Here is a 45,625-nt window from a genome sequence, read left to right as displayed (position 1 = left end):
CGCGAGGCTGGCGCTGCAGGTGAACGGTCCAGATCTTCTGGGTTTGGTCTCTGATCCACGGATGAGCGTGCCGTCCTGAGGTAGACCGTGGGCGATCGTGATATGAAATCAAGCAAGGCTTGGTTTCAATTGTAGCCGAGCCGATCAGGACAGCTGCACCGTTTCGTGAGAAAAAGATGACTTTTCCGGGTATGCGGAGCGTGTCTCATGGACAGGACAATCAAGCCAAGTAAAAGAAAATATTCGGCGCTCGTAGACGAAAGAAAACCTGTCGACAGCCCTGCACGGTTCGACCAGACCGCGGGAATCACCGCACCGGGCGAAGCATCTGCGCAACCAGGTGTTTCGCAGGAGCAGGTAGTTGAAGAAGGGCGGCAACGGCTTGGAAATGAGAAATTGGAATTTGAAGATCCGCACGTAGATCACCGTCCGATCAAACGACTGCGGCATAAAGGTGCGACGATCGATGCCGGGGATGCCACCCAGGATCATCCAACGGCCGCCGCCGGTTCCAGCCTCAGAATGACGGGTATTAACGCGATCCCGGCAGAAACTTTTGGGTTGATTGGTGCTTATGTCGGCTTGAATTCGCTGGAGGAGGGGACGCGTGAGTTGACGAAGCTACGCGTCCTAAACCGCAGTCTAAATGCCTCGATAGACCTTTTACCGGAGTTAAAAAAGGCGGAGCCAACCCTTCATGCTGTCGAACTTACACGGCGTCTTATCGAAAGCGCGCATATCAAACGAAAGCGTGATGATCTTTCCGACTATTCGGCCGGAGACGGTAAAGGTGATCCGGAAAGTTGGACGAGGGGTTATCTTCACGGTCACGTTGAAGACATCTATGCGGTTATGAAATTTAGTGATCCCGACTACAATTCCGCCTTGCTGAGAGCAGGCCTCAAGGACGTTGCCGAGCCAAATCTGCAATCCCAGGGTGGAATGTTGTACCGTTTTGCGGTGAATGCCAGGGAGTTCGATCGCGCTGAGCAAGAGGCCATTGCTGACGCATCCGTTAAGATACTGGAGAGTAGAAAGGGTGGTCAGGTCCCGGCCGCAAAGGCTTTTTTGCACCTGAAAGAGCATTTGCAGGATGATAAGGCGTTACAAAGCCATATCGTCGCTCTCGACCCCAGAATCTCAACTCAAGCGCAAGCCGATCCGGGTTTAGGAGCCGAATTTCGACGTGTTTTTCTGCGCGCCGAAAAGGAGAGAGCCGTCTCCGAGAAGCCGGGTGTGAGCGCTGAGGCGCAGCAAAAGGATATTGATCTTCATTGCATGCGGGATGCAGCGGCGTACGGGCAGGCGCATAAGAGCGCATGGGATCACTATAGAAGTGAGATCGCGGGGAAATTTAAAAAAGCATCTGAAGCCGAAGTGCTTGCCAAAGCCGCTACCGGATTGCGGGGAACGGATGAATGGCTCAAGACCGAAGATGTTGCGCTCGCGGTCCGGGATAAGTTTTATGGCGCGATGAGCTATCGGGAAGCGGAAAAATTGCTGACGATTGCGACAAGAGAATCATTCACCGTCAACGAAAAGCGAGCAGTTTTACTCGAAAGATCTCCTCGGAAAGACGGGCGTGCAGATTAACGGGCGTAACGAATAGACGGCGCAGCGCCATTTCGGTTGCGGTCACTTGGGGGTACTGCAGGCAGGCGCCGATGTAACGTCCCTGTTGCCGTGCATAATCCCGGCGGCGCAACCCCGGGTATCAGTACCTGCACGAATGCGTCAGTGCGGGGTCGGTGTGGTAGCGGGCCGCTCAGTAAAATATTGAGCGGAATCAACCGCCCCGGATTTGCCGGAGGCTTCAACTCATGAGAGATATGAGCAAGGCTATGAACAAATTCTCGCCCGAAGTCCGTGAGCGTGCCATTCGAATGGTGCTGGATCACGAAGCAGAGCACCCGTAGCGGTGGGCTGTCGTTTCATCTATCGCGCCAAGATTGACTGCTCACCAGCCACGTTGCACGAATGGGTCAAGAAGGCCGAGGCCAGCAGTGTGATCCATCGCATAGGCCGATGAGCGTGAGGGCGGACGAAGAGGGCACTATTACATTTGCAATCGGTTGAGGTTTGACAGCCAGTGACATCGTCGACACGCTCAGCGGAAGAGTGAGTGCCATCTGGCCATTGTAGCCGTCCGATGACGCCGTTTCGGATATCCTGGCAGAGTTGCAACTTGAACGGCGTCGAATGCCGACGATATGGTCCTCGGGACTTCATGAGCCTTCTCCGATTGAGGCCAGCAGAGTGTATCAGTTTTTCCGTGTCCCGTGGTCCAGCCCGAGGGGTTCACTCCAAAAAGGGGTCAATGTTCGGGTCTGACGCATATTTGATGACGGCTTCCTTCACATTACGCCGATCAATCGAGCCTGGAGAAGATCCAGTTTGGCGCGCCCATACATCTGCCTTTTAACGAGTTTTAGCTTGTTGATTTGTCCTTCAACCTGGCCGTTCGACCAAGGTTCGGTGATTGCGGCAGACACTGCTGCCTTGTCTTTCACGATCCCGTTAGCAAAGGAGGCGAACACACTGTCGCTTGCATCAGCGATCCACGGATCGAGTTCTGTCTTGGCCTTCCTTCGGATCATTGTTTGGAACCGATCAACTAGATTGCGGGCTTCGACCAGGGCGGGAACACCCGCTTCTATGGCCGCGATGATAATTGTATCCGCTTTGCTCAATTGATCGCGAGCAGTTGTCATCAATCGGGCAATCGTTCTCGCGGATGGCACCTTTTGAAGTTGCCGATCGCAGATCTGCTCGGACCGCCGTCGCCTTGCCGCCCACTCTGCGACCACACGAGAACAACCACGAAAGCCTCTGCATTTTAGCTGCCGCCAAAGTTCAGCGCCGTTGCGCTGCCCAGACGTCCAGAGTTGATCTAACAGGGGAAAATGAGCCTCAAGGGAACTTTGTCTGACACGGAACACATCGGATCTGTGGCCGCGGACAATCTGGCGCACGGTTCCACGGCTGTAGCCGGTTCGTCGAACGATTTCCTTTATCGGAACGCCGGCGGCGGCGAGCTTGCTGATCGTCGTATTCACGTCCTCGCGCCTCAGATAACTGTCATATTGCAGCCGTTCAGCGCAGTGAGTAGTTTAGGGTCGATCGTCGTAGCGCCAATTGCAGTACGGATTGCTCGCACGGATTTGCGCACGACGTCAAGGAACGCCGCGCTGGCGTTCTCCGTTAAATGCCAACGATCTGCGACCTGAGCTGCATGGGGTAAGGCCCTTGCGGCAGCTTCACGATAGCCGCCACCTCGATCGCGGGAAATGATAGTTATTTCGGGGTGCTGAGCGAGAAACGTCGAAACTGTTGCGATCTCCCGGTCAGGCAGAAGCTTGATAATCCTTCGCCTCTCAAGATCACATACGACGGTGCCATAGCGGTGATTGCGGCGGAAAGCCCAGTCGTCAACCCTGACGACGCTGAGCGTATCATCCGGCGCAGTGGATTTTCTTCTTACCGCGCGGATGAGCGTGTCATTGCTAACCGGGATCATCAAGCGTTTGGCAAAGGCTGCTGCAGGCCGCCCTCCCAAAGCCAATCCGAGATGATGTACGATGGTGTCAAGCCGAGCAGTTCGACGGCTGCGCTCCGGAACGACAAGCTCGCCAAACCTTTCCACAAAAATCCGGCGGCGGCAGAATGTCATCTTACACACAAAGCGCCTGGCCGATAACCGCAGTTGGACCTTGGTGCCGGCACAAGGCAAATCAGCGATTATTCGAACGTAGCGGCTATGAACACGATCTGACATTCGATTGCATAAGGGGCAGGCACGTCGGTTCGCGGCAGCACGCGCTGAAACAATGATAACCCCGTTGCTCTCGTCGGAACGCTCAACAATCAATCCGGCCGGGATCAGGGACGACAGACGAAATTTGGTCGCCATGGTACTGATTCCTCATTGATGACAGCACCAGCTTCGACCAGGAAATCATCAAATATGAGTCAGACCCAATGTTCGGTGCTGATTGACACGCAGGCCGCCGCTGATGCTCAAGCGCGAACTCTTCGGTGTTGCGTGTCATCTCACTCAGAAACTGCAAAGGAAGCGACTGTCGGGGCGACGTCGCCCGGGCGGCGAAGCGGAACGTTCCGATCACCGGCCCAAGGCGCCCTCGAGATTTATGCCGCGATCCGCAAACCGGAATCGGTGGAATAGAGATGGGTGTCCTTGGGGTCGAACGCGAAACCGAGCTGTTCGCCAGGGCGGACGCGGATGTCCTGCGAGACCGTCGCCGCGAATGCGGCATCGCCCACCAGCGCATGGATGATCCGGGTCGATCCAAGCTCCTCGATGAATTCCGCATAGGTTGTCAGCGCGCCGGGAGTGCCGGGTTCCACGAGACGGACCGACTCGGCACGAATGCCGAAGACGACCGCCTGTTCCGCATATTGTCCGGATATTTCCGGCCGGACCTTGATGTCGGTGCCATGGGGGTCCCGGAACCGGCCGTCGGCGGCGATGTTACCTTCGAGCAGGTTCATCGCCGGCGTGCCGACGAAGCCGGCCACGAACCGGGTCGCCGGATTGTGATAGATTTCGGACGGCGTGCCCACCTGCTCCACCTGTCCGCCGTTCATCACGATGATGCGGTCCGCCAGCGTCATGGCTTCATGCTGATCATGCGTGACAAAAACGGATGTGGCGGCAAGCTGGCGGTGTAGCCGCCGTATTTCCGCGCGCATCACCACCCGCAGCTTGGCGTCGAGATTTGACAGGGGTTCATCGAACAGGAACACGGCCGGCTCGCGGATGATGGCCCTTGCCATCGCCACCCGCTGCCGCTGACCGCCGGACAGCGCGGCTGGCTTGCGGCCGAGATAGTCGGTCAAACCGACGATCTTTGCCGTTTCCTCAACACGTCTTTGGCGCTCGGGCTTCGGTACTCCCGCCACCTTCAGCGCATAACCGATGTTGGCGGCGACGGTCATATGCGGGTACAAGGCGTAGTTCTGGAAGACCATGGCGCAACCGCGCTCCCGTGGCTCCATGTGATTAACGATCCTTCCGTCGATCGCCATGTCGCCCGACGTGATATCCTCCAGGCCGGCGATCATGCGCAAAAGGGTCGATTTTCCGCATCCGGAAGGCCCGAGGATCACGACAAACTCGCCGGAGCTGATTTCGAGGTCCACCCCGTGTATGACCGGAAGGTCACCGTAGGATTTCCGAATGTTGCGTAACGAAATTGGTGCCATAGGAATTCCCCTTTTTATGTGCGAATTATGATTGCGGGTTTCGCGGATTGCGCAGGAAATGGTATCCGGCCAGCGCGCAGGCGCCGCGGTTGAGCGAGGTCTCGTTGATCGGGGTGACGATTGGCCATCGCAGCAGCCGGTGTGCATCCTCCGGGTTCAGCAGGTTGCTGCCGATTGGCTCCAGCCGGATGGCCGCACAGATCGCCTGGAGAACGGGGCCAGGCATATAGGAGCAGACAAACAGCCTGTCGACATCGTATGTCCTGACGGCTATCTGGGCCGCCAGGGTCAGGGAGGCGCCGGCTTCCCTGCACCAAACGCCTACGGAGGGAGGAAGCTCTCTGCCGTTGCGCCAGTCCTCGACCCTTTCGAGATTTGCAATCTTGAGGAAATTCCCGATCGTGGGCCGGAAATCGTTCCTCGGAACGAAGTTGCCGATTTCGCCGGCGTTTGCCGAGACCCCTTCATAGAGTTCATTGTTGTGGACGAGGGCCCCGCCAACGCCTCCTCCGAGATAGAAGCAAAAATAGTGGCTGTGTCGCCTTGAGAGGCCTTCGCGAATCGTGCCGACCGCAATTGCCTTGGCGTCGTTCTGGATGGTCACAGGGAGCGAGAAACACGTCTCGAAATGTGCCTTCAGGTTCACCCGCGACCACGCGAGGGGATTGCCTATCGAAATGACCCGGCGGCCCTTCTCGATGAAAAAACCCTGTGCGGCGATCCCGATGCCGACAAAACGTTCCGTCGCGCCGACGGCTGTGAATGCTTCAGTGATCATCGCGGTTGCCTTGTCCAGCGTCCGGTCCGGTTCGCGGAAATCCCCGCTTACCTCCCTTTTGTAAAGGCGCTCGCCGGCCAGATCTTCGACCGTCACCACCAGACGCTCGTTTGCCAGCACCAGTCCGAGGACGAGCAGGCTTCCCGCTCGAAAGACCAGTCTTCTGGACGGCTGACCTCGGGTTCCGGTCGATTCCGCCTGTTCATCAAGATAACCGTTGTCGACAAGACTCTTGACGGTACGCGTCATGGTTTGCGGGGAAACGCCGAACTGGTGGGACAGCTCGAAGCGGCTCGGCGCAGTCCCTGAAATCACGGTCTCGAGCGTTTGAAGTTGAAGCTCGTTCAGCTCTCGATGAAACGTCACAAGATCACCCCGCTTTTCTCAGTTTCAACCTTAGTCCCAACGGCACAGGCCGGTCATAGTCCGCCTCCACGTCTTCATAACCCCGGCAGAAATTTCCCGGTCTGAGGATTGCGCCTCCGAAGGGACGAAACAACTGGACCGAGCCTCCACCGTCGAGATGCATGCCCTCTATCGCACCGTATCGCTGCAACAGCTCGGCAATATCGAACAACGTCGCTCCCTGTGCGATTACGTCACGAGCGGCATAGGTGGATTTGCCTTCCACGGCGAGGAGAAAAAGATCGCCGTTGGCATCGATGCCGGCGCCAAGCCTCGCAGCGCGTGTTTCATGCCAATCCGCTTTCCAATTGTAGGGCGATGGCTGGGTCAGATCTCCGGAGGCCCCTTCTATGAAGACCCCTTCCTTTTCGAAGACTGCGTCGTCGCTAAACGCGACGCCGTCTCTCACGAGACGCGGACCGGCTTGCACACCCTCCACGACCGTGCCGTTCCGGATGGAATACGAGACTGGCTGCCCTTGCCGGAGAGCTTCGAGCAGGCCCCGTTCTGGCTCATCTGAAAAGCGCAGTACGCACCCCGTCCTTGGAACCGGCATGCCGCCGCCCCGGGACATGGCCACGGCGAAGCGTCCGACGACGGCGACCTCGACGGCACTTTTGGCCCGCGGCGTCAGACCATCGATCGTACCGTAGTAGCGTGCTATCGCGACCGGCTCCGCCGACTTCTCCTGGAACGCTCCCGATGCATGGGAAAGAAGAACGGTTCCGTCGGGAAGGGTCACGGCAACATCTGTAAAGCAGAGATTCCTGATCGCGCTCGCCTTGCCATCGAAGACCAGGCACGCTCTGGGAACCTGGGGAGGGTACTGGATTACGCCCGCCGTCGCGACCATTCCCACGGGGTCGCCATAGGCTTCGAAATGGGTATCCAGCTCCCTTGGCTCGAAGAGGAAGTAATTGGCGTTCGAGAAGATTTCATCCCTGGCGAGACTGGCGCTGCGCAGGCGCATGTAGTCGGTATAGGCAAGCGGGATGGGATATTTCGAGGGTGTGGAGCTTCGTCTGTCGCTCCAGAGTTCACAGGCGGACGCCCCGGCATTCTTATATTGTCTGGCCATGGCCGCCGAGCGAGCAGCCCAAAGCTCCATCTTTTTTCCCTGAAGCTCGACCACGCTTTTATCTTCGATGCGGCGTTCCGGGGGCGGAACCTGGTAGGTCGGCGCTCCCAGCCTTGCCGACGCTAGGGCAGCTTCAATCGATGCGACGGCTTCGCCCGGCGGCGAGTCGTTGAATGGCTCTACCTGGAATCGTTCGGCATGAACGACTGCAATATTTGCCTTAAGTCCGGAAGCGAGGATCACGGTCTCTTTTCTGATAGCTTGCATGGTAGAGCCTTTCATATCGATCATTACTTCACACCGCCCGCGACGAATCCCTGGATGACGTACCGTTGGCCAAGAATGTAGATCGCCACCAGGGGCAGGGTGGAAATGACCGACCCCGCCATGAACCAGGTCCACTGGGCGTCGAACTCGCTCACCAGGCTGATGAGGCCGCGCGGGACGGTGTAGAGTTCGGGTGAGTTCAGATAGAGGATCGGGCGAAGGAGCTCGTCCCAGCTATGAATGAAGGCGACCACGAATACTGAAATGAGTGCCGGCACGGAAAGCGGGAGATAGATATCCCGGAAGATCCGAAAGGCCGATGCTCCATCCATGCGTCCGGCCTCGGCGAAGTCGTTCGGCAGTGCTGAGAAATACTCGCGTAACATGAATGTTCCGAACGATCCGACGAGGAACGATGGCACGATCAATGGCAGAAACGTGTTGATCCATCCAAGCTGCCGCATCAGAAGATATTCCGGGATGATTGTCACCTCGTTTGGGACGAACGCCGTTGCCAGCACGACAGCGAAAAGAAAATTCCGCCCGCGAAACGGGACTTTCGCGAATACATAACCCGCCATGGCGCAGGTGATAACCTGACCCACCGCGGCGGAGGTCGAGACGATCAGCGAATTGACAAAATACGTCGTGAAATCCCTTTCGGTGAGCACCGACGTATAGTTGGCGAAGGGAGCGTCGGTCAGCAACTGCGTCGGGACGAAGCTCGGTGGCAGGCTGAAGAGGTCCGCCGGCTCCTTGAACGAGGTAATCAGCATCCAGAGAAAGGGAGACAGTGTCACGAGGGCATAGACTACGAGCACGCCATAGAGGGCGGCAAGGAGCGACCGTTTATTCATGGACCCATCTCCGGCGTACATAGAAATTGGTAAGTGTGATGAAGCCGACCACGAAGCACAGCAGATATGCCAGCGCGGAGGCATAACCCATCTGGAAATGCACGAAGGCATTCTCGTAGATGAAGAAGGCGAGGGTGCTGGAGGCACCGTTCGGCCCTCCGCCCGTCAGGGCGTATGTAAGCTCGAAGGTCTGGGTTGACCGGACGAGCGCGATGATCAGCACGAAGAACAGGCTGCGGGACAGAAGTGGTATGGTGATTTCGAAGAACTGCCGAATCCTCTTGGCGCCGTCGATCTTTGCCGCCTCGTAGACGGAGGTGTCGATCGTCTGGAGGCCTGCGAGAAGAAGCAGCATGTAGAAGCCGCTGTCCTTCCATATGGCGACGATTGCCACGGCCGGAAGCGCCCAGGTTGGATCGGCCAGCCATGCCGGCGGCGTGGAAACGCCGAGCCAGAGCAGGAGATTGTTCAGGATTCCGAACTTGGTCGAGAAAATCCACCGCCATGCCAGCGCGACCGCGACGGTCGAGGTGATGTAAGGCAGGAAAAATGCCCCCCGGAAGAACGCGGATATCCGCAATGCATTGTTCAGCAGGACGGCAAGGACTGTCGCCAAGGCGATCGCGCCTGGAACGTAGAGAAGGGTGAACCATGCCGTGTTGAGGAAGACTTTCGCCGCCGCCGGCGAGGTGAGGATCTGGATGTAATTGTCGAGACCGACCCACTGGGGCTGGTCGAAGATCTGCCATCGCGTGAACGACATGATGAACGCCCATACCACGGGCACCAGACGGAAAACCGTCAGGCCGACAAGCGTTGGCAGCAGGAAGAAAAAGGCGATCCAAGGGAACGCGCGGGCGTTACTCTGCATAATGCTCTCCTGCGCCGGGAAAGAGAGGCTCTTTTCCCGGCAACGAAAATTTAAGGAGTTGTTGGCGTTTGCCTAGCGTTTGAGAACGCCGTTGCCGTAGTCGACAAAGCTCTTGACGGCATCGTTCAGGGACTTGCGCCCGTTGAAGACCTCATCCAGCTCGCCGTTCACACCACCCGAGCCGGACGCTCCGTAGCCCCTCCAGGCGTCCCAGTTCTTGGAGAACCCGGTATAGAGCTGCTGCTGGCCGATCTTGAGGATGACTTCCTTGTTGCCCGGCTGCTGGTCCCGTTCAAGCCATTCTGCACGCTCTGCGACCTCCTTGAAGGCCGGCACCTTGCCGCCGCGGAAGTCCTTGGCGCTGCGCGAGCCGTCCGTCATGTGCTTGATAAAGGCGGTCGCGATCTTTTGGTTCTTGGACGTGGCGCCGACGGCGAGCATGTCTGGCCAGGCATAGGCGCGGGTGGTTTCCGGCGTCGCATCGGGACCGAGCGGGATCTCGGCGATGCCCCATCGGAACTTGTTGCCGATGACGGTGCGATTGTTCGAAATGCTCCAGGAGCCATCGACCCACATGGCGGCCATGCCGAGAGGAAAAATGTCCTGATAACGCACGCCTTCCATGTCTTTGGGTGGCGGGGCGACCTTTTCCTTTACAACGAGATCGGTGAGGAACGAAAGGGCGGAGATCGCCTGCGGATTGGGCTGCAAGGCGGTTGCATCGGCATTCAGGTAGCGGCCGCCGTTGCGGTAGACCCATCCATCCGTTTGCGCGTAGCGCCCGAAGACCGAATATCCCCATCGATCGGGGTTCCCGTCGCCGTTCTTGTCTATGGTGAGCTTGTGCGCAGCCGCAAGGAAGTCCCTCCATGTCCAGCCGCTTGTCGGGTAGGACAGGCCGGCAGCGTCGAAGGCATCCTGGTTGTAATAGAGGACAGGGCCCTGCCAGCTCTGCGGGACCGCAAACAGCCCCCCTTTTATCCGGGCGACCTGAACGGCGCTTTCGGTATAACCGGCCAGGTTGAGGGATGTGGTGAAGGACGTCAGGTCCGCGAGGTTGCCCGCTTCGACCCATTGCTGGATGTAGCCCGACGACATCATCATCACATCCGGCAGGCTGCCCGAGGCTGCCAGCGCCGACAGGTTCGGCCAGTAGTCTTTCTGGGGCAATGCCTGAGCCTGAACCTTGATCCCTGGATTTTCCGCCTCGAACGCCGCGATGGCCGGCTTTTCCTGCTCCAGTTGGACAGGATCGAAGCTCATATATCGAAGGGTTACGTCAGCCGCCCAGGCGGGGCTTGTCGTCATGGCGGTCGTGGCCAGCGCCACGGCGAATGCTGTATTGCGAATCATCTATTATACTCCCTTTTATTTGTTCCCAATTAATTTCCATCATGGAAATTAATTGATGTCAACACCTCTAGTGATGTTTTGCAACAGGCTGATGACGACAGGCCGGGGACGGTTTCCGCCCCGCGGGCCGCGGGGCGAGCGAATTTCGACGATGGAACGGCGGCCAAACTCTATTGCACGGCAGGATACATACACCTGTAGTCACTTTGGTTCAGATCGCGTTTCTCAGTGGCGCGCGCTTGCGCGAAAGAAGGATTCAATTGAAATCACTCTAGAATACTTGGATAAAAACTACTTGAACTATTTCCGACATCGGCCAGTTGATTGGTCCGCTTATCTTCTGTCGCCCGGGCGGCCCTTGTTGAAAAGACCCTGGAAACCTCCCATTCTCGGCAAACTCATTGCTGCACTAGGCCGTGGTCCCAAGAGCGCGTTCCGTATCGTTCATGATGTCCATGACGGCCTCCCAGGTGGAGCGGGCGTCGAAGAACTCGTCGGGCTCGGAACCCTCTGTCCGGTCAGTGGGGTCGGGGTTCAGGAAGATCTCGAGCGCATCGTGGAAGACCTCATCCTCCGGTTCGTCATCTGGATAGTCGATGGCGTCGAAGAACTCGCCGTCCCCCATGTCCTGCCACTTCTTCCGGGCGAAGCGTGCGAATGCCGTGCCTGCATCCTGGAGAGCGAACATCATGGCGGGGCCATACTGAATGACCGTGAGATTGATGGTGGAAAGGGCCACGGTAACTCCGGCCTTCAGCTTGACGTTGTCAAACGCGCGCGGGCCCTTCTTTTGCAGGACGACCGAAACCGATGTGAGCTGGAGAAGCGCCAGCGCGCCGGAGCGGGCGAAGAGATTGATCATGTCCTGCAGGCTCTGGGTGTGCGTGAGGAGGACTTCGAGCATCCTCATCTTGGCGAACGACGCGTAGGGAATGAGCGCGCCGATCTGTGCATCATTCTCCCTTGCCGAGTAAAACATGAAACCCAGAAAGGTATCCCACAGCATCACGATTTGGGACTTTTTCACGAAATCAGGTTGTTTTTCGGCGACGTACTGACCTGCGGTCCGGCGCAGAAGCTCCGAGGTCCTGTGGGCCTTGCCGCTGATTTTTGTCAGGCCATCCTCCAATCCCTGCGAGACGATGTGCTGCTCCGCCAAATCCTTCAGGGCCTTCTGATATTGGTTCAGGCGCTCGGACTTCGTCATCATGGCGTCCCGGATCGCCAGCAGCTCGGCGACTTCATCTCCGGGCAGAGGCATCTTCCCAGCCTTGTTTGTGTCCATGTTCTGCTTGATGGCGATGATCTTCTGGGGCAGGTTGAACATAAGCATCAGCAAGACGGACGACACGCCGACCGAGGTAATGTAGCGTGGCTTGTCCTGATAGAAGTCGTCGTGATGGATGCCGGTGGTGAGATTGATGCGCTGGGCTATGCCGAGAAAGATCTTGTCCTGGAAAACGGCGTTGAAAAACTGCCGCCAGTTGGCTCCGGGGGCAATCAGGAAACCGATTGTCAGGGGAATGGTCCCGACCGCAAAGGGAATGACCCGCGGGAAGAGGGAAGTGTCCGGAACGTTGCTGGCGGACCAGACATCCCAGCTTATGGCTCCTCCGGTCATGGCGCTCAGCATGATGCTCTGCCACAAGGGCATGCCATCGCTGAAAGCCTGAATTTTGCTGCGGGTCTTGCGCGCGTTGGACCTGATGTGGGCCTTGGCGGCCTCGGGAAGAGCCGCCCATTCTTCCCCGATCGCACGCTCTATGTCCTTGCACTCCCCGGCGAGCAGGCCGAGGGCCTCAATTTTTTCCTGTAGTGCGGGCGTTAAGTCGCCGGCGGCATCGATGATCTCCTGAGGGAGATCAAGGCCCGTCTCGTGATGGACGAGATAGGCGCACAGTAGCTGGTGGACATGATAGCCCTCCCCCTGACGGATGTTCTCGACGGCGTTGGCCTTGAGGAAGGCGTTGCGATAGAAAAAGTCGCAGACTTTCTGGAGCGTGCCCTGAACGTTGGAAGCGGGCGTGGCCATGGTGACGGAAGTTGATGGATGATGATTGTCGTAAATAGGCTTTGGTCTGATGATCTGTTGGGTTTCTGGTTGATCGAAAGGCCAATATCGGGAACCTGCCGCCTTTTATGCCTCTTGCGCCTATGACGGGGATTGCCGGGGAGGGCCATGTCCGACGCTGGCCGGGCAACCGTGCGGAGGCGCAGTGCATGCACCTCGTATTCATCGATGGAATGGATGTTCAGCTGAGCAGGTTTTCGGACGTGCGGAAATGAGGATCGGCGGCCGACGGACCAATGAGCCAGGACATGTAGGCTCGTATCTGCAGATATTCGGGCCGATATTTGGTCACCAGGTCGATATTGGGTTTCATCGGGCGCTTGTGTGGACCGCGTGCCTTCTTCGAGCCCGGCGATTGGCTGATGACTGGAGCGGCAATCTTTCCGTGCGGGGTAATCGTATGATCGGATCATATGATAGCTTGGTCAGCAGGACGATATTTTGGGAACGGGCTTTCGCAGCGCCCGAGAACCCACCGACATTCATTTGAAAAGCCGGTGAAGAAGCCTGTACGACATTGGTTCGCCAGTTCACTCATTCCCGATCCACATCACCAGCGCACAATCTCAAGAATTCACCCATCCTCAACTGCACGATGACCTCAAGCGGCATGCGAATGCCCGGCGCCGGACAGATCGTTCCGGCGATCCCGAACGAACGTCGGACAGATCTGGAATGCGCGATCAACCTCGATGTCGCGCGAAAACAAGTTCAGAAACTCCAAGATGAGCTGAATGCGCTCGAGCAATGTTATTCATCTGCCTCGCCCGACGACAAACCGTTCTGCAAGGTAGCCGCCCTAGAGAAGGCTGCCGCCCTGACGACTACGAACCAAATCCTTCTGGAATACGAGAGAGAGGAAGCCAGGCGGGAAGCAGCCCGGCAGCGTCAACTTGCAACGGCTTCTGAAAACACCGGTCAGTTCATGATGGTCATCATCGAGCACCATAATGACGGACACCCCGCCGAAGCGCCTCCTTCATACGAGGAGGCGACCGGGAGACGATAATGGAGGAGTTGGGCTTGGGTGGGGGGGATAGATGGCAGTTCGTTTTGATCGATGGGGAGATAGTGGAAATGAATTTCAGCATTTTAGGAGGTTATTTTTAATGGCCAGGCGATTGTAATTCGGCTTGTATTCACATGTGAATGACGATTTCCATCAATCGATGATCAATTCAGGCAGCTATCTGGAAAATAAGGGTGGAGTTGAAGCCACCGGATAAACATCAAGGTGTTGAACCTTCAAAACACAAACCGGGCAAAAGTCAGAACCTCCGCTTAAGCTTCCTCCTTGATGCTTTCGTGCCAGGCGGCAACCATGTTGGGAACCTGTCGCATCATCTTCACGTCCACCGGAATGGGGACGCTTTGCTCGGCCAGACCACCCTGAGCGAGCAAGCGGATAGCGCCATGTTGATCGACAAACATGAGGCCGATGGAGGGGCCTCCATCATTCGCCCAGATTTCATCGCCAGTTGGGATCGCTTTCTCGAAGTGCGCGGCGAATGCCTTTGCGAGATCGCCGAACGCGTCAATGATGACGCCTTCCTTCCGCTGAGAGGTGTAGGTAAAGAAGTACCAGGCGCCTTCGCCCCGGAGAATGCCGGCGCGCTCGTTTGGCTCATTGACGTGGGAAAAGTTTCCCGGGTCCTGCGCCCAGCAACCTCTGACGAACTCATTGGCCGGGGGGGCGCTGGCATATTGGAGGGTGCCATCAGAGAGTATCGCCTTGCGTTTCATTACTTCCGCCAGGTACGTGTCCTCGGTTTCCGTGCGCATTGTCGTCGCAGCCTGGAAGTCCTTGGACGCTTCGTTCTCCTGGCGCTGCAATTCCCACTCCCGCAGTGAAGCCCAGACCGGGCTCGCAATCGTGTTGCCCTCGGGGTTTCTGGCGAAATAGTTAAAGCGGCCTTCGGAGGTGTTGATGCGGTCAAAGCTGGTCTTCGTGACGGCCAGGGGTCGCCCCAGGGAGGGGCCGGCGTAGTAGAAACTGCCGTCGGTCATCTCGCGTTTCTTCAAATGGTCCGCATAGGCCTTAGGAACCTCCACATATTGCCCGGTAAGCTCGGTCGCACTGGTGGGGCCGACGGTCTGCGTGACCTTGTCATCGGGAAGGAGGAAGCCGTCTTCTCCGCGGAAGAATTTGGGGAGGTGAATGAAGAAGCCGCCATTGATGGCCACAAAGGGACCCCTCAGATCGCGGACGATCTCCAGGGAGGTCTCCACGCCACTAGAGGGGCTGACGGTTTTGGTCCGGGCGTTGGCGATGCGAATGACGGTGAAGGCGCCCCTGTCCTTCATCAAGGAAAGGATCGAGTGAATTGCGGAATTGTCCGGGTGGGCGGTCTCCCAGTCGGCAGTGCGCTGAAAGCGATAATAGGTGATGCCTTCAGAGAGCTCGTCGGCGAGCAGGCTGTCATGCGTGGAGACGAATGGGGAAGACATTGCGTCGGGAATGGTTGAATTCAGGGGAATGATGATGGGTGCTTTGGATTGATGAGACTGTGAGTGTCGATGGATTGTTTTTTGGAAGGGAATGCCCGGATATTTATGCCTGCGGCAGCCTCTGACAATTGATCGCCGACATCGGGAGCATTGGGGCGGTGCAGGATCAGCTGAGCATGTTTGCGCGATTTTTCGGGAAGACCGATATGAGCGGCCGCCGTCTGCAGGTGCGGTAGGCCAGGTAAGCTCGTATCTGCAGGTGCAGGGTGTCGAAACAGGATGTGTCACCCGGGCGGATCACGCGCCATGGCCATATCTCGTATTCGCAATGCATTCCGGATCAGGAAACCGCCGGGCGGATTATATGCCGTTTTGGGTTCGTGGCTTCCAGATTTGGATTAGCGTATCAGAAAGTGGGGACTCTGCCGCAGGAAATATAAGGCTGTAATGTAAATTAGTATGTCTGTTTCTCTGTTTAAAAATTCATTTGTGGGACTGAACTGCAACCCGCTTTGACAGGACAGTCTGAGCCACCCCGGCTTTGCCGAAGACCCCAACGCGTCATTCTCTCCTGAAGCCCGCGCTCGCGCCGTGCGAATGATGACGGAACATGAAGCCGAACATTCCTCGCGGTGGGCCGTAGTCTCTTCCATAGCCGCCAGGATTGGCTGCTCGGCATATACGCTGATTGAGTGGGTGAGGAAGGCGTCACGACACGAAAGTAGTCGATCTATCCAACATTTGAGAATATAGGGTAATCACGCTGCCGGGATGGAAGCTCCCCGCCGCAACGGCCTGAGATCAAGACCGTTCGTCAGATCGGCAAAGTGAGGCTCTTATGTGTGGTACGCTGCTCACGGTGGCCGCTGGTATCGTTGCCTGGATTATGCCCGGTCATCGGGATGGCGCCGCGAGGAAGATCCTCGTTGGGGGCCATTCCACCGACATTGACGGTCTGGCTACGCCGCTTATCTTGATGTCACCGGGGCTTGCTTTGATTTTCTGGTCTTTCTTTTTACGGTGACAGGGTTTGTTTACACGACCTTCTTGTACCGTCAGGAAGGCTTGTCAGGCTTCATCGACGCGCTCTATTTCACTGTGGCGACGATGACAACGACAGGCTTCGGCGATATCACGCTGCCAGGGCCAGTAGGAAAGCTCACTTCGGTCGTCACCATGATCGTCGGAATTTCGTTGTTTGTACGCCTTGCTCAGTCGGTCGTCCGACCCTACAAGGTCAGCCATCCGTGTCCGCAATGCAGTTTACAGAGACATGATACCGACGCTGTCCATTGCAAGGCCTGCGGTATCCTCCTCAACATACCCAATAATAACGATTGAGGGGATAGTCATCGAGATCTCATGACTAAAATCGGGCCTCCAAGTGCTAAAGGCGCTCCAATGTCTAAAAAAAGTTCAACTTGAACGGCGTCGCCGCCGCGCCCATGGCGGCCGCATCAGGTCTTATTTCAGAGACTATAAGCTTGGGGCTGGCCCGCCAGACCCCGTAGCGGGGTTTTCCGAACAGCTGCGTGCGCTCGATCATCAACTCCGCCAATGCGGGTGGGATCTGTCCGCCGAAGACAATCGCTTTCGGATCGTAGACGGCCCAGATGGCGTTCACCAGGCGATTATAGGCCGGGGTAACTTCGTCCACCCACTCGGTAACACCGGGCCATTTTGGATCGAAGTGTTTTCTGAGGAAGGTGATCGACGGAACGTCGACGCCATGGGATCTCAGCTTCTCGAGAATGATCTGAAGAGCAGGCCGTCGGTTCACTTCGTCGTCATCGTACATTTGCGAAAACTCCCCCGCATTGCCGTTGCCGCCATGCAGGAGTTCACCATTGCATATCAGGCCACCACCGAAGCCGTAGTTGAAGCTGAGATAGGCGAAATCCTTGATGTAACGGCCGACACCGAACATTGCTTCAGCGATCGTGCCGGTCTTTCCGCCATTCAGTGCCCAGACCGGTCGATCAAAGTAGCTCGTCAGGAGTGGCCCTAGCTCGACCAGCGACCACTCGTGCAGGGGGAGGGAAGCATTGAAGCTGGTGCCACTCACATGGTAACCCGCAATTCCAAGGCCAATGCCAAAGAAGTTCTCGGTCGATAAAACCAGCGCCGCCTGCCGTTCGTATACCCAGTCACGGACCCGCTCAAGCGCCTCAGCGGCGGTGCGCTCTCGAAGCTGCACGTTGGTTTCCGCCAGGACCTGCCCTGAGAAATCCATGAGGCATACGTCGATCACGTCGGTATTGACCGACATGCCGCAGCACCAGGCGTAGCGACCATCCAGTGTAATCATCGGGCTCGGCTGGCCCTTTCCTAGACCCGGCTTGGGTTGGCCGAGACTGACTATTCCCCGATCCGCCAATTGGTCCAGCAGCCGGTGGATAGTCTGTTGCGCAAGATCAGTCAGACCGGTCAGCTCCGTTCGCGATATGCCCGCGTTGCGCGAAATTACCCTGAGAAGGCGTCGTTCGTTGGGGGAGGCAACCGCATCGTCGGTCGTCCTGAAAAAGCGTGGGGCGATCAGAGCTTCCGGTGAATATCCCATATGATTTCTCCTGCAATTCACTGATGGCGAGTAGATAGGTCGGACGATGGAGTTCGTCCTAGACCTGTAGCCTCGATCTTTTTGTTGTTCAAGCTCTTGCATTTCGTCATATTATTATTACTCTACCTGAGTAACTAAGGCGTCGCCATTATCGCCGAGGAGGGCTCGGCGATGTCTTAAACGGAGGGCACAATGAAATTTTTCACACTTACGGCTACGGCCGCGCTTCTTGCTGGTGCGGTATCCGCGCATGCTGCAAATATTGAATTCTGGTATGGCAATACTGGTCCCGTCGAAGTCGCCATAAGGGCGCAATGCGACGCGTTTAACGCCGCACAGGCCGATCACAAGGTCAACTGTGTCGGTCAGGGCAATTATGAAGTTCTGATGCAGAAGGCGATTGCCGCCTATCGCGCCAAAAACGCCCCGATCCTTCTGCAGGTCCTCGATGCCGGGACGCTCGACATGATGTTGTCGGACGCGGTCGTGCCGGTTCAGGACGAGCTGCCGGACGTGAAGTGGGACAGCTACATTGCAGGCGCGCGCACCTATTATGAAACATCGAAGGGCAAGCTCTTCGCCCAGCCCTATAATGCATCGACACTGCTGTTTTACACCAATAAGACCGAGCTGGAAAAGGCCGGTGTCACCAAGACTCCACAGACCTGGGAAGAAATCATCGAGGCTGCACGCAAACTGAAGGCCAATGGTAGCGCCTGCCCATTTGTGACGAACGCCGAACCATGGATCGTTTTCGAACAATTCTCCGCCCGCCATGGCCAGCCGATTGCTTCAAAGCACAATGGTTATGACGGGCTCGACGCGGAATATGTTTTCAACAAGACTCTGGCCGCCAAGCATCTCGCCAATCTCGTCGACTGGCGCAATGAAGGTCTGGTCCGTTTGAACGCGGATACCAAAGGCGGTAATCTCGTTGCAGCCTTCAGTTCGGGCGAATGTGCGATGATCGAGGCATCCTCCGGCTCCTATTCGACATTCACGAAAGCGTTTGAAGGTAAATACGAGATCACCGTCGCCATGGCGCCGATGTATGCGGGTGAGAAACGTCACAATACATTCGTCGGCGGCGCGTCGGTCTACATCATGAAGGGGCATGACAAGGCGGAGGTCGATGGTGCCAAGGCCTTCCTCAACTTCCTGCGTCAGCCGGCGCAGCAGATGACGTTTTCGGCTGCAACCGGTTATGTGCCTGTCACCAACGATGTGCTCGACGCCATCGCCAAGAGCCCGGATGCGAAGTCGCCCAAATTCGCCACCGCTGCAATCGGCATTGGCTCAATGAGCGAACCTGCGACGCCTGACACCCGCGGCATCCGCCTTGGCTCCTATATCCAGTTCCGGCAGATATGGACGGAGGAAACCCAGAAGGCTTTTTCTGGCCAGCAGACCATGCAGGTGGCGCTAGACAAGGCCAAGACGCGTGGCGATGAATTGCTGCGTCGTTTCCAGCAGACCTACAAGGGCGTAGAGCTACCCTGATCTGCAGTCATGGTGTGCGGCGTATGCACGCCCCACACCACTCCCATAGGCCGGGGTTTTGTCATGTTTCTTGAATCCACCATGTTTCGGCATCGATGGTTGCCGCTGCTTTTCGTGGCTCCGCTGCTGTTACTTGTTATCCTGTTCTTCTATGCGCCTGTGTTTCAGGCGTTCTACTGGTCTTTTTTCCTGGAACGTCCCTTTGGCGGCGGCTCGGAATTTGTCGGCTGGGGCAATTTTGTGCGCGTCCTTTCCGACCCGGAGTTCTGGAAGGCCAGTTGGCGCACGCTGATCTTCATGGCAACGGCCTCGTCATTGGCGGTTCTCGTTCCGCTGATCCTGGCGATTGCCGCCGATCGCAAAATCCGCATGTCATTGCCGGCCAGAAACGTTCTTGTCTGGCCAAAGGGCATCGCCGGCGCGTCGATTGGCCTCGTTTTCTCCTTCATCTTCAATCCGTTCGTCGGTGTGCTTACGCCGCTGAACGAGATGTTTCCCGGTATATGGAATCCCGGTTTTGACAGTTTCGACGCCTATGTCACGCTGATTGCGGCGCATGTCTGGGGCAATATCCCGTTCAACTTCGTGATCCTTCTCGCGGGGCTGCGCGCCATACCGCATACCGTCGTCCAAGCAGCCGCCATGGACGGTGCCGGGCCGTGGCGGCGAATCTTCGATGTGCAATTGCCGCTGATAATGCCGCAGCTTTTTCTGACGCTTGTGCTGGAATTCACCGAAAGCGTCACCTCGGCCTTTGCGCTCATCGACACGATCACCAAGGGAGGGCCCGGCGGTGCCACGACGCTTCTCGTCTACAAGATCTATCTCGATGGGTTCGGCAGCTATGATCTGTCCGGGGCCTCCACACAGACTGCGATACTCATGGTCTTCTTCATTCTTGTCGCCGCTTTGCAGTTCGCGCTGCTCGGCCGGCGCATTAACTACGAGCGCTAAGCCATGGTCGAGAACGCACGCTCCATCAATATCTTCGCGAGCCTGATCCTGATCATCGGTATCGCTTATATCGTCGGTCCGCTCTATCTGACGCTCACCACAGCTTCACACTCCTATGAGTTCATGCTTCAGAACGGTCTCGTCTGGTCTCTCGGCGGCGATCTTTTCGCCAACATGAAGCGGATATTTACCGATACGCTAATCCCGCTCCAGATGATAAACAGCCTGGTCGTTGCGGCGGGAACTGCGGCTGGGCTCTGTATTCTGTCGTTCCTGTCGGCCTATGCGATTGTCTATTTTCGGGTGCGCTGGGCGGGCATCGTTTTCGCCCTGATCCTTGCCACCGTCATCCTGCCGCTCGATATGCGCTTCGTGACCACCTATCAGGTCGCGTCCAACGTGTTCTCTCCTTTGAACGCCGTGCTTGATGCGACCGGACTCAATGAACTGATCAGCACTGTGTTCGGCGCCCCTGTTCATATGGAATGGAGCATTCTGAATACCCGGCTTGGCCTTGTCGCGCCTCTTCTCGCACATGGCATGGGTACGTTCCTCTTCCGGCAGTTTTTCCTGACGCTGCCGAAGGACCTGTTCAAGGCCGCCCGGATGGACGGTGCAGGGCCAATCCGGTTCCTGTTCGACATCCTGTTGCCGCTCTCGCGCACCAGCTTCGCTTCGCTCTTTGTGCTCACCTTTCTTTCTGGATGGACACAGTATCTGTGGCCGCTGGTCGCATCCTCGACCGCTGATACCCAGACGGCGGTTGTTGGGCTGGCGCGCCTCGTGCCCGACGAGGGCGCGGTTCCGGATTATCCGCTGATCATGGCTGGTGCCATCCTCGTATCCATCATTCCCCTGATGATGATCGCCCTTCTGCAGCGGTATCTCGTTCAGGGCCTCGTGCTTTCGGAGAAATGACAATGAATGCCATAGATTCCGCGATCCATATTGCGGCCGCCAATATCCGGCTCGACGGAGTGACCAAATCCTATGGCGCCGTCACAGTCATCCCAAAGCTCGACGTTGAGTTCAAGGCCGGGGAATTCACGGTGGTCCTTGGTCCCTCCGGATGCGGTAAGTCCACACTCATGCAAATGATCGCGGGTCTTGAACGTGTGAGTGGTGGCAAAATCATCATCGGCAACCGTGAAGTTCAGGAACTGGAGCCGAAGGAACGCGGCTGCGCAATGGTGTTCCAGAACTATGCACTTTATCCGCATATGACGGTGTTCGATAACATTGTCTACAGCCTGAAGATTGCCGGTTTCACCAAGACCGAACGACGCGCTCGCGTCGAGGTGGTCGCTAAAATGCTGGGCCTTGCCGATTATCTCGATCGCAAGCCCGGGCAGCTTTCCGGCGGCCAGCGCCAGCGTGTGGCGATCGGTCGGGCCATTGTTCGTGAGCCAGCGGTGTTGTTGTTTGACGAACCGTTGTCGAACCTCGACGCGCAATTGCGTCATGACACCCGCATCGAGCTTGCCGAGCTGCATCGGCGGATCGGCGCGACCACGGTGTTCGTCACCCACGATCAGGTTGAGGCCATGACGCTCGCCGACAGGATCCTCATCCTCAACAAGGGTGAGATCGAGCAATATGACACGCCCAAAGCGATCTACCATCATCCGGCCTCGGTCTTCGTCGCGAAGTTCATCGGCGCGCCACCCATGAACATCCTGCCAGTTACCGGCGACGGTTCGGTGCTGCGCCTGTCCGATGGCCAGCCTGTCGCCGAATCCCACCTGAAGGGAGAGTTCCAGCTGGGGGTTCGCCCCGAGGACGTCATAGCGGAAAACGGCGCGCAGGCTTCGGGTCTGAAGGCGCAGGTCCGCTACCGCGAGGATCTTGGTTCTCATTCCATCGTCGCCACTGAACTCTCAGGCACGACCGTTCGTATCGCAACGCCATTCGGCTCTGAAGCGCCTGATGGCAGTGAGCTGCTCCTCTCATTTCCCCCAAAACGGCTGCATCTCTTCGATGCGAAGTCCGGCAAGGCGATCTCCGGCGTGTTCAGCGCCGCAACCAAGGAACAGAAATGAACTATTTCGAGTATATGGCAGATCTGCACCGTCAATGCGCCATCGTCGCCCATCGTGGTATCTGGAGCGACGCCCCGGAAAACAGCCTTCTTTCAATCCGCAGGGCCATCGAAGCGGGATATGACGTCGTCGAGATCGACATACGTCGCACGGCGGACGGGGAATTCGTTCTTCTCCATGACGATACGCTGGAGCGCATGACCGAGGTGGACAAACAGCCGGAGCAGATGACGTTGGAAGAATTGACGTCGCTTCCCCTGCGCAATCGCGATGGCGGGCCGGGCAATCCTGTAACCGATGAAAAACTTCCAAGTTTGCGGGAGGTGTTCGAGCTCACGCGCGACAGAATATTCATCCACCTCGATATCAAGCATCGTCATGTCATCCCGGAAGTTTTGGGCCTTGCCAGAGAGATGGATGTGGACCAGCAGGTCGACTTCTGGGCAGATTTGAAGACAGAAGAGGACCTCGACTGGATCCGGGCGAATATCACGTCGCAGAACGTTCCCTTCATTGCCCGGACCCATCTGGAGCACGACAATGCCGACGAACAGGTGGAACTCGCCCTGCGATTAAAACCGTTCGTCTGCGAGGCTTCGTTCAAAGAGCTGTCGCAGGTCGCCACGATCCAGCAACGCTTCCACAACGCCGGCATCACGCTTTGGGTCAATACGCTCGATTCCGTCGCCTCGCCCGGATTTACCGATACTGCGGCGCTTAACGATCCCGACGCAATTTGGGGACGGCTGCTTCGGGCGGGTTTTTCCTCAATCCAGACCGACGAGATGGCGGCGCTTCGCTCCTATATCGAGGGCAGAAAGCCAAAAATCGGGAGGAGTACTGTGGCGATCTAGAGCATTTCCGATGAACAGGGGCTCACGGGAAATGCTCAAACCCGTGGACAATAGAAAGAGAGAGAGAGAGAGAGAGAGAGAGAGAGAGACGCCGATGCAGTTCGATCTTCGTGAACTCGCCAACAAGGTCCGTCAGGCTGCCTGGCAGGAAATCCTTCCGCGCTTCCAGAAAGTACAGGAGTTGGACGTCCGCGCGAAGGCGGACGCGACCGATCTGGTCACGGCGGCCGACGAGGCGGCCGAGCAATTCCTGAAACAGGCAATCGAAAGCATGATGCCGGGTGTTCTGTTCGTGGGTGAGGAAAGTGCGTCAAGGGATCCGGGGCTTCTCGATCGTCTTGACCATGCCGAAACGGCGATCGTTGTCGATCCGTTGGACGGGACGGCGAATTTCGTGGCGGGCATGCCGCTTTTCGGGGTCGTGGCCGCTGTCGTTCGCCAGGGTAAATCGGTTGCGGGCGTGATCTATGACCCGATGAACGACGACTGGATCATGGCTGAACAGGGCAGTGGCGCATTTTTGATCCGTGCTGACGGGACGGAACAACGTCTGTTCGTCTCCGAGCCGGCCCCCTTGCCTGAAATGGTGGGCTATGTCTCGACCGATTTCCTGCCAATCGCGGTCAAATCCGATATTCTGGCGAGACTTGCAAAGCCCAAAATGTTCTCCAGCCATCGATGCGCGGCCCATATGTATCGTGCCTTCGCGCGCGGCCACGGTCATTTCGTGATGCTGGACCGGCTGACGCCCTGGGATCATCTTGCGGGAACCCTGATCGCAACGGAAGCCGGAGCCTATGTCGCATGTCTGGATGGTTCATCCTACAGCACGGCTAAACGTTCCGGCGCGCTTTTGACGGCGACGGACCCCGATAGCTGGCAAGTTCTCGCAAGTGAGGTCTTTGCGCATGATGGCTGGGGTTTTTCGGCAGTGCCCCCCTCGCACCGCACGAAAGAACGGCCGTGGCATGGGCTTTACGAACGCCGCAACAATAGCTGACTGCGAACCTTTGTCGCTGGGTTGATGCGGCACGATAGTTTTTTCCTTCCTCCCTGGGAGGGGTGCCGCCTGCCACATTGGTGGACCGGTGGCGCCCCTCTTGGGAGTGATATCCAGTCTGTGACTATTGCGAGCAGGCCGATTTTTACGTTTCAGGCGAGGAGAGCGGGAATATGGGATCAACGATTGTGATGATCGGCCTGTTCGGCGCGGTGGCGCTACTTCTGTTCGGTCTGGCGCAGGTAAAGGATGGCATGTCGCGAGCTTTTGGCGCTCGATTGCGGGTTGGTCTCGCGCATGGGACCGGCAATGGCTTGCGCTCCTTCGTATCCGGTCTTGCAGCAACGCTGGCCCTGCAAAGTTCGACGGCAACCACGTTGATGACGGCTTCGTTTGTCGAGCAGGGCCTGATCAGGCCTCGTATGGCGCAGACCGTCCTGCTCGGCGCCAATGTCGGGACTGCCGTTACCGCTTGGGTCGTTGCTACCGGCATAGAATGGTTGTCACCGCTCCTTATCCTGATCGGATTTGTGTTTTACCGCAGCGGATTAGCATCCCGTCAGGGCGGGGGCACCGCGGTGATCGGGGTTGGGCTCATGCTTTTATCGCTGCATCTGTTGAGTGTCTCGACGGAGCCGTTACGTCAGTCGTCAGCGCTCGCAGCTTTCATCGCTTTGCTCGACAATGCCTGGCCGGTGGCGTTTGCCCTGTCTGCCGGCTTGGCCTTTATCTCGTCATCCAGTCTGGCGGCCATCGTGCTGATCCTGTCACTAGCCGCGACCGGCATTCTGTCGTCGGGCTTGATTGTCGCATTCGTGCTCGGGGCCAATCTCGGTGGCGCAATTCCGCCGGTCATAGCCACACTGGGCGGTGCGGCAGCTGCCCGGCGTCTGACATTGGGCAATCTGATTGTTCGCGCAGCCGGCTGTGCGATTGCATTGCCGCTGACAGGTTTCGCAGTTCAACTCGTTGATTTCGCGCCGTTTTCACCGGATAAGTTGCCGGTCGATATACATCTTGCCTTCAATATCGGCGTTGCAGCGCTTGCCTGGCCATTCTCACGGCTCCTCTCGCGGGTGATGCTCCGTATGGTACCAGACGTAATTCCTGAAGATGTGCCGCGCTATCTCGACGAGGACAAGCTTTCTATCCCGGTCGTGGCACTCGCCAACGCGACGCGCGAAGTGCTCGGGGTAGGGGATCTGATTGAGAGGATGCTATTATCCACGTCCCAAGCGCTTGAGAAAAACGACCTTACCAAAGCCGAGATGATCTCGTCGCTGGAAACCAGGGTGGACAGATTACAGCAAGACGTGAAAGTCTATCTGTCAAAACTGGGGCGCGAGGACTTGATTGAGGATCACCGTCGTCGCTCCATTACCATTCTCGACTATGCGATTAACCTCGAGCATATCGGTGATATCATCGAGAAAGGCCTGCTCCAGGATAAGTAAAAAGGTGGCACGCGGTTTGAAGTTTTCGGCCGACGGCTATGACGAACTAAAGTCGTTGTTTGATATCACAATCAACAACCTGCACGTCGCCCAGACGATCTTTACCTCTGGTGACTTCAATCTTGCCAGGCAAATGATGGAGATAAAGGTTGACGTCCGGCGCATGGAGAAGAGATCCGTCGAACGGCATCTTGAGCGCCTTCGAAATGGTCTTACCGACAGTCTGCAGACCAGTTCGCTGCATCTCGATATTCTACGCGACCTCAAGCGCATCAACGCTCATATAGCCTCCGTTGCTCACCCCATTCTTAACGAAAGCGGGTTCCTTATAGAAAGCAGGCTGCGCAATGCTGGGTGAAAGCTGACGGTCGAGCGAGGATGCGCGGAACGTCATGGGACAAAGAAGAATACACTTCGATCCGCGCCGAAGCGCATCGCGAAATCACTTTATCGAAACAAATGGGGACCGTTTCAGCAGATTTATGGGAGCCATTATACCGACGGTCCCCAGCTCCTCACTAATTCAGATAGTTTTGGGGCAATCTCTTGTGAAAAGAGGCATGTGGCAGCGACGAAGGTGGAGATAGCGACAAAAGCGCAAATGTCCTTAAGAAAAAGAAGGAAGTGGGGGGAGATAGCAGCGCCAGAGACGCTTTTATTCTGCAGGATTTTACTTGATCGGCGGTTTCCAGGCGATACGCTAGGTTCTGAATTTTCAACAGGTTGCCGCACCTGCTGTGTGCTCAGTATCTCTGTTGTCTCAAGCTGCGCGGATGGTGCCGTTGGCATTGCTGCTTCGGCTAAGATCCCGAACCGCAACGGTCGATCCAGAAGAATCTGTTCACCCAAGATTTTTGTATATTGCCTTTTGTTCAAGTGGATTGCTTTATCCATAATAATGTCCCGCCAGTCGCGTGGTGAAGTATCCTTTCTCTCATGAATTGTTCTTTATATGTGATTGATTTGACTACGGCTGAAACAATGTCGCCTACAATTGTATTTTGATTTACCGACAGTTTGCCGATGTCACCAGGCGACACGGGCCTTCTGGCGTATATGAAGCCGAAAAATCGAAAGTTTCGATCGGATCGTTATTCTCTGTCGTGGCGGGGCTCATAGGCTCCCTCTCCCCCGGCGGAACAAAAGGTGGAAAGATCAGCCACGTGTTATGGCAGCGCTTTTAGCGGAGCGGGTGCATATCGTAGTCCTGATCCCAGTCGCCGGGGAAGGGGGTACGTCGAAGTTGAAGGTCGTGCTCTTGCGGATGTTGGTGGGGTTGGCCGCCTCGACCACGATGCACATCTTCGCGCCTAAAGGGTTGGTGGCCTCGTCCGACGGTATGCAGCGATTGGAGCCTCCGCTTTGCTCTGTCGGAACTTCACGCGTGAACGATGGCTCCTGCGCACGATAGGCTCGTATCTACCCGATTTGCGTAAAAATTAGCGGCTCGCGGATTTTGATTTGTTGGCTGTTGGCAGGATACATTGAGATGTAGTCACGCCGGCTTTTTACGCCTGTCACATTGAACCGGGGGTCTCGTTGCTCTCGATAAGAAGGGGGAGCAGCAATCGTGTTAGACGATGCGAATTAAATGAAACAATCAGCTTTGGATCAGCTTTAATAAAACTATACTTAAAGATAATATCAGTTTTATTTATAAAAATGAGTATATATTCAAATATAAAATAATAAACTAAAAGCAAAAAACATTGATGAATATCGGTAAGTCCGATTAATCGTTATAAACAAGAAAAACCCTTCCATTCTTACTCTTGTGACTGTTCGCGCGCCGTCCTCGCCAATCACTGGGGCCGAAATTAAGGATGCCCCGCATCCTTTCCTTCTTCTTACCCTCGCGGCTTTGGGTAAAGGTGTTGATCTCCGCATCGGTCAGAGGCTCGCCCCATTTCTCGATCAACTCCTCCCTGTCAGATTGGCGGTCCCCCAAAAAATCAGTGCAGCCGGTCTCCGGACGAAACATTCCACCTTTCTCGATGGCGATATCCTTATCGCTGTAGGGGACATAGAAGGTAAGCCGTGCGACAGGCTGGCCGAACATTGCAACAATTTCCGTGAAGTCCTTCATGGCGAGGATACCTGGAAAATATGCGGTCTTGCTTTGCCCATGGTAGATGGCCCTGTACCTAATAAGGTGCTTCCTGTGACCTTCCGGAACATTGAATGTCTGACCGGTTCTGGATCTGTCGTCATCGGAACCGGCAGGCTGGCCCAACTTTTCCAGCAGGTTGTAATACATCGGCAAGTTCACACGGCCCGTGAAACGTGCCTTTCTGCTCTGGGCGTCATAGGTGCCGTTGCGAGTGAGGATGAAATCCTTGTGTTCGGGGGCCGCATGGAAAATGAGATTTGTTCTCGCCTTGTCGTCGGGTGCGGCGGGCGCGGGGACAGGATTTCCCCATTCCGCAAGATACTCTGCAAATCTCGCCTTGCTCAAGCAGTTCGGAAAGGTTGCGATCTTGGCTGATGGGTCGTACCGTCCACCCTCAGCAAGAACTGACTGCTTGTCCTCAGTAGGGACCTGGAACGAGCAGTTGTTCCTATGGCTTAGGTACAGGGCCTGTTGCGCTTTGGTGAGCTTGGTCGCAGCCTTGTTTTTCGACTTCTTCTTCTTCTTGGCATTGACCGCAACCGCAGTCTTGTCCTGGCCAGTTGCCGCCGATGGTGGAGAAGCCGGCTCCGCCTTGGACAGTCCGGCGGGATTGCTCTCCACGATCGCGTTGGGCGTCATCTGGGCCTTCTTGGTGGGGGCGCTCTCGGGCATCGTTGCGTGATTTGGGGTTTCGTCTTGGGGTTTTTCGTCGTTGGTGTTTGGTTTCCAATTATTTTCTGATGTCTTGCGGGAAACATGAACATCTTTATAGCCATTGCTGGATGCGGGCTGCCACGTCATCCAGTGTGCACAGCCCCCCTTGTGACGCGTACACATTTAGGCAGCAGTCCAGGCGGCCTTTTTGGTTGGTCACCGGTTTCGATCACATGCGCTGCCCCGCTTGATGACGCGGCGCTCTGACGTGTCCGGTTCTGCCTGGCGCCACGGCGTCAGCACTATTGGCTTGGCGACAATGGTGTCATTGGGGGCGAACAGGTCAGCCGTTTCCATGGTCTGGTGAACGGAAATCACGGTTCCGGCAGCTTCTTTTATCTTTCGTGCAGGCGACATCGTCAACGCGACATAGCATGGGAGGCGGGCCTCTTTGTAAGCGCGTCACTCGATCTACGGTTTCAGGATCGCGATTGGAGATAAATGAGGCAGCGCTGGTTCAAACTCGTGTCAAAGTCACAGTGATGAGGTGAATGTTGGATTTTTTGTGCCCAAGCATTCGGGTTACCCCGAACGCCCAAGCAACTTTTTTTATTTTTTATTTATCGAAGAACAAAGCACACCCTAAGCGACCCTTGAAAATCAAAACTCAAACTACAGAGAATAAGTCATAATAAAGAAACGGTGAACAATCCATAACTCCGAGAACAGGAAGTTTCCATCTCTTCAAGGGCTCTTAGAAAGACAAATAGCGCCAAGCCCAGACGGATGGAGGAGAGACGCGAACAACCGAGAAAGCACCGGGAATTCTCGGGGCGTTGAAGCGAGCTCGGATCTGCTCGACCGTCGCATCTACGGGCAGGTCCAAAAATGCCAAGGTGCGGCCAGTCTTCATATAATCCTCCTTGTTCATGCGGGAACAGTCCTCGATGATCTCGTCGATGTCGGTGGTGTCATAACCGATCGCCTGGGCGATCGAGCGTTCAAAGACGTTCACGATCTTGCAATCCTGAGTGACCATCCTGTTGCCGGTAGAGGGGGGGAGGTGGGGCTTCCGGTTGAGCGGTTCATTTCGCATGGCAGTCTCCTGGAAATTGGGGAAGTTGATCCCGTAGTCTCCACTCAACGTGTCATTAAGGTCCTCGACGATGGGCGAGCCAAGCGCCTTCCACAGGCCGCATCTCCAAGCATTGATCTTCAAGATGCGCTGGGAAGTGGCTTTGGTACCCATGATGTCGCGGTAAAGAAACGCGGGAATACCCCTCTGAATGAGGTCTCGGGCATCATAGACGGCCGACGGGTGAAGACTTCCGTGGTTATTGACGTGGGGCAGGTTGATGACATTGCCATAGTACTCGTAAGGTACCCCGTGGCAGAAGGCGATCATCCTGAGGGTCTTCGCGTCGGCCTCAAGGTAGCTGGCTCCGACAACGCGCTTCTTCTGACCGTTCAATCGAACCTTGATGAAGCTCTTGTGGTCTTCCACGCGGCAGGTGTTGCGCGCACGGGAGCCCTCAAAAGTGTTGAGCGGCATCAAGATGTCATGAGCGTAGGGAGCGACGCTGTTGCCGCTGACCCATTCCATGATGGTATCCTTGAGCAGATGCTTGTACGGGAGAAGATACGCGACAATCTCCTCATCCGAGTCCGAGCCAGTTGCAATGTACATCACATCGCAATGCTTGCAAAAGGCTTCGAGGTCATCGTCGATATCCACTTTGAAGCGGGCACTCCAGTACGGCTCGGGATGGTACATCTCGATGTCCTCCTGATCGCGTGCCAGAGTGGTGTATCCCGGATGACCCGGAAGAGGATGGATTTTCGCGCGTTCGCCCGTACGAAGAAACCACTGCCCAGCTTCCGTGAACGAAACGTTTCCTCCGCCAATGTACCCAATCTTGGGCAAGGCCTGACCTCCGGTGCGAAGCCCCTGAGCCATATGATAGGCTTGGGACGCGCCGTTGATCGTAACCTTGACGCCCTCCGCGAGAAAGGCGCCCAGATTGGTAACGCTGGTGGAAGAAGTCATTGTCACGGTCGCTTGATGGAATTGGTCAGCGAGGAAAGCAGGGAGCGGGGCTTGGCCACTTACTGAGTGTTGGTTTGGTTTTTGTTTTTGTTGGTTTTTCGCTTTTTGGTTTTTGTTGTTGGTGATCTCTCAAATCTGGAGTGACTGACGAGCTTCCTTTTATAGGCGTTTCTCAATCAATCTGGCGGAGGCCTCCGGGCTCCATTCGCCACGTGATCTCCGAAATCGGAGCGTCAGGGTCACACGGACACGTCAGCAGTGGGGCACCACGTCAGCTTATCATGCAAGCTGACAGGCAGCAGTCAGCTGCGCCGCCCTTTCAGCAGAGACTATTGATGTGGCAGTCTTGGCGACACGTCACGATTGACCGCCTTTCAAATCTATTGGATGCCTCCAGGCTCCATCAATGACGTGGCCCCCGAAGCGGCGTCACGCGGACAAGGCCACGTCAGCTTATCATGTAAGCTGCCAGGCAGCAGCCAGTTGCGCACCCACTTCCAGCTGACTATTGGTTCGGCAGTTTTGGCGACGCGTTATGGCTCATCGTCTTTTCTTGGCGCTTACGCGTACCCGCCGACGTCAGCTTTCTGCCTGATCACGCAATGCGCTATTACGTCAAAGGCGGTGCGCTGGGTCGCATTTCCGACCCTGAACGGCAGATATATCTACCGAAGGGCCTCGCTGTCTAGAGTTGCTCCTCACCCAGCAAAAAACGAAAAACCACAAAACGAAAAACCACAAACATTACAAGCCTCAACATCAACTCTTCCCATGGATATGGAGACGCAGGGTGGCTCACCCTTTCACCGGAGCTGGCTTCATAAGCCATGGTTCCAATTGTGGAAGGCGATCCATCTTTCATACCTTCTGTCATGGGTGGCCGGCTCCACCTGGTACACCCTTGTGGAACTCGATCCCAGGCAGGAGGAGGAGTGTCTTCTCTCATTCCAGGCAGACGCGGCGCAGGAGAAAAGGATTGCTGTTCTTGGCCCGGTTCTCAACCTGGCCGCAGGACAGCCTTTCCCCGATACCTTCGAAGCGGCTCTTGGCGCTCTCATGCAAGTTTTTCCAATGTCCACCGAGGAACGTCGCAAGCTTCGTCAAGACATCAATCATCTGCGAGGCGCCGACTTTCGGGGATCTCAAGAGGAACTCGATCGAGAGTGTTTGCTCCAAGAGAAGAAACTGTTGTGGAAACATCTCCTGAAACAGGAAGGCCTGTCGCCCGAAGCCAAGGCTTTGTTGTTCGCCTGGAACCGTGATGAGCGGGACCGGTGCTACAGCCAAGTCCAGACTTTGAACTTCTTCCGCCAGTTCACCTTCCGCTTCTTCGGCCTCCTGGACTTCAACTGGTGTCCGACACTCTGGTTTTTTAAGAAATCTGTCGCGGCAATCCACAAACAGGAGAAGATATACAGGGAAGGCGTTTCCACAGGCCACTGGGGGAGACTTGCCTTTTGGACACTGTTGCTGCTGATGATCGCCGGTGTAATCGCTCCAGATACGCTCAACTTCTTCTTGTTGGCGCTTCTGGCGGTACTTCGCTCTCTGCCTAACCGCCCCCAGGCGGCGCTTATGGTGTTTGCGATCTGGGATTTTCCCTACGCCGACGCACGCCTTGCGCTCTTCATCGGCCGCACTCGTTTCTATGGGCTTCTTCCAACATTCATTGTCGGTATTGCAAAACGGCTCGACCCGGAGTTCGCTGCCTCGTTCGGATACCTCCGGGTTCTGGCCTGGGCGGCTGCTCTCTCTACTGTCTGGCAAATGCTCATGCATAACGGGAAAAACATTTACGACATGTTTTTCTTCCTATGGATCAGAGAGCAAACGTTGACGCCTGAGCAATATGCCGAAATGGATCGATTGGTGTCGAAAGGCCGTCTCTGCAACATGTACAGTTTCGCTTATCTTGACCACTTCACGGTCAGCAACCGCGCCGGCGCCCAATTAAGCTATTACAAACAAGATCAGGAGGACGCTCTCGCCTGTCTCAAATGGTCCGCGAGGATCGTTGAGGATGGTAAGATACTTCGTTTTCTTCTTCGCGTTTTCAAGCGGGAAAGGGCAATGGTGCGGGTCAGCGAACACACAATTCAGAGCGGCGACTTCTTCGGAAAATTCTGCATATTGGTTGCTATCATCGCGATCGGCGCAATCATCTGTGCCTCGTGTTTCCCCAGCGATCCATATGCGGGACTTATCGCCTTTGCCTATTACGCCCCTCTTAGCTACAGGGCATCCGGGGATGTCTGGGATCCGTCACAGTCTTTCGAGGATGTGCTCCGGCTTTTCACGACAACCGCTGGACCTACTCTTCCTTCCATGATTGCGCTCATTGTGAACCTCGTCTGGTGGGCTACGCACCGCCGAAGGGGTTTGTTCCTCGGCTTCACGCCGTGGTTCTGGGCTACTCTGGGGGGATTGTTCGGCTTCACGCTGCCCACGAAGCTTTGGGGCGAATGGATCAAAAAAGCGGGCGAACACCTTCGACGTAAATTTAGAAAGCAGCGGGTTTTGTGTGTAAGCCAAATGTTGGAACTCGGGACACTGGGGGACGGCTCCGTTTTCACCGTCGGGTTGAACTGACTAAAGGGGTTGTGTGGATGACGGTCGGTTTGCATCGTTCTTTCAAGAGCGATAGGCGCGGCATCGGGTGTTACGGATATTTTGTGCTAGCTCTACTCTCCACTCTCTAAAATAAAAAAAAAGGTGTTCAGGCGTTCGGGGTAACCCGGGCGCTTGGGCATCGATTAAAAAAGCACCTTCTTTCCCTCGTGTGAAATGCCTTGCTGTTTGCAAGTGATCAATCTTAAGGCCTTTATGAAGGGTACTGGCAGCGGGGATTTTGGGGGCACGGCGGGGCACTGCGGGGCACTGGGGCACTGCAGGATTTATACGGATGTATTGTGCAGCTATTTGAATAATCGCTTGTAAATTAATGTGTTTTTTTGTGCATTTGTAAATATGTTTGAATGTTAATTCGGTCATGTGTGCGCTGACTGCCGATCCGAAATCCGCGCTTGACCGGCAAATGTCGGATCAGGCAGTTCTTTAACGCGGTGGCACTAATGGTGGTCGTCGCGTAGTCGAGGCGAAAATTTACTCAGCGAAACGCTCAAAGCTGTTCAGACAAAACGAGCCTGCTCGATAGGCGAACATATTTGTGGCGCGTGCGCAAGATGGGCTGTTCGGTTTGTTGGCTGCCGCTATAATTTCACCGATGGTATGATGTGGCTATCTCCGTATCGTTGGAAAGGACCAGATAGATTGATGCGTTTCTCCCATATTGAGGCGTTTCGAGCCGTGATGCTATCGGGTTCGACAACAGCGGCCGCTCATGCGCTTCATACGTCTCAACCCAGTATCAGCCGGTCGATTGCACAGCTGGAAAAATATACTGGACTGAACCTGTTCGAGCGGTCTCCTGGCAAGCTCGTCCCCAGCAGCGACGGTCTTCTTTTTTTTAAGGAAGTCCAGCGTAGCTTCTCGGGGTTACGCCATCTTGATGAATCCGCCCGGAGAATAAGACGTTTTAGTGGAGGCTCGCTGACGATCGCGGCCATCCAGATAATTGCCCTGGGCTTGATCCCCCGGACGATTAAACGTTTTGCCATGGACTATCCGGAAGTGAGTATTTCGATCCACACTGGCCACTCTTCCAATGTTGCGCAATGGGTAGACGACCAAACGTGTGACATAGGGGTTGTCTCACAGGTGAGTGAGACCTACGGGCTCGAAAATGAGTTGCTCTACGAGATCGATGCGGTTTGCATCATGCCAAGGGACCACTCGCTCGCTGGCAAAAGTGTCGTCGGGCCGAATGATCTAGCCGATGAGCCCTATATTTCACTGCCAAGGAATGAATACGGTCACTCTGCTATTGACGAGATATTCGAGGCGGCCGGGATCAGCCGCACGATCAATCTGGAGACCTCATATAGTTCCATAACATGTTCGCTTGTTGCCCAAGGGCTGGGGATTGCTATAGTCAACCCATTGGCCGCGCTCGACTATCGTCACGCGGGATTGGTAACTCGTCCATTTCGCCCTGAGATCAGGCACTCGGGCCATCTGATCTATCCGAAGGGCAGGCCGAATAATCGTCTTGTTTCCAGCTTCGTCGACTGTCTTAAAGCAACCATGCTTGATGACAGAGCGAGTTTTGATAGCAAATCTTGATGCGGTACGCCGCGGCGAAGTCGTGGGGTTCGGCTACGTATCGCCCTCACAGAACACCTGTCGTGCATATGGCGGAACGTATAGCCTTGCACGCCGGACACCGTGGAAAACGCCTTTACTTTGGTCGATTTGCCAATTTATCCAGCATTTTGCCTCTCTCGCCCTATATCAAAAATGCATAGGGCGTCCCTTTATTGCTATTTGATTCCTAGCTCGGCACCCCATAATTTGGGTGACTGTAAGCTAAATCATGCGTTTGAAAAAAAGGGGAACGACCATGAAGCATATTCGCACGATTGTTTTGTTTGGCGCTACAGCGCTCAGTTCAGCCGCCTTCGCTCAGGAAACGTTGTACGTTGCTGGTTATTCGGGCGATTTCCAGACAATGTTTGAGAAGGAGATTTCTCCCTCGTTTGCCGCGAAACATGGCGTGAAAATTGTATTCGTCGCCGGTAATTCCAGTGAGACGATCGCGAAATTGCAGGCGCAGAAGGGGAACCAGGAAATCAACGTCGCTCTGGTCGATGATGGTCCCATGCATCAGGCCGTGCAATTTGGCTTGTGCGACAGCGTCGCGGAAGCCCCTGTATATGGCGATATCTACGATATTGCGAAGCTGTCGGCTTTCGGTGGCAAGGCGGTGGGCGTTGGCCTGGTGGCAACCGGGATCACCTACAACAAGAACCTCTTTGAGAAAAACAAGTGGCCGGCTCCCACATCCTGGAATGACCTGACCGACGAAAAATTCTCCAAGCGTGTTACCTCGAACCCGATCTCCGGCACCTTCGGTCTCAATACTCTCGTGATGTTTGCCCGCATGAATGGTGGCGGCGAAAAGAACATTGAGCCTGGCTTCGATGCCATTCGCGATAAGCTCGCCCCTAACGTCCTCAGCTGGTCGGCTTCGAATGCGCAGCTGGCGCAGATGTTTCAGAATGGCGACATCGACCTTGGCGTATGGGGGAGCAACCGCGCTGTTGCACTAAAGAAAACCGGCTTTCCGGTCGAATTCGTTTATCCCAAGGAAGGTGCTCCTGCGATCGTGGCGTCGGCCTGTGTTGTTGCCGGCAACAAGCAGCCTGCGCTGTCGCAGGCGTTTCTGCAGTACCTCGCTTCGCCGGAAGTCCAGGCGAAACTGGCAACCCAGGGCTTTGGTCCAACCAATCGGAACGCCAAGCTTGAGGCTTCGCTCGCACAGGAGGTCCCCTATGGTGACGAGAAGCTATCCAAGCTCGTAAACCTGGACTGGGACACCATCAACCAGAACCGCGCCGAATGGACCAAGCAGTGGACGCGGACGGTTGAATAAAGAAGCGCGCTAGGCGCGCTTCCCTTCTTCAGTCCTACCAGAACGAGCGCAATAAAATGAGTAAATTATCTATACGGGGATTGTCCAAGACCTATGCGGGCAATGTCCAGGCAGTTCGTAAAGTCGATCTGGAAGTTGAGAGCGGCGAGTTTATATCGCTCCTTGGTTCTTCCGGATGTGGCAAAACCACCACCCTGCAAATGGTGGCCGGGTTCGTTTCCCCGACCGCAGGTGCTGTTATTCTTGACGGTGAAGACATCAGTCAAGCCGTACCCGAAAAACGCGACATGGGTGTCGTTTTTCAGAGTTATGCACTTTTCCCGCACATGACCGTCGCCCAAAATATCGCTTTTGGTCTCGAGATGAGGAAAATCAAACGGCCTCAATTGCAGGAGAGGGTTAGTGAGGCGCTCGCCATGGTACGGCTTTCAGGTCTGGAAAACCGTTATCCGAATGAACTTTCAGGTGGGCAGCGCCAACGTGTCGCAATCGCGCGGGTGCTTGCGATCCGCCCGAGAGTGCTTCTGCTTGACGAGCCGATGTCAAATTTGGATGCGAAACTTCGCGGCGAGATGCATGTCGAGTTGCGGGCGCTGCAGCGGCGGCTAGGCATAACAACAATTCTCGTGACACACGATCAAGTCGAAGCGATGACGATGAGCGACCGGATCGCCGTGATGGCCAATGGTGTTATCGCCGAGCTTGGAAAACCTCAGGACGTCTACGATCACCCGCGGTCGGAGTTCGCTTTCAAGTTTCTGGGACAAGCCAACCTTATCGAAGGCAGGATTTCTGCGTTAGACAATGACGTGGCGACAATTATCGCCAACGACAAAGCTCTCAGGGCGGTGATCCCTCTCGGACAGGTTGGCCAGACAACCAAGCTGTTCGTGCGACCTGAAAAATTGCGTCTCTGTTCCGTTGAAGACAGCACGATCAAAGGCAAGGTTGTGACGAGACTCTTTCTTGGCAGTATCTGGTTCTATGAGATCAGCAGCGAAATCGGATCGGTGCGGCTGACTGTCGTAAATGGCGGTACCGCGCAGCCACAGGAAGGTGATGTCGTTGGTATCACCTGGAACGACGGTGATCTTCAATATGTCGATCCGGAGGTCGTCAATGGCTGAAACGATCACACACAATAAGGGCCAGCAGTGGATATTGTCCTTTCCGGCCGTGGCATTGTTCCTTGGGCTACTTGTCGTTCCTCTGGCGCTGACCGCAATTTTGTCGTTCAACGTCTTCGATGCGATGAGTGGAGTTAAAGCCGAATACACACTGGCGAATTACATCGAAATCCTGTCAGACAGTTATTATTACGACCTGTTTATCCGCACCGGTTTGATGTCGTTGGCCGTAACGCTGATTTGTGTGCTGGTCGGCGTACCGGAGACGATTATCCTGTCGAGAATGCGACCCGTGTGGCAGGGAGCATTCTTCGTCATCATCCTTGGTCCGCTGCTCATCTCTGTGGTCGTGCGTACTTTGGGCTGGTCTATCCTCCTTGGCCGTGAAGGTTTCGTCAATAACGCATTGCTCATAGTCGGTCTTGTCGATCGACCGGTGCAGCTCATGTTCAGTCTCACGGGCGTTATCATCGTGCTGACCCATGTGATGCTGCCGTTCATGGTGATCGCGGTATGGAGCACGCTTCAAAAGCTCGATACTCAAGTGGCGCATGCTGCCCGTTCGCTTGGCGCGGGTCCGTTTACAACGTTTCGTCGAATAATACTCCCACAGCTGATGCCGGGAATCCTGTCTGGCGCGATCATTGTTTTCACGCTATCGGCGTCTGCCTTCGCGACGCCCGCTTTGATCGGCGGCCGGAGGGTAAAAGTCGTCACGACAGCGATCTATGACGAATTTTTGAGTTCGCTGAACTGGCCCCTCGGGGCTGCGGTCGCCGTGCTTCTATTGCTCGGCATCGTGCTGGTGGTGATCGGTAGCAATCGCTTCATCGAGCATAAATTCAAGCAGGTGTTTGCATGAGTAGTCGGGGAATTGGCCACAACGGCGTGGGAGCACTTGTCTTCCACACTCTTTTCACAGCCTTCATCATTGCACCCCTGGTGGTAATCATATTGGTGTCCTTTTCTGATAAGGGTTATATCTCGATGCCGTTCGATGGAGCCTCTCTTCGGTGGTATGAGGCGATGTTGGCTGCCCCGGAGCTCATGAATGCTTTCTGGCTCTCAATATGGCTCGGATTGGGGGCTGCCACTCTGGCGACAGCGGTTGCTGTTCCGGCCGCAATTGCGATTGCTCGTTACAGATTTATTGGTCGTGAAGCTCTAACGGCGTTGCTACTTTCGCCATTGATGGTCCCGCATGTGGTTTTGGGCGTAGCATTCCTGCGTTTCTTCTCGACGATGGGCTGGACCGGTTCATTCATCGCACTCGTTCTTGTCCATGCGCTGATCGTGGTTCCCTATTCGCTTCGCCTCACCCTGGCAGCGGTCATCGGTATGGATCGGGATGCGGAGCTTGCGGCCCGTTCGCTTGGCGCATCACGCTGGATTTCATTTCGGCGAATTCTGTTTCCTTTGATCTTGCCAGGTGTCGTCGGCGGCTGGGTATTGGCCTTCATCCAGAGTTTTGATGAAGTCACGATGACCGTGTTCATCGCCACTCCTGGGACAACAACCCTGCCAGTGGCGCTTTACCATCGGGTCGCGTTGCTGACCGACCCTGTGACCACTTCAGTATCAACGGTCATGATCCTGGGAACCATGATCCTGATGTTCATCCTCGATCGGGTCGTAGGTCTCGACAAGGTTCTGATCGGCAAAAAGTAATGGCAAACCAACGAACACTTCCCGCCGTCGAGCGGGAGGTCGGGATAGGTGCGCCCATTTTCAGAAAGTGCGGCCCGCGTACGGGAGTGTTCAATGACCAAAGAACAAGTGACAGTTGTTGGGGGCGGCCTCGTAGGTGCGGCGATCGCCTATGGTGCAGCCAGACTTGGTGCGCGGGTGCGTGTACTTGATCAGGGCGACACGGCGTTTCGGGCATCAAGAGGCAACTTCGGTCTCGTGTGGCTGTCAAGCAAAGGCGGTGGGATGTCGCAATACGCTCGCTGGACCAGGGATGCTGTGCGGATGTGGCCGGAATTTCACCGGGAATTGCTCGATCTTACTGGCGTGGATTCCGGTTTGCAGCAGACTGGTGGGTTCTGGTTGGGTTTCAGCGATAAAGAAGTGCAAAAGCGGGCAGATTTACTCGCGAAAATCGACCGTGAAGTGGGTGATGTTCCGTTTGAGATGATGGACCATACTCAACTCAAACAATATCTGCCTCGTGTTGGACCAAAGGTTGTCGGGGGGAGCTTCGGTGCTCACGACGGTCATGCGAACCCGCTGATGTTGCTGCATGCGCTTCATGCGGGACTGCGCCAGAAAGGGGCTGACGTGATTACGGGCGCTGATGTTTGCGAACTGAAACATGATGTCGCAAGTGGTCAATTCGCGATCAAGGCCCGGGATGGTCAGGCCTGGAAAAGCGACAGGCTTATTCTGGCTGCCGGTTTGGGTATAGGGAATCTCGCTGAGCAGGTTGGCATCTACGCACCGGTTACAACAACCCGCGGTCAGGTCTTGATAACCGAGCGTCTCAAACCATTTATCGAATACCCGACCAACAAAGCGAGACAAACCAAAGAAGGCTCGGTTCAAATTGGCTCGACGTCCGAAGACGTGGGTTTGGATGATGGCACGACCACTGACAAGATTGAATGGTTGGCGAAACGGGCCGTGGAGACATTTCCGGACTTAAGTAAAGCGCGCCTCGTTCGAGCATGGGGAGCCCTCCGTCCGTTAACACCCGATGGATATCCGGTTTATCAGAGCTCCCCGACCTGTCCTGGAGCCTATGTGGCCATCTGCCATAGCGGCGTAACACTCGCTGCAGGGCATGCATACGTCGTTGGTCCTTGGTTGAGTGGAATGACGCGCACGCCGCCTGGCTTTGAAAGCTTCCAGAGTGACAGATTTCTGGATCCAAATGCGAGTTTTACCAATGACCACTAAGGCGCTTTTTTCAATCCCGACGGCGGCCGTAGGACCGACGGTCAAGATTACCTTTGAGGGAACGGTGATGACGGTGCCTGAGGGTATCAGTGTTGCGGCGGCGCTTCTTGCAGGTGGCGCCCGGCAGTTCAGATCCAGCATTGTCGGAAAGGCGCCGCGTGCCCCTTATTGCCTGATGGGTGTGTGCTTTGAATGTTTCGTTGAAATAGATGGCGTGCCTGCGCGGCAAAGCTGCCTGATCCCTGTTCGGGATGGGATGAAAATAAAGCGCCAGGAAGGCGCGCCGGAATTCCTTGGCGATACATTTGGAGATGAGAATGAGTAACGACGTTGTAGATCTTGTCGTGATCGGCTGCGGTCCGGCAGGCATGGCTGCAGCTTGCGAAGCACGCTCTCTGGGCTTGTCCGTTACCCTGCTTGACGAGCAAGCGGCGCTCGGCGGCCAAATTTATCGTCGGATCGAAGATGCTCCCGCCGATATCGTGAATATTCTTGGAAAGGATTATGCGGCGGGGCAGACGCTTGCCGCAGAGTTTCGGCATAGTGGTACGCATTATGTGGGCAGTGCGGTCGTTTGGAATGTCACTCCGCACGGCGTTGTCGACTATGTTTCTAATGGCAAGGCCGCCGAAGTTGCGGGAAAATATGTCCTTCTTGCAAGCGGTGCGATGGAAAGGCCTTTTCCTATCAAGGGATGGACGCTGCCAGGCGTGATGGGTGCCGGTGCTGGCCAGATCATGCTGAAAGGATCGGGAGCGCTCCCGAGCGATCCCGTAGTTTTGGCTGGCTGTGGGCCGCTTCTCTATTTGCTGGCGTGGCAATATCTGCGTGCTGGCGTAAAAATTGAAGCGCTCGTCGACACAACGTCCCGGTCTGCTTATGCAAGAGCGATCCCGCATTTAGTTGGTGCGTTGCGTGGATGGCGAGACCTTTTGAAAGGTATCAAACTCATCTCCGCCATCCGCCGACGTAGTGTCCGCGTATATTCCGGCGCTCAAAATCTTGAAATCATCGGCGCCACTCACGCCGAAGGTCTTCAGTTCCAGCACGCGGGACAGCAGGTCCGGGTTCCGGCATCACTTGTTCTCCTTCATCAGGGCGTCGTCCCAAACACGCAGCTGACTTGGTCGACGGGTGCAGAACATCGTTGGGACGATCATCAACTTTGCTGGCTGCCCGTGACAGATGGTGCCGGCCGATTGGGCGAGACGTCGATATACGTCGCCGGCGATAGCAAGGGCATCGTAGGAGCCAACGCCTCTGCAGTTCAAGGACGGCTTGCCGCACTCGCCATCGCAGCGCAGCTTGGCTTCAGCCGTGGGGCCGCGGAGCGTGTTCTCGCTCTCAAAAACGAACTGGCGCGATTTACCCATATTCGTCCCTTTCTGGACAGTCTTTACAGGCCAAGAGATGAAAACCGCATTCCTCCAGACGAAGTTCTCGTCTGTCGATGTGAAGAGGTTTCCGCTGGCCAAATTCGAGGGTACGTGAAGCTCGGCTGCACAGGACCAAACCAAACGAAAGCTTTTGGGCGGTGCGGCATGGGTCCATGCCAAGGGCGCCTATGTGGTCTGACTGTGACTGAAGTTATTGCAGAAGCGCGCGGCGTCGAACCATCACAGGTCGGTTATTACCGTATTCGTCCCCCCATCAAACCAATCTTGCTTGGTGATTTCACCGGCTGATTTGAAATTCGATCGAAGCTGAAAGGAGCTTATATGAGTGATATCACCCGCATTGAAACCGATCCCCGCCGAAGCCGTGCTGTCGTCTATAATGGTATGGTGTTTGTCGGTGGAATGACCGCAGACGACCGCAGCCAGGATATCAAAGGGCAGACTAGGCAAACGCTCGCAAAGATCGAGGAATTTTTGGCCCGAGCCGGCACCGACAAGAATCGCCTGCTGACCGCGCAAATTTGGATCAAGGATCTCGCCCGCGACTTTGATGGCATGAATGAGATCTGGAACGCCTGGACTGCTCCAAACTCTGCACCAACACGAGCGACCGCTCAGGCCGACATGGGTGCTCCCGATGTTCTCGTTGAGATAATCGTAACTGCGGCAGTAGGGCAGTAACAACTGTCTGAAGGCGGAACCATTGTGTATCCGGCCTCTGCCTCGACGAGGCTTGTAGATCGGGGACCGTGCCAACAGGCGATCAGGCTCCGATGGGAACATGGCCCGTTCCGCTATCATGTAATGTGCCGTTCGGGACTGTCAGCTCCGAGCGGCCGCAGCCGCGGGTATTTGGCGATCGCATCCACCAGAATCTGGAGGAGGACCGCGAAGCCCGTTCCAGGGAAAGTTCGATGTTTCTTTCGGTTTTCGATATCTTCAAGATCGGTATCGGTCCGTCGAGTTCTCACACGATGGGGCCGATGTCCGCTGCAAATCGTTTTCTCAAAGTGATAAGGTCTGACGACTGGCCGCGCCCCGGCGGCGCCCATATCGCCCAACTAAAGGTCAGCCTCCATGGTTCATTGGCTTTTACGGGTGTCGGCCATGGTACGGGCAGGGCAGTCATTCTGGGCCTGACGGGAGAGGAACCCCACAGCGTTGAGCCGGACCGCATTGATGCCGTGATTGATGCGGTTGAGCGGACCGGCCTGGTGAGGCCGCCAGGTCATCCAGCTTATGAGTTTCAACCGAAGACGAACCTAATCTATGACAAGAAACAGCCTTTGCCGGGACATGCCAACGGTATGACGTTCCAAGGGTTTGACCGCGATGGCAGACTGCTGTTGAAGCGGATCTATTATTCGATCGGCGGCGGTTTCGTTATAACCGATACGGAACTTGAGGCCATGCGTGGCCAGAAGAAGAATGCTTCGGAGGAACGCGTCCCCTATCCATTCGCGTCCGCTCGGGAAATGCTCGATATGGCGCGTGGCGCGGGTCTCAGCATCGCTGCCCTGAAACGAGTCAACGAAGAGACGAAAATGAGCCGTGCCGAGCTGGACGCCGGCCTCGACCGGATCTGGGACGCTATGAATGGCTGCATTGATCGAGGTCTTCAAGGAGAGGGCATCTTGCCAGGTGGTCTGAAGGTCCGCCGCCGCGCGCGAGCACTCCATGAGAGTTTGGAAGCCGAATGGCGTAGTAACCGGCCCAACCCTGTTCTCGCTAACGATTGGTTGAGCGTTTACGCAATGGCTGTAAACGAAGAGAATGCTGGAGGTGGACGGGTTGTAACGGCGCCTACCAACGGTGCGGCCGGGGTCATTCCTGCGACGCTCCGATATTTCAAGCGTTTTTACGAGGCGGCGTCTCGTGAGGACATCCATACCTTTCTTTTAACGGCCGCCGCGATCGGCGGTATCATCAAGCACAATGCCTCGATTTCCGGAGCAGAGGTGGGTTGCCAAGGTGAAGTGGGCTCGGCTTCAGCTATGGCCGCTGCAGGATTGGCGGCCGTTATGGATGGTTCTCCGGAGCAGATCGAAAACGCCGCTGAAATTGCCCTGGAACACCATCTCGGCATGACTTGTGATCCGATTGCAGGGCTGGTGCAGGTTCCGTGTATCGAGCGTAATGCTCTCGGTGCGGTGAAAGCAGTTACTGCGGCCTCGCTAGCGATAAAGGGGGACGGGACCCATTTTGTACCGCTTGACGCCTGTATCGAGACGATGCGCCAGACCGGTGATGATATGAGCGAGAAATACAAGGAGACGTCCATTGGCGGTCTCGCTGCCAACGTTGTCGAATGCTAAAGTTTGCATGGGGAACAGAGACACTTGTTGGCGCGCTGTCGCTTGTCTGGAGAAGAGCGGCTGCTGCCGTTCTCAACCCGCCCAGGAAATGATTTCCGCTCAAAGCTGCTGTCGAATACGTTTGCACCGCTTCTGGATATGATGATCGCCCTGTTCGAGCACGCGTGTCGGATCGCCTGAGAGTTGGGAGATGCTTGCAGCGGTCTCGCTGCATTTATCGGCGACACGCTCGGTCAATTCCACCACACGCCGCAATGTTGCAGCAGGACTCAGGCCGATATTGTCGGCGAGCGCCTTCCAGTCGCCGTTGCGCAAATCGGGTGCGATGAACCGGCCGCCAATGTTTTGCGGAAGGCTCTGGTCGACCTGCCGATATACCGCTGCACACATCAGATCATAAAGAGGCGCCATCTTTGCCGACCCGCCTGCGCCGATCAGCACGGAATAGTTCTTGGCGTGCGAGTCCGAGTTACAGATCAATACGTTGAAAATCACGGCATCCAGAAGCTTCAGCCGCTCGCCGGGCGAGACCGTCTCACTGATGGCGTCAAACATCATTTTCAGCGTCGCACCGTGGCCTGTCGAAGATCGCTCGTATTTATGGGATGGAAAGTGACCCGTTAACTGGCAAAGATCTTCCTGATGAAGCCTGCGGATTTCGCCCTGCGGGTCCGTGAAACGATCATAGCGCTTCACCAGCAGATAACGCCGCTTGCCAGCCTGGCCGATCGTGGCTTCGGCCGCTTCCAATCCGCAGGCCCGTGCAAGCGCGAGGCAGAAGGCTTCGTTCTCGACACTTCCGGCAAGGCGTCGCGTATCCGGCTTGATGATGTGTGTTGATGGGGTTCCGTCGACCGGGATTGAGATATCGCCATCTCCCCCGACGAAAACAGGCAGCTTTTCCTGCACGCCTGCCAGCGACATTGAAACGCCACGCTCGCCGACAAGGAAGGGCTTGGCGGGAAGCTCGTTGAGGATGCGCTCCAGAGCGGCTTCATCAGGAACCGGCTGAAGGTTGATGCCGGTCTTGCGCGGTTCGCCGATGGACAGTGCGCCTGCGGTGTCGCGGCCTATATGTTCGAGGAGCCCAACAATATCCTGCGGCGATACCTTCAGCCGCTGACCGATTTCCGCAAGATGGGTTTCGGGAAGGAGGTTGGCGAGCCAGGGCAGCAGCGTGTTTGCACCGACAGTCCCCGATCGCAGGGGCATGGTGAGCGAGACCGGGAAGGCTGCGCGGCGCGCTTCCCAGGATGGTTCATATTCGAGCCACCACTCGCCTTCGAAGCTCATATGCGCGACGGGCAGGGTCTCGTAGAAGATTGTGGTCATCGACCATCACCGAAGTTCGGCAGGAAACTCAGTTCGTCGTCGGCTGCGGCTGGTGACAGTTGCGCTGTCTTGAGATCGCCGATCTCCATGCCGACGGCGCGTGCAACGATGAGCGCCTTCTCAAGCTGGCAGCTCGGCTTGCCTGATTCAAGTTCGACGATGAAACGCTCGCCTGTGCCGGAGCGTGTAGCCAGTTCGATCTGGGTCCAGCCTAGCCGTTTACGGTTTTCCCTGACGGCTGTGCCGAAATCATGTGCGGACCTGAACATCCATCACCTCCATATTTGGCTTACCGTACAGGAAGATTTGATGGAGTTCAATATCGTTCTTCCCGATCGGTAAGGTAATATCTGTAATGCAAAAAGTATTCCTGATCGGGAAGTTTATATGTAAGCGCTCATTTCGCGGCGCGTTGACGGAGTTGATTGTGACGACCGCACTGTGTCAGGCGGCAGTGGATTTGGTGAAGTTGAATGGGAACAGATCGTCGATATCCGCGCCGTCCGGGCGCTGTGGCAACTCAGTGAGCACGTGGCGTAGCC

34 protein-coding genes and 5 pseudogenes are annotated in these 45,625 nt (G+C 55.9%); 23 read left to right on the top strand and 16 right to left on the bottom strand.

Going from position 1 to position 45,625, the window contains the following annotated elements:
* Nucleotides 1–207 precede the first annotated feature (207 nt).
* Nucleotides 208–1,593, top strand: a complete 1,386-nt coding sequence (locus tag RS75_RS21505) for a hypothetical protein (RefSeq protein ID WP_045024299.1) — start codon at nt 208–210, stop codon at nt 1,591–1,593.
* 236 nt (nt 1,594–1,829) lie between these two features.
* Nucleotides 1,830–2,005 (top strand): annotated as a pseudogene (locus RS75_RS26465) (transposase); the annotation flags it as partial.
* A gap of 349 nt (nt 2,006–2,354) precedes the next feature.
* Here the strand turns inward: RS75_RS26465 and RS75_RS21495 are convergent.
* The 9 genes and pseudogenes from RS75_RS21495 to RS75_RS27335 all read right to left on the bottom strand — a co-directional run bounded on the left by RS75_RS21495 (nt 2,355) and on the right by RS75_RS27335 (nt 13,216).
* Nucleotides 2,355–3,910, bottom strand: a pseudogene (locus RS75_RS21495) (ISL3 family transposase).
* Between the two features lie 236 nt (nt 3,911–4,146).
* Nucleotides 4,147–5,223, bottom strand: a complete 1,077-nt coding sequence (locus RS75_RS21490; protein WP_045024291.1) for an ABC transporter ATP-binding protein — start codon at nt 5,221–5,223, stop codon at nt 4,147–4,149.
* Between the two features lie 25 nt (nt 5,224–5,248).
* Nucleotides 5,249–6,367, bottom strand: coding sequence for an ROK family protein (locus RS75_RS21485; RefSeq protein ID WP_045024289.1), 1,119 nt, complete (start codon nt 6,365–6,367; stop codon nt 5,249–5,251).
* Nucleotides 6,368–6,371: 4 nt separating this feature from the next.
* Nucleotides 6,372–7,775, bottom strand: a complete 1,404-nt coding sequence (locus RS75_RS21480; RefSeq protein WP_045024288.1) for a phosphodiester glycosidase family protein — start codon at nt 7,773–7,775, stop codon at nt 6,372–6,374.
* Nucleotides 7,775–8,608 carry a carbohydrate ABC transporter permease gene (locus RS75_RS21475; RefSeq protein WP_045024286.1) on the bottom strand — a complete coding sequence of 278 codons (834 nt, stop codon included), beginning with the start codon at nt 8,606–8,608 and terminating at the stop codon, nt 7,775–7,777. Before RS75_RS21475 ends, RS75_RS21480 begins: the two co-directional genes overlap by 1 nt.
* Nucleotides 8,601–9,479 carry a carbohydrate ABC transporter permease gene (locus RS75_RS21470; protein ID WP_045022991.1) on the bottom strand — a complete coding sequence of 293 codons (879 nt, stop codon included), beginning with the start codon at nt 9,477–9,479 and terminating at the stop codon, nt 8,601–8,603. The genes RS75_RS21475 and RS75_RS21470 overlap by 8 nt, the downstream gene beginning before the upstream one ends.
* A 72-nt stretch (nt 9,480–9,551) precedes the next feature.
* Nucleotides 9,552–10,832, bottom strand: a complete 1,281-nt coding sequence (locus RS75_RS21465; RefSeq protein ID WP_045024285.1) for an ABC transporter substrate-binding protein — start codon at nt 10,830–10,832, stop codon at nt 9,552–9,554.
* Between the two features lie 409 nt (nt 10,833–11,241).
* The gene (locus tag RS75_RS21460; protein ID WP_045022993.1) at nt 11,242–12,864 is read right to left on the bottom strand and encodes a hypothetical protein; all 1,623 of its coding nucleotides are present in this window, start codon (nt 12,862–12,864) and stop codon (nt 11,242–11,244) included.
* Nucleotides 12,865–13,084: 220 nt separating this feature from the next.
* Complete coding sequence (locus tag RS75_RS27335) at nt 13,085–13,216, bottom strand: hypothetical protein (protein WP_267884628.1); 132 nt, start codon at nt 13,214–13,216, stop codon at nt 13,085–13,087.
* Nucleotides 13,217–13,420: 204 nt separating this feature from the next.
* On the opposite strand from RS75_RS27335, the gene RS75_RS21455 reads away from it, so the two are divergent.
* The gene (locus tag RS75_RS21455) at nt 13,421–13,912 is read left to right on the top strand and encodes a hypothetical protein (RefSeq protein WP_152643173.1); all 492 of its coding nucleotides are present in this window, start codon (nt 13,421–13,423) and stop codon (nt 13,910–13,912) included.
* A gap of 272 nt (nt 13,913–14,184) precedes the next feature.
* Here the strand turns inward: RS75_RS21455 and RS75_RS21450 are convergent, their stop codons facing one another.
* Complete coding sequence (locus RS75_RS21450; RefSeq protein ID WP_045024283.1) at nt 14,185–15,351, bottom strand: hypothetical protein; 1,167 nt, start codon at nt 15,349–15,351, stop codon at nt 14,185–14,187.
* A 597-nt stretch (nt 15,352–15,948) separates the two neighbouring features.
* On the opposite strand from RS75_RS21450, the pseudogene RS75_RS27475 reads away from it, so the two are divergent.
* Nucleotides 15,949–16,083: pseudogene (locus RS75_RS27475) on the top strand (IS3 family transposase); the annotation flags it as partial.
* Nucleotides 16,084–16,326: 243 nt separating this feature from the next.
* Nucleotides 16,327–16,692: pseudogene (locus RS75_RS25890) on the top strand (potassium channel family protein); the annotation flags it as partial.
* A 64-nt stretch (nt 16,693–16,756) separates the two neighbouring features.
* Here the strand turns inward: RS75_RS25890 and RS75_RS21440 are convergent.
* On the bottom strand, nt 16,757–17,911 hold the full coding sequence (locus tag RS75_RS21440; protein ID WP_045024279.1) for an ROK family transcriptional regulator: 1,155 nt from the start codon (nt 17,909–17,911) through the stop codon (nt 16,757–16,759).
* Between the two features lie 192 nt (nt 17,912–18,103).
* Between RS75_RS21440 and RS75_RS21435 the strand changes: the two genes are divergently transcribed.
* The 7 genes and pseudogenes from RS75_RS21435 to RS75_RS21405 all read left to right on the top strand — a co-directional run bounded on the left by RS75_RS21435 (nt 18,104) and on the right by RS75_RS21405 (nt 26,070).
* The gene (locus RS75_RS21435; RefSeq protein ID WP_045024277.1) at nt 18,104–19,411 is read left to right on the top strand and encodes an extracellular solute-binding protein; all 1,308 of its coding nucleotides are present in this window, start codon (nt 18,104–18,106) and stop codon (nt 19,409–19,411) included.
* A 63-nt stretch (nt 19,412–19,474) separates the two neighbouring features.
* Nucleotides 19,475–20,365, top strand: coding sequence for a carbohydrate ABC transporter permease (locus RS75_RS21430; RefSeq protein WP_045024276.1), 891 nt, complete (start codon nt 19,475–19,477; stop codon nt 20,363–20,365).
* Between the two features lie 3 nt (nt 20,366–20,368).
* Complete coding sequence (locus RS75_RS21425) at nt 20,369–21,283, top strand: ABC transporter permease subunit (RefSeq protein ID WP_045024274.1); 915 nt, start codon at nt 20,369–20,371, stop codon at nt 21,281–21,283.
* Between the two features lie 2 nt (nt 21,284–21,285).
* Nucleotides 21,286–22,404 (top strand): ABC transporter ATP-binding protein, encoded by a 1,119-nt coding sequence (locus tag RS75_RS21420; RefSeq protein ID WP_045024272.1) that lies wholly within the window; start codon nt 21,286–21,288, stop codon nt 22,402–22,404.
* Nucleotides 22,401–23,258 carry a glycerophosphodiester phosphodiesterase family protein gene (locus tag RS75_RS21415; protein WP_045024270.1) on the top strand — a complete coding sequence of 286 codons (858 nt, stop codon included), beginning with the start codon at nt 22,401–22,403 and terminating at the stop codon, nt 23,256–23,258. Before RS75_RS21420 ends, RS75_RS21415 begins: the two co-directional genes overlap by 4 nt.
* Before the next feature lie 94 nt (nt 23,259–23,352).
* Nucleotides 23,353–24,258 (top strand): inositol monophosphatase family protein, encoded by a 906-nt coding sequence (locus tag RS75_RS21410; RefSeq protein WP_045024269.1) that lies wholly within the window; start codon nt 23,353–23,355, stop codon nt 24,256–24,258.
* Between the two features lie 173 nt (nt 24,259–24,431).
* A pseudogene (locus tag RS75_RS21405) lies at nt 24,432–26,070 on the top strand (Na/Pi cotransporter family protein).
* Nucleotides 26,071–26,204: 134 nt separating this feature from the next.
* Here RS75_RS21405 and RS75_RS26460 read toward each other — a convergent pair.
* The 3 genes from RS75_RS26460 to RS75_RS21390 all read right to left on the bottom strand — a co-directional run bounded on the left by RS75_RS26460 (nt 26,205) and on the right by RS75_RS21390 (nt 30,523).
* Nucleotides 26,205–26,606 carry a hypothetical protein gene (locus RS75_RS26460; protein WP_152643172.1) on the bottom strand — a complete coding sequence of 134 codons (402 nt, stop codon included), beginning with the start codon at nt 26,604–26,606 and terminating at the stop codon, nt 26,205–26,207.
* An 838-nt stretch (nt 26,607–27,444) separates the two neighbouring features.
* Nucleotides 27,445–28,623, bottom strand: a complete 1,179-nt coding sequence (locus RS75_RS21395; RefSeq protein ID WP_152643171.1) for a hypothetical protein — start codon at nt 28,621–28,623, stop codon at nt 27,445–27,447.
* A gap of 607 nt (nt 28,624–29,230) precedes the next feature.
* On the bottom strand, nt 29,231–30,523 hold the full coding sequence (locus RS75_RS21390; protein ID WP_045024264.1) for an NAD/NADP octopine/nopaline dehydrogenase family protein: 1,293 nt from the start codon (nt 30,521–30,523) through the stop codon (nt 29,231–29,233).
* Between the two features lie 363 nt (nt 30,524–30,886).
* Here RS75_RS21390 and RS75_RS21385 point away from each other — a divergent pair, with 363 nt between their 5' ends.
* The 11 genes from RS75_RS21385 (at nt 30,887) to RS75_RS21335 (ending at nt 43,751) form a co-directional block, all read left to right on the top strand.
* Nucleotides 30,887–33,112 (top strand): hypothetical protein, encoded by a 2,226-nt coding sequence (locus tag RS75_RS21385; RefSeq protein WP_152643170.1) that lies wholly within the window; start codon nt 30,887–30,889, stop codon nt 33,110–33,112.
* Between the two features lie 684 nt (nt 33,113–33,796).
* Nucleotides 33,797–34,705 carry a LysR substrate-binding domain-containing protein gene (locus RS75_RS21380; RefSeq protein ID WP_200893654.1) on the top strand — a complete coding sequence of 303 codons (909 nt, stop codon included), beginning with the start codon at nt 33,797–33,799 and terminating at the stop codon, nt 34,703–34,705.
* Between the two features lie 277 nt (nt 34,706–34,982).
* Nucleotides 34,983–36,014 carry an ABC transporter substrate-binding protein gene (locus tag RS75_RS21375; RefSeq protein WP_045024261.1) on the top strand — a complete coding sequence of 344 codons (1,032 nt, stop codon included), beginning with the start codon at nt 34,983–34,985 and terminating at the stop codon, nt 36,012–36,014.
* A gap of 56 nt (nt 36,015–36,070) precedes the next feature.
* Nucleotides 36,071–37,141 (top strand): ABC transporter ATP-binding protein, encoded by a 1,071-nt coding sequence (locus RS75_RS21370; RefSeq protein WP_045024260.1) that lies wholly within the window; start codon nt 36,071–36,073, stop codon nt 37,139–37,141.
* Nucleotides 37,134–38,003 carry an ABC transporter permease gene (locus RS75_RS21365; protein WP_045024258.1) on the top strand — a complete coding sequence of 290 codons (870 nt, stop codon included), beginning with the start codon at nt 37,134–37,136 and terminating at the stop codon, nt 38,001–38,003. Before RS75_RS21370 ends, RS75_RS21365 begins: the two co-directional genes overlap by 8 nt.
* An 11-nt stretch (nt 38,004–38,014) precedes the next feature.
* Nucleotides 38,015–38,809 (top strand): ABC transporter permease, encoded by a 795-nt coding sequence (locus RS75_RS21360; protein WP_200893655.1) that lies wholly within the window; start codon nt 38,015–38,017, stop codon nt 38,807–38,809.
* Between the two features lie 93 nt (nt 38,810–38,902).
* Nucleotides 38,903–40,039: an NAD(P)/FAD-dependent oxidoreductase gene (locus RS75_RS21355; RefSeq protein ID WP_045024254.1), complete on the top strand. Its 1,137-nt coding sequence runs from the start codon at nt 38,903–38,905 to the stop codon at nt 40,037–40,039.
* Entirely contained in the window at nt 40,029–40,364 is a 336-nt protein-coding gene (locus RS75_RS21350) for a (2Fe-2S)-binding protein (RefSeq protein ID WP_045024252.1), read from the top strand. The genes RS75_RS21355 and RS75_RS21350 overlap by 11 nt, the downstream gene beginning before the upstream one ends.
* Nucleotides 40,357–41,724 (top strand): NAD(P)/FAD-dependent oxidoreductase, encoded by a 1,368-nt coding sequence (locus tag RS75_RS21345; RefSeq protein ID WP_084687143.1) that lies wholly within the window; start codon nt 40,357–40,359, stop codon nt 41,722–41,724. Before RS75_RS21350 ends, RS75_RS21345 begins: the two co-directional genes overlap by 8 nt.
* Nucleotides 41,725–41,757: 33 nt before the next feature.
* On the top strand, nt 41,758–42,117 hold the full coding sequence (locus RS75_RS21340) for a RidA family protein (RefSeq protein WP_045024248.1): 360 nt from the start codon (nt 41,758–41,760) through the stop codon (nt 42,115–42,117).
* 233 nt (nt 42,118–42,350) lie between these two features.
* Nucleotides 42,351–43,751: an L-serine ammonia-lyase gene (locus RS75_RS21335; protein WP_045024246.1), complete on the top strand. Its 1,401-nt coding sequence runs from the start codon at nt 42,351–42,353 to the stop codon at nt 43,749–43,751.
* 99 nt (nt 43,752–43,850) lie between these two features.
* On the opposite strand, the gene RS75_RS21330 is transcribed toward RS75_RS21335, so the two are convergent.
* Complete coding sequence (locus tag RS75_RS21330) at nt 43,851–45,083, bottom strand: type II toxin-antitoxin system HipA family toxin (protein ID WP_045024244.1); 1,233 nt, start codon at nt 45,081–45,083, stop codon at nt 43,851–43,853.
* Entirely contained in the window at nt 45,080–45,352 is a 273-nt protein-coding gene (locus tag RS75_RS21325) for a helix-turn-helix domain-containing protein (protein ID WP_045024242.1), read from the bottom strand. Before RS75_RS21325 ends, RS75_RS21330 begins: the two co-directional genes overlap by 4 nt.
* Nucleotides 45,353–45,625: the final 273 nt, after the last annotated feature.

This window comes from Rhizobium nepotum 39/7 (assembly GCF_000949865.1).
GTDB lineage: Bacteria > Pseudomonadota > Alphaproteobacteria > Rhizobiales > Rhizobiaceae > Agrobacterium > Agrobacterium nepotum.
Note: the sequence above shows the minus strand (reverse complement) of the source record. Positions and strands in the feature narration are given on the sequence as shown.

What these genes read in the sequence shown, in the direction of transcription:
- RS75_RS21380 (WP_200893654.1), top strand. Translation starts at nt 33,797, where the DNA reads ATGCGTTTCTCCCATATTGAGGCGTTTCGAGCCGTGATGCTATCGGGT.
- RS75_RS21425 (WP_045024274.1), top strand. Translation starts at nt 20,369, where the DNA reads ATGGTCGAGAACGCACGCTCCATCAATATCTTCGCGAGCCTGATCCTG.
- RS75_RS21505 (WP_045024299.1), top strand. Translation starts at nt 208, where the DNA reads ATGGACAGGACAATCAAGCCAAGTAAAAGAAAATATTCGGCGCTCGTA.
- RS75_RS21465 (WP_045024285.1), bottom strand. Translation starts at nt 10,832, where the DNA reads ATGATTCGCAATACAGCATTCGCCGTGGCGCTGGCCACGACCGCCATG.
- RS75_RS21430 (WP_045024276.1), top strand. Translation starts at nt 19,475, where the DNA reads ATGTTTCTTGAATCCACCATGTTTCGGCATCGATGGTTGCCGCTGCTT.
- RS75_RS21365 (WP_045024258.1), top strand. Translation starts at nt 37,134, where the DNA reads ATGGCTGAAACGATCACACACAATAAGGGCCAGCAGTGGATATTGTCC.
- RS75_RS26460 (WP_152643172.1), bottom strand. Translation starts at nt 26,606, where the DNA reads ATGGATAAAGCAATCCACTTGAACAAAAGGCAATATACAAAAATCTTG.
- RS75_RS21325 (WP_045024242.1), bottom strand. Translation starts at nt 45,352, where the DNA reads ATGTTCAGGTCCGCACATGATTTCGGCACAGCCGTCAGGGAAAACCGT.
- RS75_RS21330 (WP_045024244.1), bottom strand. Translation starts at nt 45,083, where the DNA reads ATGACCACAATCTTCTACGAGACCCTGCCCGTCGCGCATATGAGCTTC.
- RS75_RS27335 (WP_267884628.1), bottom strand. Translation starts at nt 13,216, where the DNA reads ATGAAACCCAATATCGACCTGGTGACCAAATATCGGCCCGAATATCTG.
- RS75_RS21440 (WP_045024279.1), bottom strand. Translation starts at nt 17,911, where the DNA reads ATGGGATATTCACCGGAAGCTCTGATCGCCCCACGCTTTTTCAGGACG.
- RS75_RS21350 (WP_045024252.1), top strand. Translation starts at nt 40,029, where the DNA reads ATGACCACTAAGGCGCTTTTTTCAATCCCGACGGCGGCCGTAGGACCG.
- RS75_RS21420 (WP_045024272.1), top strand. Translation starts at nt 21,286, where the DNA reads ATGAATGCCATAGATTCCGCGATCCATATTGCGGCCGCCAATATCCGG.
- RS75_RS21470 (WP_045022991.1), bottom strand. Translation starts at nt 9,479, where the DNA reads ATGCAGAGTAACGCCCGCGCGTTCCCTTGGATCGCCTTTTTCTTCCTG.
- RS75_RS21410 (WP_045024269.1), top strand. Translation starts at nt 23,353, where the DNA reads ATGCAGTTCGATCTTCGTGAACTCGCCAACAAGGTCCGTCAGGCTGCC.
- RS75_RS21460 (WP_045022993.1), bottom strand. Translation starts at nt 12,864, where the DNA reads ATGGCCACGCCCGCTTCCAACGTTCAGGGCACGCTCCAGAAAGTCTGC.
- RS75_RS21345 (WP_084687143.1), top strand. Translation starts at nt 40,357, where the DNA reads ATGAGTAACGACGTTGTAGATCTTGTCGTGATCGGCTGCGGTCCGGCA.
- RS75_RS21395 (WP_152643171.1), bottom strand. Translation starts at nt 28,623, where the DNA reads ATGACGTGGCAGCCCGCATCCAGCAATGGCTATAAAGATGTTCATGTT.
- RS75_RS21340 (WP_045024248.1), top strand. Translation starts at nt 41,758, where the DNA reads ATGAGTGATATCACCCGCATTGAAACCGATCCCCGCCGAAGCCGTGCT.
- RS75_RS21415 (WP_045024270.1), top strand. Translation starts at nt 22,401, where the DNA reads ATGAACTATTTCGAGTATATGGCAGATCTGCACCGTCAATGCGCCATC.
- RS75_RS21435 (WP_045024277.1), top strand. Translation starts at nt 18,104, where the DNA reads ATGAAATTTTTCACACTTACGGCTACGGCCGCGCTTCTTGCTGGTGCG.
- RS75_RS21335 (WP_045024246.1), top strand. Translation starts at nt 42,351, where the DNA reads ATGTTTCTTTCGGTTTTCGATATCTTCAAGATCGGTATCGGTCCGTCG.
- RS75_RS21490 (WP_045024291.1), bottom strand. Translation starts at nt 5,223, where the DNA reads ATGGCACCAATTTCGTTACGCAACATTCGGAAATCCTACGGTGACCTT.
- RS75_RS21450 (WP_045024283.1), bottom strand. Translation starts at nt 15,351, where the DNA reads ATGTCTTCCCCATTCGTCTCCACGCATGACAGCCTGCTCGCCGACGAG.
- RS75_RS21390 (WP_045024264.1), bottom strand. Translation starts at nt 30,523, where the DNA reads ATGACTTCTTCCACCAGCGTTACCAATCTGGGCGCCTTTCTCGCGGAG.
- RS75_RS21375 (WP_045024261.1), top strand. Translation starts at nt 34,983, where the DNA reads ATGAAGCATATTCGCACGATTGTTTTGTTTGGCGCTACAGCGCTCAGT.
- RS75_RS21480 (WP_045024288.1), bottom strand. Translation starts at nt 7,775, where the DNA reads ATGATCGATATGAAAGGCTCTACCATGCAAGCTATCAGAAAAGAGACC.
- RS75_RS21355 (WP_045024254.1), top strand. Translation starts at nt 38,903, where the DNA reads ATGACCAAAGAACAAGTGACAGTTGTTGGGGGCGGCCTCGTAGGTGCG.
- RS75_RS21475 (WP_045024286.1), bottom strand. Translation starts at nt 8,608, where the DNA reads ATGAATAAACGGTCGCTCCTTGCCGCCCTCTATGGCGTGCTCGTAGTC.
- RS75_RS21370 (WP_045024260.1), top strand. Translation starts at nt 36,071, where the DNA reads ATGAGTAAATTATCTATACGGGGATTGTCCAAGACCTATGCGGGCAAT.